43 protein-coding genes, 3 tRNA genes and 3 rRNA genes (2 of these 49 running past the window's edge) are annotated in these 57671 nt (G+C 47.3%); 26 read left to right on the top strand and 23 right to left on the bottom strand.

The window, feature by feature from the left end; genetic code table 11:
- The 5 genes from GJU82_RS14100 to rrf all read left to right on the top strand — a co-directional run.
- Window positions 1-369: ribosomal RNA gene (locus GJU82_RS14100) — 16S ribosomal RNA — on the top strand; it begins 1151 nt to the left of the window's first position.
- A gap of 239 nt (window positions 370-608) precedes the next feature.
- Window positions 609-685 (top strand) — tRNA-Ile (locus GJU82_RS14095).
- A 79-nt stretch (window positions 686-764) separates the two neighbouring features.
- Window positions 765-838 (top strand) — tRNA-Ala (locus GJU82_RS14090).
- A 215-nt stretch (window positions 839-1053) separates the two neighbouring features.
- A 23S ribosomal RNA gene (locus tag GJU82_RS14085) occupies window positions 1054-3950 on the top strand.
- 219 nt (window positions 3951-4169) lie between these two features.
- Window positions 4170-4280 (top strand): 5S ribosomal RNA (rrf, locus tag GJU82_RS14080).
- Together the 16S, 23S and 5S rRNA genes with 2 tRNA genes alongside form the textbook arrangement of a ribosomal RNA operon.
- Before the next feature lie 427 nt (window positions 4281-4707).
- Here rrf and GJU82_RS14075 read toward each other — a convergent pair.
- From GJU82_RS14075 to GJU82_RS14055, 4 genes are all read right to left on the bottom strand, one after another.
- The gene (locus GJU82_RS14075) at window positions 4708-7488 is read right to left on the bottom strand and encodes a glycoside hydrolase family 2 TIM barrel-domain containing protein (protein ID WP_153632732.1); all 2781 of its coding nucleotides are present in this window, start codon (window positions 7486-7488) and stop codon (window positions 4708-4710) included.
- A 211-nt stretch (window positions 7489-7699) separates the two neighbouring features.
- Window positions 7700-8332, bottom strand: a complete 633-nt coding sequence (locus GJU82_RS14070; RefSeq protein ID WP_194831064.1) for a hypothetical protein — start codon at window positions 8330-8332, stop codon at window positions 7700-7702.
- 496 nt (window positions 8333-8828) lie between these two features.
- Window positions 8829-9944 carry an IS1380 family transposase gene (locus GJU82_RS14060; protein WP_153632730.1) on the bottom strand — a complete coding sequence of 372 codons (1116 nt, stop codon included), beginning with the start codon at window positions 9942-9944 and terminating at the stop codon, window positions 8829-8831.
- A gap of 248 nt (window positions 9945-10192) precedes the next feature.
- On the bottom strand, window positions 10193-12403 hold the full coding sequence (locus tag GJU82_RS14055) for a GH92 family glycosyl hydrolase (protein WP_153632729.1): 2211 nt from the start codon (window positions 12401-12403) through the stop codon (window positions 10193-10195).
- A gap of 253 nt (window positions 12404-12656) precedes the next feature.
- Here GJU82_RS14055 and trpS point away from each other — a divergent pair, with 253 nt between their 5' ends.
- On the top strand, window positions 12657-13664 hold the full coding sequence (trpS, locus tag GJU82_RS14050) for a tryptophan--tRNA ligase (RefSeq protein ID WP_153632728.1): 1008 nt from the start codon (window positions 12657-12659) through the stop codon (window positions 13662-13664).
- Between the two features lie 322 nt (window positions 13665-13986).
- Here trpS and GJU82_RS14045 read toward each other — a convergent pair whose 3' ends face one another.
- On the bottom strand, window positions 13987-14451 hold the full coding sequence (locus GJU82_RS14045) for a MaoC family dehydratase (RefSeq protein ID WP_153632727.1): 465 nt from the start codon (window positions 14449-14451) through the stop codon (window positions 13987-13989).
- 93 nt (window positions 14452-14544) lie between these two features.
- Complete coding sequence (locus GJU82_RS14040; RefSeq protein WP_153632726.1) at window positions 14545-15645, bottom strand: AI-2E family transporter; 1101 nt, start codon at window positions 15643-15645, stop codon at window positions 14545-14547.
- A 427-nt stretch (window positions 15646-16072) separates the two neighbouring features.
- Between GJU82_RS14040 and GJU82_RS14035 the strand changes: the two genes are divergently transcribed.
- Complete coding sequence (locus GJU82_RS14035) at window positions 16073-17500, top strand: sodium:solute symporter (RefSeq protein ID WP_153632725.1); 1428 nt, start codon at window positions 16073-16075, stop codon at window positions 17498-17500.
- A 392-nt stretch (window positions 17501-17892) separates the two neighbouring features.
- Here GJU82_RS14035 and mnhG read toward each other — a convergent pair whose 3' ends face one another.
- From mnhG to GJU82_RS14000, 7 genes are read right to left on the bottom strand one after another with little or no spacing between them, the layout of a single operon-like run.
- Window positions 17893-18252, bottom strand: a complete 360-nt coding sequence (mnhG, locus tag GJU82_RS14030) for a monovalent cation/H(+) antiporter subunit G (protein ID WP_228488710.1) — start codon at window positions 18250-18252, stop codon at window positions 17893-17895.
- On the bottom strand, window positions 18242-18529 hold the full coding sequence (locus GJU82_RS14025) for a monovalent cation/H+ antiporter complex subunit F (RefSeq protein ID WP_153632724.1): 288 nt from the start codon (window positions 18527-18529) through the stop codon (window positions 18242-18244). Before GJU82_RS14025 ends, mnhG begins: the two co-directional genes overlap by 11 nt.
- Window positions 18526-18864, bottom strand: a complete 339-nt coding sequence (locus GJU82_RS14020; RefSeq protein ID WP_153632723.1) for a Na+/H+ antiporter subunit E — start codon at window positions 18862-18864, stop codon at window positions 18526-18528. The genes GJU82_RS14025 and GJU82_RS14020 overlap by 4 nt, the downstream gene beginning before the upstream one ends.
- Window positions 18865-18876: 12 nt before the next feature.
- Window positions 18877-20373: a Na+/H+ antiporter subunit D gene (locus GJU82_RS14015; RefSeq protein ID WP_153632722.1), complete on the bottom strand. Its 1497-nt coding sequence runs from the start codon at window positions 20371-20373 to the stop codon at window positions 18877-18879.
- A 3-nt stretch (window positions 20374-20376) separates the two neighbouring features.
- Window positions 20377-20718, bottom strand: coding sequence for a Na+/H+ antiporter subunit C (locus tag GJU82_RS14010; protein ID WP_153632721.1), 342 nt, complete (start codon window positions 20716-20718; stop codon window positions 20377-20379).
- Window positions 20718-21143 (bottom strand): MnhB domain-containing protein, encoded by a 426-nt coding sequence (locus GJU82_RS14005; RefSeq protein ID WP_153632720.1) that lies wholly within the window; start codon window positions 21141-21143, stop codon window positions 20718-20720. Before GJU82_RS14005 ends, GJU82_RS14010 begins: the two co-directional genes overlap by 1 nt.
- On the bottom strand, window positions 21140-23455 hold the full coding sequence (locus GJU82_RS14000; RefSeq protein WP_153632719.1) for a putative monovalent cation/H+ antiporter subunit A: 2316 nt from the start codon (window positions 23453-23455) through the stop codon (window positions 21140-21142). Before GJU82_RS14000 ends, GJU82_RS14005 begins: the two co-directional genes overlap by 4 nt.
- A 253-nt stretch (window positions 23456-23708) precedes the next feature.
- Here GJU82_RS14000 and GJU82_RS13995 point away from each other — a divergent pair, with 253 nt between their 5' ends.
- Complete coding sequence (locus GJU82_RS13995) at window positions 23709-24506, top strand: DUF2797 domain-containing protein (protein ID WP_153632718.1); 798 nt, start codon at window positions 23709-23711, stop codon at window positions 24504-24506.
- 433 nt (window positions 24507-24939) lie between these two features.
- Window positions 24940-25953 carry a branched-chain amino acid aminotransferase gene (locus tag GJU82_RS13990; protein WP_153632717.1) on the top strand — a complete coding sequence of 338 codons (1014 nt, stop codon included), beginning with the start codon at window positions 24940-24942 and terminating at the stop codon, window positions 25951-25953.
- A 208-nt stretch (window positions 25954-26161) separates the two neighbouring features.
- On the opposite strand, the gene nadA is transcribed toward GJU82_RS13990, so the two are convergent.
- From nadA to GJU82_RS13975, 3 genes are all read right to left on the bottom strand, one after another.
- Window positions 26162-27151 carry a quinolinate synthase NadA gene (gene nadA, locus GJU82_RS13985; protein ID WP_228488709.1) on the bottom strand — a complete coding sequence of 330 codons (990 nt, stop codon included), beginning with the start codon at window positions 27149-27151 and terminating at the stop codon, window positions 26162-26164.
- Between the two features lie 138 nt (window positions 27152-27289).
- On the bottom strand, window positions 27290-28201 hold the full coding sequence (locus tag GJU82_RS13980) for a patatin-like phospholipase family protein (protein ID WP_194831063.1): 912 nt from the start codon (window positions 28199-28201) through the stop codon (window positions 27290-27292).
- Between the two features lie 169 nt (window positions 28202-28370).
- Window positions 28371-31064: a TonB-dependent receptor gene (locus tag GJU82_RS13975; RefSeq protein WP_153632715.1), complete on the bottom strand. Its 2694-nt coding sequence runs from the start codon at window positions 31062-31064 to the stop codon at window positions 28371-28373.
- A 778-nt stretch (window positions 31065-31842) separates the two neighbouring features.
- Between GJU82_RS13975 and GJU82_RS13970 the strand changes: the two genes are divergently transcribed.
- The 16 genes from GJU82_RS13970 to GJU82_RS13895 all read left to right on the top strand — a co-directional run bounded on the left by GJU82_RS13970 (window position 31843) and on the right by GJU82_RS13895 (window position 51414).
- Window positions 31843-34425 (top strand): TonB-dependent receptor, encoded by a 2583-nt coding sequence (locus tag GJU82_RS13970; protein WP_153632714.1) that lies wholly within the window; start codon window positions 31843-31845, stop codon window positions 34423-34425.
- A 40-nt stretch (window positions 34426-34465) separates the two neighbouring features.
- Entirely contained in the window at window positions 34466-36346 is a 1881-nt protein-coding gene (locus tag GJU82_RS13965; RefSeq protein WP_153632713.1) for a choice-of-anchor J domain-containing protein, read from the top strand.
- A 159-nt stretch (window positions 36347-36505) separates the two neighbouring features.
- Window positions 36506-38305: a translational GTPase TypA gene (gene typA, locus GJU82_RS13960; protein WP_153632712.1), complete on the top strand. Its 1800-nt coding sequence runs from the start codon at window positions 36506-36508 to the stop codon at window positions 38303-38305.
- Window positions 38306-38712: 407 nt separating this feature from the next.
- Entirely contained in the window at window positions 38713-39039 is a 327-nt protein-coding gene (locus GJU82_RS13955) for a PadR family transcriptional regulator (RefSeq protein WP_025862542.1), read from the top strand.
- A 32-nt stretch (window positions 39040-39071) separates the two neighbouring features.
- Window positions 39072-40634 (top strand): PspC domain-containing protein, encoded by a 1563-nt coding sequence (locus GJU82_RS13950; RefSeq protein ID WP_153632711.1) that lies wholly within the window; start codon window positions 39072-39074, stop codon window positions 40632-40634.
- A gap of 45 nt (window positions 40635-40679) precedes the next feature.
- Window positions 40680-40994: a DUF4252 domain-containing protein gene (locus GJU82_RS13945; protein ID WP_153632710.1), complete on the top strand. Its 315-nt coding sequence runs from the start codon at window positions 40680-40682 to the stop codon at window positions 40992-40994.
- 306 nt (window positions 40995-41300) lie between these two features.
- A complete protein-coding gene (locus tag GJU82_RS13940; protein ID WP_194831062.1) occupies window positions 41301-42782 on the top strand; it encodes a DNA/RNA non-specific endonuclease in 1482 nt (493 codons plus the stop codon).
- 281 nt (window positions 42783-43063) lie between these two features.
- Window positions 43064-43291: a hypothetical protein gene (locus tag GJU82_RS13935; RefSeq protein ID WP_153632709.1), complete on the top strand. Its 228-nt coding sequence runs from the start codon at window positions 43064-43066 to the stop codon at window positions 43289-43291.
- Window positions 43292-43329: 38 nt separating this feature from the next.
- Complete coding sequence (locus tag GJU82_RS13930; protein WP_153632708.1) at window positions 43330-43908, top strand: non-canonical purine NTP diphosphatase; 579 nt, start codon at window positions 43330-43332, stop codon at window positions 43906-43908.
- Between the two features lie 9 nt (window positions 43909-43917).
- A complete protein-coding gene (locus GJU82_RS13925) occupies window positions 43918-45927 on the top strand; it encodes a YfhO family protein (protein ID WP_153632707.1) in 2010 nt (669 codons plus the stop codon).
- 42 nt (window positions 45928-45969) lie between these two features.
- On the top strand, window positions 45970-48282 hold the full coding sequence (locus GJU82_RS13920; RefSeq protein WP_153632706.1) for a hypothetical protein: 2313 nt from the start codon (window positions 45970-45972) through the stop codon (window positions 48280-48282).
- A 3-nt stretch (window positions 48283-48285) separates the two neighbouring features.
- A complete protein-coding gene (gene recO / locus GJU82_RS13915) occupies window positions 48286-49011 on the top strand; it encodes a DNA repair protein RecO (protein ID WP_153632705.1) in 726 nt (241 codons plus the stop codon).
- Window positions 49012-49129: 118 nt separating this feature from the next.
- On the top strand, window positions 49130-50290 hold the full coding sequence (locus tag GJU82_RS13910) for a methionine aminotransferase (RefSeq protein ID WP_153632704.1): 1161 nt from the start codon (window positions 49130-49132) through the stop codon (window positions 50288-50290).
- Between the two features lie 73 nt (window positions 50291-50363).
- Window positions 50364-50438 (top strand) — tRNA-Arg (locus GJU82_RS13905).
- Between the two features lie 107 nt (window positions 50439-50545).
- Complete coding sequence (locus GJU82_RS13900; RefSeq protein WP_153632703.1) at window positions 50546-50941, top strand: Arm DNA-binding domain-containing protein; 396 nt, start codon at window positions 50546-50548, stop codon at window positions 50939-50941.
- Window positions 50926-51414 carry a site-specific integrase gene (locus GJU82_RS13895; RefSeq protein WP_194831106.1) on the top strand — a complete coding sequence of 163 codons (489 nt, stop codon included), beginning with the start codon at window positions 50926-50928 and terminating at the stop codon, window positions 51412-51414. Before GJU82_RS13900 ends, GJU82_RS13895 begins: the two co-directional genes overlap by 16 nt.
- Window positions 51415-51487: 73 nt before the next feature.
- Here GJU82_RS13895 and ltrA read toward each other — a convergent pair whose 3' ends face one another.
- From ltrA to GJU82_RS13860, 7 genes are all read right to left on the bottom strand, one after another.
- Window positions 51488-52573, bottom strand: coding sequence for a group II intron reverse transcriptase/maturase (gene ltrA / locus GJU82_RS13890; protein WP_228488790.1), 1086 nt, complete (start codon window positions 52571-52573; stop codon window positions 51488-51490).
- 348 nt (window positions 52574-52921) lie between these two features.
- The gene (locus GJU82_RS13885; RefSeq protein WP_153632700.1) at window positions 52922-53263 is read right to left on the bottom strand and encodes a type II toxin-antitoxin system RelE/ParE family toxin; all 342 of its coding nucleotides are present in this window, start codon (window positions 53261-53263) and stop codon (window positions 52922-52924) included.
- Entirely contained in the window at window positions 53260-53457 is a 198-nt protein-coding gene (locus GJU82_RS13880) for a hypothetical protein (protein ID WP_153632699.1), read from the bottom strand. Before GJU82_RS13880 ends, GJU82_RS13885 begins: the two co-directional genes overlap by 4 nt.
- 50 nt (window positions 53458-53507) lie before the next feature.
- Window positions 53508-53726: a hypothetical protein gene (locus GJU82_RS13875; protein ID WP_153632698.1), complete on the bottom strand. Its 219-nt coding sequence runs from the start codon at window positions 53724-53726 to the stop codon at window positions 53508-53510.
- Between the two features lie 142 nt (window positions 53727-53868).
- On the bottom strand, window positions 53869-54081 hold the full coding sequence (locus tag GJU82_RS13870; RefSeq protein WP_153632697.1) for a hypothetical protein: 213 nt from the start codon (window positions 54079-54081) through the stop codon (window positions 53869-53871).
- A gap of 83 nt (window positions 54082-54164) precedes the next feature.
- Window positions 54165-54401, bottom strand: a complete 237-nt coding sequence (locus GJU82_RS13865; RefSeq protein WP_153632696.1) for a GTP-binding protein — start codon at window positions 54399-54401, stop codon at window positions 54165-54167.
- Window positions 54385-54732 carry a hypothetical protein gene (locus tag GJU82_RS13860; RefSeq protein ID WP_153632695.1) on the bottom strand — a complete coding sequence of 116 codons (348 nt, stop codon included), beginning with the start codon at window positions 54730-54732 and terminating at the stop codon, window positions 54385-54387. The genes GJU82_RS13865 and GJU82_RS13860 overlap by 17 nt, the downstream gene beginning before the upstream one ends.
- 383 nt (window positions 54733-55115) lie before the next feature.
- Here GJU82_RS13860 and acnA point away from each other — a divergent pair, with 383 nt between their 5' ends.
- Window positions 55116-57671: the 5' portion of an aconitate hydratase AcnA gene (gene acnA, locus GJU82_RS13855; RefSeq protein WP_153632694.1), read on the top strand. It continues 225 nt past the right edge of the window; 2556 of the gene's 2781 nt are visible here — the first part of the coding sequence; the start codon lies at window positions 55116-55118; its stop codon lies off the right edge, out of view.

Here is a 57671-nt window from a genome sequence, read left to right as displayed (position 1 = left end):
CGTAAGGTGAGAGGAAGGTGGGGATGACGTCAAATCAGCACGGCCCTTATGTCCAGGGCTACACACGTGTTACAATGGTCGGTACAAAGGGCAGCTACATAGTGATATGATGCTAATCCCAAAAGCCGGTCTCAGTTCGGATTGGAGTCTGCAACCCGACTCCATGAAGCTGGATTCGCTAGTAATCGCGCATCAGCCATGGCGCGGTGAATACGTTCCCGGGCCTTGTACACACCGCCCGTCAAACCATGGAAGCTTGGGGGACCTGAAGTCTGCAACCGCAAGGAGCGGCCTAGGGTAAAACAAGTGACTGGGGTTAAGTCGTAACAAGGTAGCCGTACCGGAAGGTGTGGCTGGAACACCTCCTTTCTGGGGCCGGCACGAGAGGTTTCTGAGAGGAAATGAATGAAGGGTGTTTACTTCTTCCTTTTTAAAAGATACTGTAAAACACAGGAGCAATTGAATCCCGATACTTCGGGGGAGAATTGAAGTTGAGAATTCAATGAAAAACGGTTCTCACGGTTCAATGCACGGGGCCTGAAAGAGGCAGGGGCAGAGCAGGAAACGGACATTATCAATTTCCATTTTCAATTCTCAAATCTGCAGACAGTCCCGTAGCTCAGCTGGTTAGAGCACTACACTGATAATGTAGGGGTCCCCAGTTCAAGTCTGGGCGGGACTACCAGGAACAATTGATAATGGAAAATTGAGAATGAAACTTCCATAATTTTCAATTATCCATTTTCAATTCTCAATTGGGATCTGGGGGATTAGCTCAGTTGGCTAGAGCGCTTGATTTGCATTCAAGAGGCCGTCGGTTCGACCCCGACATTCTCCACAGGCGAGATAAAAGGCCAGGAAAACACGAAGGCACAAGTTCATTTAAAGACATTTTGGAACACGAAGGATTAGGCTGGCGCCTGAAAGTAATATGCGGGGTTCGATTCCCTGTAATCCACAGGCCCAATAGTAAGGGTAAAGTTCATTGACATGCTGGAAGAAAAACAGAGTTACAAGAGAAACGCCGAAGGATAAAACCTTCGAACAAGGCGAGAGAAAGTAATGAAGGGCGTACGGGGGATGCCTTGGCTCTCAGGGGCGACGAAGGACGTGATAAGCTGCGAAAAGTCGCGGGGAGGTGCAAATAACCGCTAATCCGCGAATATCCGAATGGGGCAACCCACCATAAGTAATTATGGTATCCTGTTATGCAGGAAGCTAACCCGGGGAACTGAAACATCTAAGTACCCGGAGGAAAAGAAAACAAAAGTGATTCCCCAAGTAGTGGCGATCGAACGGGGAACAGCCCAAACCGCAAGTGTTTCGGCACTTACGGGGTTGTAGGACTGCGCTATATGAAGTAAACGGAAATGGAAGTGTCCTGGAAAGCCACACCAAAGGAGGTGAAAGTCCTGTACATGTAAAGTTTGCGGAATTAGCAGTATCCTGAGTAGGGCGGGACACGAGAAATCCTGTCTGAAACTGCCGGGACCATCCGGTAAGGCTAAATACTACTGAGAGACCGATAGTGGACCAGTACCGTGAGGGAAAGGTGAAAAGCACCCCGGACAGGGGAGTGAAAAAGTACCTGAAACCGTACGCCTACAAGCGGTCGGAGCCCCGATGCATATCGGGGTGACGGCGTGCCTTTTGCATAATGAGCCTACGAGTTACTCCTCACTGGCAAGGTTAAGTGGTTCAGCCACGGAGCCGAAGCGAAAGCGAGCCTGAACAGGGCGGAATAGTCAGTGGGGGTAGACGCGAAACCATGTGATCTACCCATGGCCAGGTTGAAGTCCCGGTAACACGGGATGGAGGACCGAACCAGGAGACGTTGAAAAGTCTTTGGATGAGTTGTGGGTAGGGGTGAAAGGCCAATCAAACTTGGAAATAGCTCGTACTCCCCGAAATGCATTTAGGTGCAGCCTTGGTTACGAGTCTTGCAGAGGTAGAGCTACTGATTGGATGCGAGGGCTTCACCGCCTATCAACTCCAGACAAACTCCGAATGCTGCAAGATGCTTACCAGGAGTGAGGGCGCGGGTGCTAAGGTCCGTGTCCGAGAGGGAAAGAACCCGGACCATCAGCTAAGGTCCCCAAGTGTATGTTAAGTTGGTTTAACGAAGTCTGATTGCATAGACAGCTAGGATGTTGGCTTGGAAGCAGCCATTCATTAAAAGAGTGCGTAACAGCTCACTAGTCGAGCGGTCGGGCGTGGATAATAATCGGGCATCAAACATACCACCGAAGCTATGGATTGTAAAATTATTTACAGTGGTAGGGGAGCATTCCGGTCAGCGCCGAAGGTGTACTGCGAGGTATGCTGGAGCGTCCGGAAAAGCAAATGTAGGCATAAGTAACGATAAGGCAGGTGGGAAACCTGCCCGCCGATAGACTAAGGTTTCCTGATCAACGCTAATCGGATCAGGGTTAGTCGGGGCCTAAGGCAAAGCCGAACGGCGAAGCCGATGGACCATCGGTTAATATTCCGATACTTCTCTTGACTGCGATGGGGTGACGAAGTGATGAAAGGCCCGCGTACTGACGGAATAGTACGTTAAAAGGCGTAGGTGTTGAGACTCATAGGTAAATCCGTGAGTTGAGCTGAAACCTGACAGTACCGGGAGCCTTCGGGCAACCGGACAGTGGCCCTAAGGGCTTCCGAGAAAAACCTCTAAGCTACAGGTCAAGAGGACCCGTACCGTAAACCGACACAGGTAGTCAAGGAGAGAATCCTGAGGCGCTCGAGTGATTCGTGGCTAAGGAACTAGGCAAAATGGCCCCGTAACTTCGGGAGAAGGGGCGCTGGCGCAAGTCAGCCGCAGTGAAAAGGCCCAGGCGACTGTTTATCAAAAACACAGGGCTATGCTAAATCGCAAGATGATGTATATGGCCTGACACCTGCCCGGTGCCGGAAGGTTAAGAGGGGATGTTATACTTTCGGGTAGAAGCATTGAATCGAAGCCCCGGTAAACGGCGGCCGTAACTATAACGGTCCTAAGGTAGCGAAATTCCTTGTCGGGTAAGTTCCGACCTGCACGAATGGTGCAACGATCTGGGCACTGTCTCGGCCACGAGCTCGGTGAAATTGTAGTAGCGGTGAAGATGCCGCTTACCCGCAACGGGACGGAAAGACCCCGTGAACCTTTACTGCAACTTCACATTGGTTCCGGGTAAGTGATGTGTAGGATAGGACGGAGGCATTGAAGCGGGTTCGCCAGGATTCGTGGAGCCATCCTTGAAATACGTCCCTTTGCTTGCCTGGGGCCTAATCCCGGCGTACGTCGGGAGACAGTGTGTGGTGGGTAGTTTGACTGGGGTGGTCGCCTCCAAAAGAGTAACGGAGGCTTCTAAAGGTGCGCTCATGGCGATTGGTAACCGCCAGCAGAGCATAATGGTATAAGCGCGCTTGACTGTGAGACCCACAAGTCGATCAGGTAGGAAACTAGGGCATAGTGATCCGGTGGTTCCGCATGGAAGGGCCATCGCTCAAAGGATAAAAGGTACTCCGGGGATAACAGGCTGATCGCTCCCAAGAGCTCATATCGACGGAGCGGTTTGGCACCTCGATGTCGGCTCGTCACATCCTGGGGCTGGAGAAGGTCCCAAGGGTTGGGCTGTTCGCCCATTAAAGTGGCACGCGAGCTGGGTTCAGAACGTCGTGAGACAGTTCGGTCCCTATCTGTTGTGGGCGTAGGAGACTTGAGAGGGCCTGACGTTAGTACGAGAGGACCGCGTTGGACAGACCACTGGTTTACCAGTTGTTCCGCCAGGGGCACCGCTGGGTAGCTATGTCTGGAAGAGATAAGCGCTGAAAGCATCTAAGCGCGAAGCCCGCCTCAAGATGAGGTCTCCTTAGAGGGCCGTTGGAGACGACGACGTTGATAGGTCGCAGGTGTAAAGACGGTGACGTCAAAGCCGAGCGGTACTAATAGCCCGAAACTTTCCATGCCGGTTTTAGAAATTGGTGTTTTTGTTGTAATGAAGTGTTTTCTTCCAGGGTTCATGTCAGTAAAATAAGTGAGAAGTAAAAAGGCAAAAGCAAAAGCGAGAAGTAAAAAGGCAAAAGTGGGGAGTAAGCATAACTACTTCACACCTAAAACCTAAAACCTAACACTTACCACTGTTTTACAAAAAGATATTGTATAGCTGAAAAGCAAGCTGAAAAGTTTAGGTGGCTATAGCGACGGGGCCCCACCTCTTCCCATACCGAACAGAGAAGTTAAGCCCGCCAGCGCCGATGGTACTGCAGAGATGTGGGAGAGTAGGTCGCCGCTTATTTTAAACGTAAAGCCCGGTTCCTTGATTGGAGCCGGGCTTTTTTGGTCCCTGATAAAGGCACCAGGGGAGAGACAAAAGACAACGGGCGTGATATTTAAGATATTGTATACCCTGAAAGGATTGATTAGTGAGTTCCGGTAAATGCCGGGAAAGGCTAGGAGTGTTGTGTGTGTGAAGGTGGCCAGATGGCTGCCTTTTTTTTGACGGAATGGAAAAAGTTTTAAGTGTTAAGTTTTAAGACGGGTCAGTAAAATGTCAGGCCAGGTGCTTCCGACTTTTGATGTCGGAGATGTTTGACATCTTCTCCTTAATTGTCCTATATTCATCTTATATCGGTTCTATATTCTTTTCCGCAAGGTAATATGAAGTGCATCACCCGAAGGCAACGCACTTCATAATAACTATGCTTAATGTTCTTAGTGTCCGGTTATTTGTTCGGACCGCACACCGGTTCAATGTTCCAGCCTTCCACCCGGAAACCGGATTTGTCAAGTTTCTGTACAGGCGTGCTAACCGTTACCGTTCTTGATTCTCCGGGCTTCAATGTGAAATAACTTGACGACCACAGACTCGGTAAAACTTCCTCTCCACGGTTCATCAACATTGGACGTACGAAAAAGGCCAGTTTATCTGACGGATTGGTTAATTCAACAGTCCATTGTGTATGCGAACCTTCTTTGTTTTTATTAAGGACTTTCAACTCAACCTGTGCCTCATCCATCTCATTCATCGGGGTAAAGTCGTCATCAGGCGAAAGCCAGTAGGAATTGTGCGAAATTACTTTCCCGTTTGCATCTTTCAATCGTAAAACAACGAACGAAACACCCTCGGTTTTAGCCAGAACTTTTGACAGTGAGTAAGCTTTTTTGACGGACTCAGCATCCATGCTCACCTTCTTCGATTCGCGGTGGATGAGTTTCGAATGAATATTGTACACATCGGCTTCAGCAACCAGATTATTCTCCCGCTTGTACGAGCGGTTTACAACGGTCACAGAGGCATTATCCTGATCGTACTGTACATGGACAGGTCCGACGGCATTTTGCATGAAATAATAGCCTGCATTGGGCATCAGGTACCAGTCGTACACCTGCCAGATGACACTCGGTAATGCCGCATTGATTTTCCAGAGCATCACCCCGCCATTGTCGCTCAGTTTGCTTCCGGCCGCTTCGAAAATTCCCTGGTAACCCATTGCATTCATCAGCTGCATTTTTTCCGAAAATCCTTTCATCGTTTTTGGTTCGCCGAAACGTTTGACCATATCCTTATAGTAGAGGTCATATTTCCCGTTACCGGAAGCTGCATCGTGGTAGCCCCAGGTATTATTCAACGGGAACGGCAGGGTTTTATCCCAGACCAAATCTGGAATAATTTTCGGCAGAATATTGTACGGAGGTTGTGAGGGGATTCCGGTTTCGTCTTTGAAAACCCAGTCCTTGGCGTTGCTGGCCAGGTTGTAATATTGTTTCGGATCCTGCCATGCATACGGACCGCCGCTATAAACACCTGACTGTTTATTATCGGGCCACGATGCTTTCCAATCGGCTGGCAACTTGGCAAAACCCGAGGAACTCGGAATAAAAGGACGTGTTCCGTCGAGTTTGATAATACTATCGCGCATGGCGTAATAAAGCTCTTTACGCGCATGCCCCTCGTTTCCGCCGGTCCACAGTAACAGGCTGGGATGGTTCCGGATACGAAGAATGGTACTGGTCATGTTTTTGATAAACACGTTGCCTTCGAGTGGCCAATCAGGGGAACCTTTAAATTCGCCCTGGGTGTCACCGGTTACCCAGAAATCGGACCAAACCAGCAACCCATAACGGTCGGCCGCGTTGAAGAACTCATCGGGTGGTGTGATGCCGCCTCCCCAAATGCGTACCAGATTGATGTTTCCGTTCCGGCAGAGCCGAAGTTCGTTATCATAGCGCAAAGAGTCCCGGTTGACCATCATGTCAGGAACCCAGGCGCCACCGACCAGGTTGACGCGTTTTCCATTCACATAGAAGTCGCGACGCAGGAATTTGCCTTTCACTTCGGTGGCCTTCGTGCTCATTGTGCGAATTCCGAACACAAAGGTAGTATCGTCGGAAACGGTATTCCCGGCAAGGTATTGCAAACGGATGCGATAGAGGTTGGGCGCGCCGTGACCATTGGGCCACCACAAATGCGGATTGGTGATATGTAAACGCTTTTCGTTTTCCGGATTGAGATCCACTTTCGTGGAAGAATTCGCATTCAGTGCAACCTCTTTCGAGAATTCGATGGATGAACCGCTGAAGTTTTCTGGTGTGATGGTAACATTCAGCTTTCCGTTTTCATTCGAACTACCGTGGTTGGCCAGGTGCAGTTTCAAAGAAATTTCAGTGACTGTTGTATCGGGGAGAGCAGGCAACCTTGTAACCAAATGTGGACGACTGATTGTCACAGCACCCGAAGTTCTCAAATAAACCGGCTGCCAGATTCCCATATTCCGGTCGCGGGTTGGCGGCATCCAGTCCCATCCGACCGAGCAAAGCATGGTCACATTTTTACCGATATCGCCGGTTGGACCACCATTGGCAAAGAACGGGCCCATGGCTTTTAACTGTTCAGGTGCCGGTGTGCCTGGGAAATCGAGCGGATAAATCTTCACAGCCAGGTAATTTTCAGCACCCGCTTTAATTTCTTTACTGACATCAAGGCTGTATTCGGCAAACATGCCGGCCATATCGGTCGAGTCGGCAATCTGTTTTCCGTTCAGCCACACCGCTGCACGGTAGTTAATGCCTTTGAAGATAAGTTGAAAATGACGGCCATTATCGTTCGCGGGCACTTTAAATGATGTTCGGTACCAGTATGGCTTCTTCCACGGATTGGGATTGTTGGGCAGGAAGCTGTACTGTTCCAGGTTATATTCCTTGTTGAAACTATCGGAAGCATCAGGAATATACATGTTGTTCATCCCCTGGTACGGATCGGGGTAAACATTGTTGGCCACCAATCCGGTAAGTACCGTAGAAGGAACTTTTACCGGGAACCAGTACACATTTTCCTGGTAAGAAGGAGAAGATAACGTTTCGCCGGAAGCGTCGATCACCGCGGAAGACTGGAGTTGGAAATTGGTGATTTGTGTTTGCTTTACTATACCGTCTTGCGCCTGAAGATCTGGCGCTGCAAATAGAAACAAAATCAGGAACAGAAATTGTGTTAACTCTCTTTTCATGTTTGGTTTTAATTAGTGAATATTATTGGATGTATACAGCAGTTCAGTGTCAAATGAATCAATCAAAAGTAGTGAAATAGTGTATTTATTACAATTAGCGTGCAGTATTATGTGAATCAAGGAATAGAGAGAAGGCAAAGGGCAGAGAGAAAAAAGGACAAAAAAAAAGCGCCCTTCTAAAGGACGCTTGGTTTTTTGATGGAGCAAAAATTTATTTATTCACCGTGTAGGTGTAATTGTTTTTATCGCCAACGGTTAAAACAACCTGATATTGACCTGGTTTTGCTGCTTCGAAATCGAAGATGCGGCCAAGGCTTACGTCTTTACCCAGGTTTTCCTGGTGAACCAGGTTGTTGTCATTGTCATAAAGATAAACTTCAACGTTGTCCTTGCTCAGGTTTAGGTAGGAAAGTTTGAGCATATTGTTTTTAAACCTGAAAGTAGGAGCAATGTCCTTGTTATTTGCGAGCTGGTCATTCATATTGGCACGGCCGTCAACTACGTTGAAAGATTGCACCAAAGTTTTGTTGCCTGAACGAACGCGCAGGTTGTAGTTACCATCTTCCAGTCTCGAGAAATCGAATGCCTTGAAATACTGGCTTCCCGAAACATTGCTTTGGTTATAATAAACTACATTTCCCAAGTCATTTTCAATTGTGATACTCATTGGTTCTGTTCCGGGGTTGATGACCGAAACAATGGAGAGATCCGAATTATCTTTTGTATAAACTGAAGTCTTTCCACTTGCCAATGCCTGGCCAATTGTAATAACCAGGAAGAACGCGCTCAAACTTGCTACCATTAAATTCTTGCTCATCATTGTTTTAAAGTTTGTTGTCTTCATAGTTTCTAATATTAAGAGGTTTTACACTGCAAATATAAACATGTTATACAGCATATGTTGTAAAACATATATTACTGCTGTTTTAACTCTACGTGATCGGAAACGGGGAAAGCGAAAGAATATGATCTTAAATTGAAGGGTTTTAAGTTTTAATATATTTAAAAAGCAGAAATACAGTGCATTGAGTGTGAATTTAGTGTGATCTCACCAAGTGTCATCTTATCAACTACTCCCTGGTTGGATGAATTTTTTTCGACAAAAACTCAACTTTGCCCGCATTATTCATCAGCCGGAGAATTGTGCATAAAACTATAGCGTTCATATTTTTGAAAGCTGGGCTTGATGAAAACTACACTAAATTCCGGTCGGGCGATATAAATATTGGGGACAACCGATGCCGTGTCCGGCTGTTCTTGTCCCAAAACTCTCATTTTTTGACAACAGGGCATAGCAATCCCATCATTGTGCCCTGCTTGGTTGTTCGCTGCTGTTTATTTTATTGAAAGACCAGTTGCCTGAACAGTTCCTGGTGTACGAACGCCTTGGAAAAGCGGTAGTACACCTTTCGCTTTGTCGTTTTTATTGTTGCCCCAATTTTCAACAATGATGCCCTAATAGTATCAACCTGCCATTTTTTGGCCGCTTCGAAGCCTGTTTTCTTTATTGCTTCTTCCATATTGCTGACAATATGCCTGACGTTCAGCCCCTTTCCCGTGCTTTCTATCTTCGAGTAGCATTGTTGTGGTTTGTGCCAGGTGCCTGCTTGATAGGTATAGCTTATAAAATGTTGGTGCTTGGTGTTGTTGGAAACGAACAAATGGCGCACGGCTTTCTCCGCCCTTGCGGTTTTTTTCTTCAGTGTTTCGTTTGCGGCGATGCCAACGGCGAACTTGAGGCCAAAATCATCGGCCAGTTGGTAAAAAGCGGGGCAACTGAAGCCGCTGTCGGCCCGCACAATGATCTTCAGTCCGGGATAGGCGGCCCTTATCTTTTTCAATATCCGCTTTAAAATGGCAACGTACCATTTGTTGGAGTGGCTGTTACCCGGGCGTAGTACCGGGAGGATGATCTGCCCCGTGTCGCCATCGTGGAAAAACAGTTCGTTGTACATGAACTGGCCGTAATAGCCATTGAACATCGACAGTTGCTGTTCGCCATGGGTGGGGTCGTCGGTGCCGTCAATATCGATCACAAGTTGTTCCCTGCCCGCCAGTGTGAGTACATAGCGGTCAACCCACGCATTGCACAAAGCAAATACGGAATGCTTGTCAAAACCGTTCTCGAACCTTGACATGGTGGGCTGTGAGGCCAGTCCCCCTTCAAGGATGTCCTTTAACAGCGGGTCGTTTTTCAGGTACTGGACATCGTTGGCATCTTCGTAGCCCTGTACCATGGTGAACACGCGCTGCTTTAAAAGCTTATCAATGGGGTGGACTATACGAAATGGATCACGACAATCGGGAATCACCTGGCTAAAATAGTGCAATATGCGATGTTTCCTTTCGAGTTTTTCCAGCAGTAGTACGGCCCCGTCAGAACTGACTGCATCTGCTGAAAAATCCATGTTTATTGCTGTCCTGCCTCGGTAAAAAACGGTATCTTTATTGCTCATAAATGGGTGCGTTTAAAAGTGTTGTTGTTTCGTTTAATCTACTTAAAGATAACACTTTGCACCCATTTTATTGTACTCGAGATGAATAATTCGGGTTAAGTAGGTTAAGACTTTTGTCCAAATTAGAATAGAGAACAAGATTCCGGCTGAATAGTTTCCTGCCCGGTGCCTTTACGCTCAAAAGAAACCCGCCAGGTTTTGGAAACCTGGCGGGTTGAGCTCCGGGAACGAATTCCCTTATAATATCTTTACTGAAACAGTTGCTTATTCGGTTCGGATCCCATATCGAAGACCAGCGTATCGCCGTTCATGATTTCATCCTGCGTGATGTACGAACGATGTAGTTCCTGTCCGTTCAGTTTTACCGACTGCACATACAGGTTCTCCTCCGAAGCATCAGGCGCCTTCATGGTGAAAACCTTGCCGGGAGCCACCGTAATCTGCGCTTCCTGCACAATGGGCGAACCTAACTGGTACTGCTGATCAGACGGACTGACCGGGTAGAATCCCATGGCACTGAAAACGTACCAGGCCGACATCTGGCCGCAGTCCTCGTTTCCGCAAAGGCCGTCGGGCGCATTGTAGTACATCTCGGTTTGAACCTGACGGTTCAGTTCCTGCGTGCGCCAGGGACGACCGGCATAGTTGAACAGGTAGGTAATATGGTGGCCGGGTTCGTTCCCTTGTGCATAACCACCAATCAGGCCGGAAATGTCCGGCGAAGCTTCGGCGCCTTTTACCCCCTGCTTCAAAGCAAACAAGGTGTCGAGCTTATTGGCGAAGGCATCTTTACCACCGAGCAAATCAATCAACCCGGGAACATCCTGCGGAACTTCCCATAAATACTGCCATGCATTTCCTTCGGTGTAATCGCTCAGGCGGTGTTTGGAATAAGCCGGATCGAAATCGCCCGTCCAGCTTCCGTCGAGGTTCTTTCCCCGGAAGAAACCGGTTTTCGGATCGAAAACGTTCCTGAAATTCCGCGAGCGTTTTAGGAAGTAATTGTAATCATCGGTCTTGCCCAATTTCTTTGCTACCAATGCCACGCTGTAATCGTCGATGGCATATTCGAGCAGTTTCGAAACCGATTCGTTTACTTTATCCGCCGGAATGTAACCTAGTTTTTTGTAGTAATCCAGTCCGTCGCGATCCAACATCATGGTATTCTTCATCGCTTCGTAGGCTTCTTCCCGATCAAAATCGCCTATGTTTTTCAGGATGGCTTCTCCCACAACGGGTACGCCGCTATTACCCACCATACAGAAGGTCTCATTGCCTTCCAGTTCCCAAACGGGTAGCAGGCCGGTCTGTTTGTAATGGCCGAGCATGGTTTTCACCATATCGTTCACCCGGTCGTGATGCATTACCGTAAACAGCGGATGCAATGCGCGATAGGTATCCCATAGCGAGAACACTGTATAGCGGTTATAACCCTTTGCCTTCAGGGTACTGCCGTCGACGCCTTTAAAATCGCCGTTTTTGTCCGAAAAGAGTGCGGGTGCCACCATGGTATGGTACAATGCTGTATAGAAAGTTGTTTTTTGGCCGGGGCTATCCGACTTGATCCGAATTTTTTCCAACTCTTTTTCCCAGGCATCACTGGCGGCCTGATGTACCGCATCGAAATCCCGGTTATCCGGTGCCGATGCGAGATTTGCCAGGGCATTGTCCACCGAAACGGACGAGACTGCCACTTTCAGCATCACCTGGTTTTCACCGAAGGTGAATACACCAACTTTCTCAGCGGCAGAAGGCGCATCAAGTATCTTCGATGCAATGATGGGCGCGCTGAATTTGGCTGAGAAAAACACATGTTGATCGGCAGCCCAGCCATGCGAAAAGCGCTTTCCGGTGATGGTGTGATCATCCACTACCGTGATGGCCGATTCGTAGGGTTTGTCCCAGTTGATAGCAAAACCCAGGTTCAATATAATATTGTGCCCTCCTTCGTCGGGAAAAGTGTAACGTTGCCAGCCGGTGCGTTTGGTTACCGTCATTTCAGCCCGCACATCACGGTCGAGTAACGTTACCGCGTAATATCCCGGCGAGGCCATCTCTTCGTCGTGCGAGAAAGTGGCCGCATACCGTTTGGTAAAATCGATGTTTTTTTCATCAGGTTTAAAGGTTACAGGCTCGTTTACCGGAAGGAAAGAGATATCGGCCAGGTCGCCGATGCCTGTTCCGCTCAGGTGCAGATGCGAAAATCCGGATATGATGCTGTCGGAATAATGGTAGCCGGAGCACCAGTCCCACCCCGACACACCGTTATCGGGGCTTAACTGTATCTGTCCGAACGGGTAAGCCGCTCCCGGATAGGTGTGTCCGTGACCAGCCGTTCCAATAAACGGATTGACAAAATCCGTCAGTAGCTCCGGTTTCTGAACCGTTTTCGTTGTTGGTTGGCAGGCAACTGCCAACAACAATATTCCGGTAAGGAAAGGAAGAATGTTTCGACTCATTGGTTATAAAAGTTTTGTTTACAATTAGGATAAAATTCACCAGTTAAAAATACCTAAAGTTCCAGAATAGACTAATAATTACGAAAGTAAATCGGTTTCGTTCCATATTCCATACTTCATTCTGATTCATCGTAGATGAAGAAAACGGGAGATATCCGCTTTAGCCGGAGCGGATTAATCCTTCCCCTTTCGCGAACATTTGCTATTTTTGCATCTGTTTTTGTTTATCCGTAAACCATAACAACACAACGATATGAACTCCAATGTACCTACAGTCGTCAGCGGAATCCGCTCAACCGGGAACCTTCACCTGGGAAACTATTTCGGTGCGGTGAAGAATTTCGTGCAGATGCAGCATGACATGAACTGCTACTTTTTCATTGCCGATATTCACTCGCTGACCACGCACCCGCACCCCGATCACCTGTACCAAAATGTACGACAGGTACTTTCGGAATACCTTGCCTGCGGCCTGGATCCGGGAAAAGCTACCCTCTTCATACAGAGTGATGTGCCGGAGATTACTGAAATGTACACCTTCCTGAATATGAATGCGTACCTGGGCGAGCTGGAAAGAACGACTTCGTTCAAGGATAAAGCCCGGAAGCAACCCGATAATGTAAATGCCGGACTGTTGACCTACCCGGTACTGATGGCGACCGACATTATCATCCACAAGGCACATTTTGTCCCGGTAGGGAAAGACCAGGAACAAAACCTGGAGATGGCCCGCACGTTCGCCCGCCGGTTCAACCGGATATACCGGGTGGAAGAATTCCCGATTCCCAGGCCTTTCACCTTCGATGGCAAGGATATGATTAAAATCCCCGGCCTGGATGGTTCAGGGAAAATGGGTAAATCGGAGGGAAACGCCATTGGTTTGGCCGAGGATCCGAAAAGCATCCGCAAGAAGGTGATGCGCGCCGTAACCGACGCCGGCCCGACCGAGATGAACCAGGAAAAGCCGGCACCGATTCAAAACCTGTTCACACTACTCGACGTAGTTTCGACGCCAGATACCGTGAAACATTTCGACGATGCGTATAACAACTGCTCCATTCGCTACGGCGATTTGAAAAAGCAGCTGGCCGAGGACATTATCAACTTTACAACGCCCATACGCGAACGAATTGAGGAGATTGTGAAGGATGATGCCTATCTGTGCAAAGTGGCCAAAATGGGCGCTGAAAAAGCCCGTGAATCGGCTTCGCAAACGCTGAAGGAGGTGCGGGAAATCATCGGATTCCGGAAGTTTTATTGATACCACTTCCCCGTCGGTAACCTTTCCCCGATGCGGGAAACCATGAAACAAACCGGCGGCAGGCTTTGGGATGGAAAACAGGCACCAGGCAAAAAGAATTGAACGTATTAAAGAAACCTCTGACTAAGGCCAGGGGTTTTTTATTTCCGCTTTCCCCGGCAAACCGGAAGCACTGAATAAGAGTACTGATAAAACAAAAACGCCGCCGGTAACCCGGCGACGATTGTTGATATTATCAATCCTGCGATAATTGCCGGTATGTGTGGAAAACATGCTTCACAATGAATTCCCTAACACCCGGCTTACCAGGAAACCAAACGGTTTATTCGAAGTGGTAAAGGAAAATCAGCGTAGCCGTAAATGCCGGCTTTTTCCTGTCTTTGATTTCCAGTTCCACATTAAGTTCTGCCTTGGTCGTGCCACGAAGATCTACCACCGACTTCAGTTTGGCCCGCAAACGAATCTCATCTTCGACGCGTACCGCCTCGCTAAACTTCAGTTTATCGATTCCGTAGTTGACCAGCATTTTCACATTATTAAACTCAGCAATCTGCTCCCAAAGGTAAGGCAGAACAGAAAGTGTCAGATAGCCGTGGGCAATGGTTGTCTGAAAGGGGCTTTCCGTTTTTGCCCTTTCGGGATCGGTATGAATCCACTGGTGATCGAGTGTCGCATCTGCAAAAAGGTTGATTTGTTCCTGGGTAATTTTCAGGTATTCGGAAACACCCATCTCCTTCCCGTCATACGCCTTGAATTCGTCAAAACTGCCGATAACTATTTTACTCATCGTTCAATTTGGTTTTAATTTTGATTCAGCCGGCAAGATAAAGCATTTTCGGCAATCCGCCGACGTGAAATCAAAGACGTGAACGACAAAATACTATGATTCTCCGGTTTCCGTGTCAAGGTTCTCCGGTTCCTCTTCCTCTGCCACGTTGCTGGTATCACTCAGGAAAACAGCGAAAGGTCGTAAGGTGGGAACTTCTTCCAGGATAATTTTTACCACACCAACCATCGGGATGAACAACACCATGCCCGATACGCCCCAAACCATGCCACCTACGATGACCGAGATAAGAACCACAAACGCATTAATTTTCGTGGAAGAGCCCACCAACCATGGACGTACCAGATTTTCCTGCAGGATATTGGCTGCCCAGAGCAGCCCGAGTGTGAGCAACGGTACGAGTAACGAATCGGAAGTGAGTAACGCGTACCCCACCACCACAATCATGGCAATCAGGTTTCCCACGTACGGAATCAGGTTCAGCAGGGCAATCATTGCCGCGAAGAAAAGGGCAGAATTAACACCCAAACTGATCAGGACAATAAAATCCATCACGGCGGTAGTCATAGTCAGCCAAAGCACACCTACCAGGTACTTTCTAATCATCTTCTGTATTTTAAAGAAGATTTTACTGACCGACTCTCGGTTTCCCCGGTCGCGATAGCGTCCCTTTACAAATTTGGCGGGTAATTCACGATAGTACAAAAGGAAATAGACAAATACCGGCATCAGGAAAACATACATGAGCGTTTGCCCAATGGTGGTTACGTGTTTCAAAAAGTAAGACCCCACCTTCTCAGCCTGGCCGACCAGGAGCTTTTGCAAATCGCCTGACTGCGGAATGATACTAAAATGCGACTCCAAAAAATCTTTTACATCGTTAATGTACACCGACAACTTCCCCGTAATGGAGGGCAATTCGCTGCTAATGGCCACTACCTGTGAAGCAAGAAAGTAAAAGATTGCCCCAATAATGATGAGAAACAATACGAGTGATGTAAGGATAGCCAACGGCCGTTTCCATCCGTGCTTTTCCAGGAAAATGACCAGTGGGACCAAAAGAAAGGAAAACAAGATAGCCCACGCCAGCGGCACCAGTATACTGCGCCCTACAATCAGGAATACAATTATCAGGGCGATGGTGGCGCTCCAATAAAAATACGAAGGAATATTCGGTTTGATGTCTTTCTCCATAATTGCTGTCTGTTCAATTTAAGCCTGTTGCTCATAATAACCTTAAAAAGTTAAATTTCGTTCATTTTGCGGGAAAAAATAAAGATATTCTCCGATTTTCAGACCGCTCTTATTTCTGCTGTAAAGCTTTTAATGTAAGAAACATAGCCTCTCGGGACGTCGTCAGGCGGCTGAGCCGCTTTTGGTCACCTGCCTTCGATTGATTAATTTTGGGGAAATTTCACAGAAGGGTGAGCCAGTTCGGTATGACTCTCCCTTTTTTATGTTCATCGCTGAAACAGGTGAACAACCGATACCTGCCGACGGGACCCGGGGCAAATCATAAGCCTCATTCCGCCTACCCTTTTCAGGGAAATACATCCGGGTATTGTCAAAAAAAATATTCATGCCGAAACCTTTGTTAGCCTAATCAAAATATTGAATTGTTATGACACTTATTGATGCCGTCGTTCTGATTATTTATTTCATTGTTGTTTTAGCCATCGGTATTTACCACCACCGGAAAAACGAAAGTGAAGAAGATTATTATGTAGGTGGACGCCAGATGGGAAGCTTTCATATTGGCTTGTCAGTTGTCGCTACCGATGTGGGGGGAGGATTCTCCATTGGACTTGGCGGATTGGGTTTTGTGATGGGCCTTTCGGGAAGCTGGATGTTGTTTACCGGTTTGATTGGTGCCTGGCTAAGTGCCGTCATCCTCATTCCAAATATTTTTCAATCGGCACGCGATCAAAATCTGCTTACTTTCCCTCAACTTCTGGGTATTCATTACGATAAACGAGTCGCTTTTGCAGCCGGAATCATCTCAGCCATTGGGTACATCGGTTTTACCAGTTCGCAGCTTCTGGCCGGAGCCAAACTGGCCACCGCAACATTCCCCGAAATTGATACCAATGTTGCACTAATTGTAATGGGCGTGATTGCCGTTGCCTACACCGGCCTGGGCGGACTAAAGGCGGTAATTTATACCGACAGTTTTCAGTGGGCCATCCTGATGTTCGGACTGGTATTTATTGGAATTCCGCTGGGTTTCATGGGCATTGGAGGAATGGATGGCATTGAAGCTGCCCTGCCCGATCGCTTTTTCTCGCTGCACAGCATTTCCGTTGCACAAATTATCAACTGGAGCATTACCATTATTCCCATCTGGTTTATCGGGATGACGCTTTACCAGCGGATTTATGCCTGTAAGGATGAGAAAACGGCAAAACGTGCCTGGTACATTGCCGGTTTGTTCGAATATCCATTGATGTCGTTCATGGGCGTTTTACTCGGAATGTTTTCTCGTGTGGCCACCATACAGGGAATGTTTGCTGATGCCGGATTTGCCGATGTCAACAGCATCGATGCTGAACTGGGACTTCCGCTGCTACTGAAATATGTACTCCCTGCCGGTGTAATGGGACTCATGCTGGCTGCTTACTTTTCGGCCGTCATGTCCACCGCCGACAGTTGTTTGATGGCCGCTTCCGGAAACATTCTGACTGATATCTTCAAATTCAAAGGCAAACCGGGACGGGGTAAAATGTCCGCCCCTCAGATAATGACCATTATCGTGGGTGTTTTTGCCATCCTGCTGGCCTCCGGTATGCAGAATGTGCTGGAGCTAATGCTTTATTCATACGCCTTCATGGTTTCCGGTTTGCTGATTCCCGTTCTCGGAATTCTGTATTTCAAACGAAAAGACCCCGGCGCCGCTTTCTGGTCAATGATTACCGGCGGAACGTTAACAATTACACTTACACTCATCAAAAAAGATTTGCCCTACGGCCTTGATCCCATATTCTTTGGTATCATCGCTGCTTCATTCGTTTTTATTCTGGTTAACCGAATAAAAACGCCAAAGCCTGCTTAAATATGTGATTAGACGTTTAGACGAAAAGGGTGGGCCCACAAAAGCAGTATCGATGCCTTGATGGAATTGGTTTCCCTGTTGTTCGATCTGCCTAATTCACGCGGACAACAAATACTTTCGTCTGTCATGGCAGAAAACGAAGATTTTTATAACAGCGGAAAAATCAAGAAGGTGCACGAATTTATTCAGCAGCCTTTCGCCGAAAAAATCAAAGTAGATCTACATGAAATATATTAAAGTATGAGCCTGGTCTAAAAAGCCTTATGACCCCTAAATCCCTAAAGGGGACTTTTTCAAACTGCTGATTTTTAGCAATTCCCCTTTAGGGGTTAGGGGTAAAAATGGTAACAATCAGCAGTTCTAAGGCTTTTAGGCCAGACTCAAGTATTACATTAATCTTTAATTTTACCCTTCTTTTCATCATAATTAATTCGATCTTCCAGTTCGTCGACAGTTGTTTTTTCCCATTTTGGCACTTTTAACAAGTGGGCAATCCGACCAATCATGTGCGAGGCAACCGGCGCTGTTAGGAAAATGAAGATAATGACCAGTATTGCTTCGGTGATTACATAAGCAACGGGAAAATGGATGGATACCGCCACCAGCATAAGCAGGGCGCCAAACGAGGAGGCTTTGGTGGCGGCATGCATCCGAATGTACAAATCGGGAAGACGTAACACGCCAATGGCAGCCAGTAACATAAAGAAGGCGCCCAAAACCAGTAATACCGCCGAAATCCATTCACTTATCATAGTATTGCTTTTTTAGATAGATGGCGAAGGCCACCGTTCCCATAAATGTGATGAGCGCAATCATCACAGCAACGTTCAGGTACACTTTTTCTCCGCTTAAAAAGGTAATGGCCAACGTAATTCCAATCACCAGAGAAGCAATCAGATCGAGCACAACCACTCTATCGGGTAAACTGGGACCTTTGACTAAACGCCAGAAAGCCAGGAAAAATGCGAGCAGCAACATGCCCATAGCCACATTGGCCGCATTGGTGATAACTGTTGAAAGAATTATCATGACCAAACCTCCTTTACTCTTTTTTCAAGCCCTGTTTTCACCTCTTCCCGGTAGGCTTCAGGGTCTTTCAGATACAAAACATGTACATACAGCCTTTTCCTGTCTTCCGACACATCGAGGCTCAAACTCCCCGGAGTCATGGTGATCAGGTTCACCAACGTGATAATTTCCGAATCACTTTTTAGATCCAGCGGAATTTCCACAATGCCGGGTTTCATGTGATGGACCGGGGTTAAAATATCGTATGCCAATACCAGGTTGGCCTTGAGCAGCTCCCATAGATAGAAACCGGCGAACACGATGACCTGAACGATTTTCACAAAGATGTACTTCATTGTTTTCCGGTATTAGTTTCCCAAAACGGCTTTTATATAAGATGACGGTTCGAGCAACTGGTGAGCTGCCGTCATGCATAAATCGAAGAAGAAACCGACGGCAACCCCCATCCCGATAGAAAAGAGCGCCAGCACCACTGATGGAAATATCATGGCAAATCCCAATTTCTTCTCCTGGTAAGTGATGACCTCTTCTGCATCTTCCGGTTGTTTCTTCCAAAATCCTTCATTCCAGATTTTAATCATCGAAAAGAGGGTAATAAGCCCCACAAACAACGAGATGGCTGTCACCAGGAAATGGTGCGAATCGAAACCGGCTTTTACCAGGATGAATTTCCCAAAGAAACCTGATAACGGCGGGACTCCGGCCAGTGCGAATGCCGGAACCACAAACAACAGCGCCAAATAAGGATGTGTTTTGTACAAACCTCCAATGCTTTTTAACTCGAAGGTACCTTTTAGCTTACTTACCATGCCTCCAACCATAAACGTGTTGGTTTTGGCCACAATGTTATGCCCCATGTAATAAATGGCACCGGCAATCCCTAACGGCGTGAAAAAACCAAGTCCCATAATCATGTAACCGATTTGGGAGATGATGTGGAACGACAAGATCCGCCGGATATCATATTGCGATGCCGCGGTGAATACACCAATCAGCATTGTCAATCCACCTGTTACAAGGAAAAGCTCTTTCCAAATTCCGCCAAGCGGGATAAAAAACAAGGTGAAGAACCGAATCATGGCATACACGCCCACCTTGGTCAACAGGCCGGCAAAAAGTGCCGTAACGGCCACCGGCGGTGTGTGATAGGATGCCGGCAACCAGAAGAAGAACGGGAAAACAGCCGCCTTGATACCAAAAGCGATAAAGAACAACATAGCCGAGCTATTCACCAGGTTCGATGATGAAGTGTTTTGGAGTTTTACTGCCAAATCGGCCATATTCAGTGTCCCCATCTTTCCGTATAACAATCCGGCTGCCGCCAGAAAAAGCATCGACGAAACCATGTTGATGGTCACATATTTCACGGCCCCCTCCAGCTGTTTGCGCTCACCGCCAAGGGTAACCAGCACAAAAGACGAAATGAGCATCACCTCGAACCAGACATAGAGATTGAATACATCGCCGGTGATGAATGCACCGTTGACTCCCAGCAGGAGAATATTGAACAGCAGGTAGAAATGAAACTTAAGGCGCCGCTCGTCCATCATCCCCAGCGCATACACCGAAACCGTAAAGCCAATAAGCCCGGCAAAGAACAGCATGATAGCGCTGAACATATCAGCCACCAGCGTAATGCCAAATGGTGCCGCCCAGCTTCCCACCTGCAACACCTGAATACCATCGCGATAGACCTTGACCAGAATCATGATGGCAACCACAAACTGGGCCAACGTGAAAAATACTCCCGAAACCTTTCGAAAGTTCAGGCTGTTTTTAGCAAACAAACTAACAATGGCCGCCAAAACAGGAAGGACCAAAGGTAACATGAGCAGGTTTTCCATCCGCTAATCTTCTTTTAGTTGGTCAAAATCAACTGTTCCCGACGATTGATAAAAACGATAAATCAATACCAGCGCAAACGCTGTAATCCCGAAGCCAATCACCAGTGAAGTCAATACCAACGCCTGTGGTAATGGATCGGCCACACTCGCCTGCGCCACTTCCTGTCCTTCCTGCACAAACGGGGGGCTCACTTTCGACAGGCTTCCCGCCAGGAAAACCAACAGATTGGTGGCATGACTAAAGAAAATCAGCCCGAGAATTAACTTCACAATACTTCGCCGCAACAGGAGGTAAACGCCCGCCGCATACAAAACACCGATGACAATAGCCAGTATGATTTCCATTATTCTATTTCGATTATATCAAACATGATGGTCAATAACACCCCGATGACCGCCAGATACACTCCCGCATCGAAAAGTACCGGGGTTCCTAAATGAAGCTCTTGCCCGAAAGGCAGATGTAAGGTTGTCCACATGCCGGTCATGAAAGGTTCGCCAGCCATAACACTCAGCAAAGCTGAAACGACAATAACCGTCAAACCGGTTCCCAGCAAAGCTGAAGTGGAAAGTGGTAATTTCTTTCTTGCTTCCGCAGAATTGAAGGCCAAGGCATAAAGAATGTAAGCTGAAGCGGCCATTAAGCCGCCAATAAAGCCCCCACCAGGCTGCTGATGCCCCCGATAAAGCACCACCAATGAAAGAATCAGCAACAGCGGCCTCAACTTAGTTGCCACAATGCGAAAGATATTGGAATACGGATTGCTCATTCCTCCCCCTTCTTTTTCGGTTTTAACTTTAACAGCGAAATCACTCCTATGGCAGCAATCATCAGCACAACGGCCTCACCCATGGTATCCAGTCCCCGGAAATCGACCAGAATGACATTCACGATGTTGCGCCCATGGCCTTTGGTAAATGCCTCTTTCAGGAAATAATCGCTGATGGGCGGACTGATTTTGATGAACTCGGCTTTTAAAACCAGGGCTGTCATAAAACCACCGAAAACCAATGCAATAATTCCATCCCTGATTCGGCTTGTCGGCCGTGAATACCTGGGCATATACGACGGCAAATGATACACCACCATCACGAAAAGGACCAGCACCAGCGTTTCTACCAGAATAAGGGTAATCGCCACATCCACCGCTCCATACAAAATGAATATGAAAGCCATGGCATAACCGATAACCCCCAACAAAATGATGGCAACCAAACGGGAGCGCGTAAACACAGCGCCCAATGCGGACGTAATAATAAGCAGACTTATCCCGATAAGGTAAAACGGAATTTCTTCCCAGTTGGCCTGAAAGCCCCAGCCGCGGGTATTATAAAGTTGGTACCAAACCAGCAATGACGAAACAATAAAAATCAACATCAGGTAAAAGCGGTGATAGCCATGTTGAACCACTTTAGTATGCCCTTTTGTAAACGACAGGAAGCTCTCAACCAGTTTCCCGAAAAGGTCGGTAAACTCAATCTTGAAATAACGTTGATTAAATTTTCGCAGGGCTTTTATCGCCGGTTTCCGAAAGAAAAAGAGCGTTAGGCCCAGCGTAACCGTAATTACACTTAGCAGGAATACCAGATTCAGCCCGTGCCACAATTGAATGTGAAGTTTAACCGGACTGGCATTCACCGCATCAACGGCCGGCATCACCAGCGGTTGTGTTAGTATGGCCGGATAAATTCCCATGAACAGACTGGTCACCGAAAGCACCACCGGGCCAATGAGCAACGGAATAGCTGGTTCGCGCGGAATTTTGGGCGGGTCTTTTTTCTTGCCAAAGAAAACACCATACCCAAACAAGAATGCCACAGCTACCATAAATATATTGGCCGCAACCGCCAGTATGGCCAGATAAACAGCAATTTCGGGGGCCTGTACTTTCGCATCGTAGATAACTTCTTTCCCGATAAATCCGAGAAAAGGCGGAAGCCCTGCCATGGAAAAAAGCGTCAGAAATGTTGCCACGGCTGCTACCGGCATCACCGGCCACATGCCGCCCAGGCGCCTTATATCGCGGGTACCCACTGTTTTATCAATCGCTCCTGCAATCATAAACAGTGCGCCTTTATACAAGGAATGGACAATCAGAAAGATCACCATGGCCATGATAGCCAACCCGGTACCTATACCAACCAGCAGCACCAACATTCCCAGCGCGCTAATGGTCGTATAGGCCAGTATTTTCTTCAAATCGAATTGCGTAAATGCGAAGTAGGCCCCTACCAACATCGTCATGGCGCCGGCTAATCCCAACGAAAATTGCCAGAGATCTGTTCCGCCCAAAATAGGATGAAGCCTTGCCAACAGGTATATCCCGGCTTTTACCATTGTCGCCGAATGCAGGTAAGCGCTTACCGGCGTGGGTGCTTCCATAGCACCGGGAAGCCAAAAATGAAAAGGAAACTGCGCCGACTTAGTGAATGCTCCCACCAGGATCAATAACACCAGCGGCATGTACATTTTGCTGCCTTTCACCACGGCGCCATCCTGCAACAAGTCGGTCAACTCATAACTTCCTGCAACGTTCCCCAACAGAACAAATCCAGCCAGCATGGCCAAACCTCCAAAGCCGGTAACCAACAATGACTGAAGAGCTGCCGCCCGCGCTTCCGGACGTTCGTGATTAAAACCAATGAGGAGAAACGACGAGAAACTGGTGATTTCCCAAAATACGAACAGTGTGATCAGGTTATTGGCGAGGACCAGTCCCAGCATAGCCCCCATGAACAGAAGGATATAGAAATAAAATCTTCCCCGCATGGGATAATGCTGCATGTAGTAACCTGAATAGATAAAAACCAGCGTTCCCATTCCGGTTATCAGCAAGGCGAAAAGCAGGCTCAGTCCGTCCAGATAAAAGGATAAGCGGACATTCAACAGCGGAAACCAATCAACTGACTGAATGATAAAATGACGATCGATAATATCCGGAAGCTGCTTAAGCAGCAGCACAAATAGTAAAGCCGGCATTAGAGCATACAGGTAACCGGAAATCTGCCCCAGTCGTTTGTCAATAAACGGGGTTAGAAATGCCAGGAAAAAAACCACACCGACAATCCGGATTAGCAGCATAAGTAAAAGGTTTAACCAGGCTCAGACATCGTTCGAAGTTGTTGCTTAATTGTCTCTTAAGAATACAACTAAATTGTGGTTTTGTTTAGCTCTTCATACGTAAAATAAGATCATCTCGCATATTTACGACCGGTTCGCGCTTCAGTCCGGTGACAAAGGGATCGAACCGGACATCTTTAGCAAAGTTATTGCTTAAACCCTTGACCGAAATTTCCGTTACTTTTAACATCACAAAATTGTAGCGAAAAATACCATGCAACACGAAGGAAACCTGATTAAGATGAGAACGGAAGCCAACAGTCCCGTTCGCTATTTTTTACCCCTTGGCAGTGATGAAATTACCATGAACGACTTGATTGGAAACAAACTGTCAATCAACTTCTCCGGCCAGATTAACTGTATCCATTGCGGAAAAAAAACGAAACGTTCTTTCGGACAGGGGTTTTGTTACCAGTGTTTCCAAACGGCCCCGGAAGCCGATCCCAGCGTAATGCGACCGGAGCTATCCCGCTCTCACCTGGGCATTGCCCGCGATTTGGAATGGGCACGTAAGCACGACCTGATTGATCATTACGTTTATCTGGCCGTAACCGATGCACTCAAAGTGGGTGTGACCCGCTATCACCAGGTGCCTACCCGTTGGATTGACCAGGGCGCCAGTTATGCCATCAAACTGGCGAAAACGCCCAACCGGCACATTGCCGGCGTGATTGAATCGTTCCTGAAGAACTACATGAACGACAAAACCAACTGGCGGGCCATGTTGCGGAACGAAGTCGATCTATCCATCGATTTGGCCGTCGAAAAGGAACGTGTGGCAACGCTACTTCCCGACGAGCTGAAAAAATACCTGAGCAACGAACACGAAATCATGTCGCTTACCTACCCGGTAAAGAAATTTCCTGATAAGATTAAAAGCATTTCACTCGATAAGACCCCTGAAGTGGAAGGTATACTCAGCGGCATCAAGGGGCAGTACCTTATTTTCGAAGACGGACGGGTTTTCAATGTCCGCGCGCACAATGGCTACTTCGTCGAATTGCAAACCTGATTGCAAAAACTCAAACGAAATATAAACCGCAGCGAAAGTATAACCACCAGTAAAATAAAATGGTCCCTTAATTCTTACAGGTTTCCTGATTTTCAGGCTAAACAGACATGTTATTCAACATTAAATCCGATTTCGTCACGGCCTATAAACCGTTTTGATGAAGGGCAGGTAAATATAATATTATGAATTATTCTTATAAAATTATCACGAATATTTCCCTCCGAATATGAATTTCAAACCCGGAGAGCTCTTGCAATGAATAATTGATTTCAGGCGTGCATCCATCTAAAAATAGCTATCTTCGCATCTGGTCTGAGATTAAGATCTATGACTCGGGTATACGGAAGAAAATCATTTTATTTTCCTGTAAATTTACCTTAGTTTATCATTCACTCCTGCAAAGTGAATGATCATTTGAATAATATAATATCATATGGAAACTATCGACTGGAAAAATTTAGGGTTTGGCTACCGGAAAGCCGATTATAATATCCGGTGCTGGTACCGCAATGGAAAATGGGGCGAATTGGAAGTATCCGGTTCGGAACAGGTAACCATGCACATGGCAGCCACCGCACTCCATTACGGCCAGGAAGCATTTGAAGGGTTGAAAGCTTTTCGTGGAAAAGACAACAAAGTACGTGTTTTCCGCATGGACGAAAACGCCAAACGTATGCGCAATTCCGCTAATGGAATCATGATGGCCCCGGTTCCGGAAGACCTTTTCATGGACGCTATCCGGAAAGCAGTTAAAATGAACGAAGAACATGTTCCGCCGTTCGAATCGGGAGCATCGCTTTATATTCGCCCGTTATTGATTGGTACCGGGCCGCAAATTGGCGTGAAACCTGCAGATGAATTTCTGTTCATGGTGTTTGTTATGCCGGTAGGCCCTTATTTTAAAGAAGGCTTCAAACCAACCGACCTGGTTATCTACCGCGAATACGACCGCGCCGCTCCGCGTGGGACTGGTATTTACAAAGTTGGCGGTAACTATGCTGCCAGTCTTCGAGCGGGGACCCGGGCACACGCCGAAGGATATTCTGCCGTACTGTTTCTCGATGCCAAAGAGAAGAAATACCTCGACGAATGCGGACCGGCTAACTTCTTTGGAATTAAGAACAATATCTATGTAACACCGAAGTCGACATCCATTTTGCCGTCCATCACCAACATGAGCCTGCGCCAGTTGGCTGCCGACATGGGAATGACCGTGGAAGAACGGAAAATTCCGGTAGAAGAACTGGCCGAATTTGAAGAGGTAGGCGCCTGCGGCACTGCAGCTGTTATTTCGCCCATCAAACGGGTTTATGATGCCGATCTCGACAAAGAGTACCTGTACGGAAAAGAACCCGGCGCCATCAGCCAGAAATTGTACAATAAACTTCGCGCTATTCAGTACGGAACCGAACCGGATCCTTACGGATGGACTGAAGTGATCGAATAAGAGCCAGCTAAAATTGACTTTCAACCGTTTTCCCTACCGGGAAGACGGTTTTTTTATACAAAAATTCCCATCTGGTAATGCCATGGACAGCAATAACCTCATTAATCGGTTGTCGGAATTCAATTATGCGAAGTTCTTCTTACTTCCTGCGTTGTGCCGGCAACAATCTGCCGCCCGCAGACCGCTCTTTCTTCGCGGCGGGAACCTATTACGAAAGTTCCAGCATCCGCAGAATAGGCGCTTTGGCTTTTTCGATGGTTTCGGCATCCAGTTTAATCTCGGGACGCTCGTGTTTCAGCGCCAGGTACAATTTCTGGACCGTATTCAACTTCATGTAGGTGCAATCGTTGCAACCACAGGTCGAATCGATGGACGGGGCGGGAATAAACATCTTTTCGGGACAAGCCTTCTGCATCTGGTGCAAAATTCCGCTTTCGGTGGCCACGATGAACTTCTTCGCAGCATTCTGCTGCACGTAGTTCAGTAATGCAGTGGTTGACCCCACATATTTGGCCACCATCAGCACCGGCCTTTCACACTCGGGATGAGCAATGAATTCGGCATCAGGGTCCGCATCCATCAATTCCACAATCCGTTCCAGCGAATATTTTTCGTGCACCATGCAGGCGCCGTCCCACAACACCATGTCACGTCCGGTTTGCGAATTCAGGTAATTACCCAGGTTCTTGTCCGGGGCAAAAATCAGTTTTGCATCTTCCGGGAACGAATCAACAATCTTCTTCGCGTTCGAGGAAGTGACAATCACATCGGAAAGCGTTTTAATATCAGCGGTGCAGTTGATGTAGGAGATGACCTTGTGGCCGGGATGTTCGGCTTTGAATTTGGCAAAAGCTTCTTTCGGCGCCGATTCGGCCAATGAACAACCGGCTTTTAAATCCGGTATAATGACTTTCTTATCAGGATTCAGAATTTTGGCGGTTTCGGCCATGAAATGAACGCCCAGGAAAACAATGACGTCGGCATCGGTTTCCTGCGCTTTTCTGGCCAAAGCCAACGAATCACCTAAAAAATCGGAAATATCCTGCAACTCAGGAGTGATATAGAAATGTCCCAGAATGACCGCATTCTTTTCCCGCTTCAGTCGTTGAATCTCTTCAATCAGGTTCACCTGCGGGGAAATGGGCCCGTCAATAAACCCTTTATCCTCCAGCATATGCCGGATTGCTACTTCTTCCATTCCTCTGCTCAATCTTTAACGGTTATATTTGGATGCCACAAGGCAAAATAACGGAGGTAAAGGTAAGAATTTATCGGCAAATGAAATGTAAATGCAACAGTGCCGGCCAATATGTCAAAACCGGAGGGAAATAGAATATTATCCGGCCGATTTAATCAGGCGTTTTTCTTCCCAGGCATCCAGCGCTGAAATGGCAATTTCCCTTCCGGTTGCCCTGATTTCAGCTGAGCGATCGAATTCCCAGGGTGTGGCCAATTGGAAAGGTATGTTGATGACAATGTCGGGTTGGTGATTTTGAATCGTCAAGGCGGCAATTTCCCGCTGCATCAGTTCAAAGGTTTCCCCAATGGTTTCGAGGTAATCAAACTTAATCCCGGGCATCTGGAAAGTAAAAAATTGCGCCAGCTTCTGGTGCAGGGTATGTTTCTCTTCCTCTTTCTTTCTTGCTTCATGACCAAACTTCCGGGGTGTTTTCTTCGAATGCGATTCGTATCCACGATCATCTCCAGACAGGTTAACAACCACCAGGATATCATCATTCCGTCGCTTTACGTAAGGAATGGGAATGGGCGAAATAACGCCACCATCAACCAGCCTTTTCTTATCCAGCTCAACCGGGGTAAACACATCGGGCACCGAAATGGAAGCGCGAACAGCGGTAAAGAGCGAACCTTTGTCGAATACCTCCAGCTCGTGGCTTACCAAATCGGTAGCTACCGCCGTAAACGGGATACGTAACTTTTCGATGTTCACATCGTGGGTAAACTCTTCGTGAATGATTTTGAAAATCCGGTCACCCTTTACAAATCCGCGACTGCTGATGGTCAAGTCCATGTAATGCCAGAGGTCGCGCGTGGTGAGCGAACACATTCGTTTGGCAAACGGTTCCAAAACCCCGGCAGCGTAAAATCCGCCAATCATGGCCCCCATCGATGTGCCGGCAACCGAACTGATTTCATAACCACGGGCTTCCAGCTCTTCGATTACCCCAATATGGGCTAAGCCCCGGGCACCACCGCTGCCCAATACCAAAGCGACTTTTTGTTTCATATGACTCATTTATATATCACTAATACAATCAATTTTCCCACTGGTTCAAACAACATCTCTTCCTGTTAAGTAAATGTAATGATTAGCAGCATTGAAAAAACAGAGACAAAGAAAAAGGGCTGCCTAAAAAGACAACCCTTTTGCGGATTATATGGTATTTCGGTAACTCTTAGAAGTTCACACGGAGTGAGAAGTTGAAGTTACGTCCGAATCCCCAGAAACCAACCATGTTGTCGCGGGTATGGCTACCAACGCCTGAACCACGATCCCATGCATCGGCAATGTACGACGTATTAAATACATTATAGCAGTTGGCATTGAAATAAGAATCAAGATCTCCGATTTTGAATGCATATCCGATACGGGCATCCAATGTGTTGTAGTTCGGAATTTTCCAAGACTGCTGACGATCGTTTGGATCGGTACGGTTTTCCGGAGAAAACTTCGCGTAGAAATCAGCGTTATACAACCAGTTCAGGCCCAAGTCAATCTGCTTGGTCACGTTTGCTTTAGCAGCCAAACCAAACTGAGTCTGCGGTGCATCAGCTACTTTCAGATCCTTCGTATACAGCGTAGCAGAACCTACTTTTGCGTGACTGTCGTCGAAAATGTCAACGTTCACATCTTTGGTATAGTGCCAGTCGTTAACCGAACCGTTGGCAGCCAAACGCAACCAGTGAGTCGGGTTGTATTTCAACTCAGCCTCAACACCTTTGTGCGACTCGTTCAAACCTTTGAAATATACAGTCTGGTTGGCAGAAGTTCCGTCAGGCAAAGTGTAGCGATATGAACCGTCGGTCCACCGGTCGTCCCACTGCGTGTAGTATGCGTTGATGCGGGCATCGAATTTTTTCGACTTGTATCCGTAACCAGCTTCAATCGATGAAATTTTCTCGGTCGTATAGTCCGGATTAACATCGTTCGCATAGTTAATGAATACATAGTCGAAGTAAGGTGCACGAGCATAGTAACCTGCATTCACGAAGAAGTTTGAACGCGGGCTAACGTTCCAGTTAACGCCACCTTTTACGCTATAACCCATCTGGTTTTCAGTCGGACTATTAACGCCTTTATAGTTCGGCTCACCGTTGTAACCGTTGGTATTATACTTGTTGTTGTCGTAGGTGAAATAGTCGACACGCTTGTACCATGTGTTCGAGAGTGTTGCAGCAACGAAAGCTGACCAAATATCGTTTGAGTACTCCAACTGGCCGAAACCACCAAAGTAGTTAACCAGACCATCATTGTAGTAGTCAATTTTGTCACCAACTTTGGCCATCGCGTTACCCGATTTGTATCCGGCATAAGAATCGTCCCAGTAGTTAGCACCTAACAAGTCACGTACTTCACGGTAGTGGATACCTTTATATATACGACCGTCGATACCAGCAACCAGGTTCAGGTTCTCACCCAGGTGTGCATTCAAGGAAGAAAGAATACCTTCCCAGTTGTGCTCGTTAACCGAGTTACGGAGAATCTGAACAGCACCTTCGCCGTTACCAGCAGCATTGATGTTGGCTGCACGTGAAATATTGAAATCTTCGTGAGCCAATGGGTTTTTCATATCGTATCCGGCGGTACCAAAACCTACTTTCGGTACGTCATACTTGTAGTAGAATCCGGGAACGGTTTCGCCCATGTACTGGAAAGAATCATAGTAACGTCCCAGCAGGCCGGAACCCCCACCACGGCCGACAGAAGCATACAGCGAAGTTTGCAGTTTTGCATTTTCGCTGATATCCCAGTACCAGTTCAGGGCAAACTGAGGTTTGTGGTAATAGTTTACTTTTTCATTCATTTTCTTACCGTCGAGGTAACCGTAACGCATGTTGTATTTGGTTCCCATCGCATCGTGAACGGATTCTGTCATAGCAGAAAACTCATCATTCGGACGCTGTCCGTGTTTCTGAGGAGCACCTATAGCCGTGAACTGCAGCAGGTTTTTGTCGTTCAGTTGCTTCGAAATCGAAAGGAAGTATGACCATGCATCTACCCAGGTAGATTCAATGTATCCGGTTCCTTCGGTGCGGCTACCAATGAAAGAAACAGCCCAGCCGTTTTCCATCAAACCGGTAGAAAGTCCCAGCATGTACTTCTTACGACCATAATCAGTCATTCCGTACTGTGCAAAACCACCTTTTTTCGCATCCGTTGTTTTGGTGATAATGTTCAGGGTACCTCCAACAGAGCTGATAGCCAACTTTGAAGCTCCCAAACCACGCTGAACCTGCATCATGCGCGTAGCATCAGACAGACCGGCCCAGTTTGACCAGTACACCCAGCCGTTTTCCATATCGTTCACCGGAATACCGTTGATCATTACAGCAACGTTTTTCTGGTCGAAACCACGAACGTTGATACGTGAATCACCGTAACCACCACCTAAATTACTGGTGTATACACTCGGCGTCATTTTCATGATTGCAGGAAATTCCTGTGAACCGAGTTCCAACTGGATAGTTTTGGCGTTAATGGTAGTAGCAGCAACAGGAGTTTTACGCGAAACTGCCACGTTGGCCATTACGTTTACTTCCGAAAGACCAACAGCGTCATTCTTCAGCTGCACTTTCTTCATATCGGCAGTCGCACCGTTTTTCACCGTAACGGTTTGCTCTTTTTGCTCATAGCCGATATAAGAAAATTTAACGGTTTGCTCTCCGGCAAGGACCTGTAACTTAAAGCTTCCATTGAAATCTGTTGCTGTTCCAATGGTCGTGCCGTTAACAGTAACTGCGGCACCAATCAGGCTTTCGCCTGTTTCTGCATCAACTACCTGTCCGGTAATTGTTCCCTGTCCAAAAGCGGTAAATGAGTAGAACCCCATTATCATTCCGAGAAGGACAGCAAAGACTGACTTTTTCATAAAATTATTGATTAGTAAAATTCCAGTTAAACTATGTATTTGTTGCTAGTATTATAGACGCCAATTTGATGTTCGAATACCTGTTCCTGAACGCGCTGTAAAATTATATTCTTACCCATCGGCGAACCGAAAGCTGCCATTAACGATTTGTTAAGTGAATGATAATCAAAAATTACAAACATGTTACAACATTAAATTAACCTACATCCACTTATCACGCAACCAGGATATTACAAGAAAACACGAACCGTGTGCTCCCGAAATTCGTGTCGTTAATCAACATAAGACAACGGATGAGTGGCCCATAAACGTAAAAATAAATTTATTCCCTAGCTTTTAAGGATAGCATTGGCTCATTTTTCTCATTTATGAACATGCTCCTTAACCGACTATGAATCAATCTTCAAATTCACCATTCAGTTTATCTCATTACTAATCAGGTAAACATTTATTAACATTTAAGTTATGTTGCTGACTCAAATCGATTACATCTTTGCAATGTTCAATTTATGAATGAGATATTATGCAACATAATTGCTATACCAATTGAGGAAAGTTCAATATATTAGGGACAGCATTATGAGACCAACTAGAACTGTTAAACCTGCATTAAACAATGGAAATCCGCCTCATCCGGGCGGAAAGGCATTTTTTAAATCTGTTAGTTGGCACATTCCTTAACACTTTTCAGTTCATCCCGAATAACCCGAATTTTTAATTTCAGTATTAATATCATTTAGTAATTCAACAAGTTAATTTGTAATCTAACCTAGAAAGTATGAAAGCACGATTTATTAGGGTTTTCCTTTTCGCTTTTCTATCGCTATTCTCCGTTACGGCCTTTGGACAAGGTACCGTAACCGGTGTATTAGTCGATTCATCAACAGGTGAAAACCTGGTAGGTGCCGCTGCAGTTGTGAAAGGCACCTCAATTGGTACAGCCTCTCTTTTCGATGGGACTTTTTCACTCAAAGTTCCGGCTGGGAAACAAACATTGTTATTTTCTTACATCGGCTACATTCCTTCCGAAAAAGAGATAACCGTAAAAGATGGTCAAACACTTGACCTGGGCAAAGTACAACTGAAATCGAATACCGTTGGTCTTGATGAAGTATTGGTTGTCAGCTCTTTTGCCCGCGACCGTCAAACACCAGTTGCCCTCTCCACCATTCAGCCTCAGATTATCCAGGAGAAACTGGGGAACCAGGAATTTCCTGAAATTTTAAAAACCACTCCATCGGTTTATGCAACAAAAGCTGGTGGTGGCTACGGTGATGCCCGCATCAACCTCCGTGGTTTCGATTCCAATAACATCGGCGTGTTGATTAACGGTGTGCCCGTAAACGACATGGAAAACGGTCACGTATACTGGTCGAACTGGGCCGGCCTTTCCGATGTAACACAAACGATGCAGGTACAGCGTGGTTTGGGTGCTTCCAAACTGGCATTGTCTTCGGTTGGTGGGACCATCAACATCATTACCCGCAGTACCGATGCTGAAAAAGGTGGTTCGGTTTATGCCGGAATCGGAAACGACGGCATGCATAAATACATGTTTACAGTTTCCACCGGATTAATGGAAAATGGCTGGGCAGTAACATTGTCCGGTGCTCACAGTTATGGCGACGGTTACATTCGGGGAACCAACTATGATGGTTATTCTTACTTCCTGAATGTTTCCAAACAAATCAATGAGGCGAATCGCCTATCTTTCACCATCTTTGGAGCGCCCCAATGGCATAATCAACGTGGAACCAAACACTTAATTTCTACCTACCGTGGAGAAAATCCTAATATTCCTTTCCCCATTCAGGACAGATACAAATACAACAGTGACTATGGTTACAGGAATGGTCAGGCTTACGGTGGCGATTACGGTTACAACTACTACCACAAACCGCAAGCTTCGCTGAACCACTACTGGAAAATTAACGAAGAAACAACCCTCTCAACTGCCCTTTATGCATCGATTGCCAGCGGAGGAGGACGTCGCGTTGATGGTCCAAATGGCAACATGTTAAAATGGGATTACCGCAATGACCAGCCTTACAGCAATACCCTGCTTACCCCGGACGGTCATTATGACTACGATGCGGTTGAAAAAATCAATGCAACTTCGCTGACTGGCTCACAGGCCATCATCGGTAATAGTGTTAACTCACACCAATGGTATGGATTATTGTCGACCTTAAATACAAAAGTCAACAATTTCAAGATTACTGCAGGTTTGGATGCACGTTATTACAAAGGAAAACATACCAAACAAGTTGATGACCTGCTGGGAGGCGCTTACTTCATTGATAACTCAGATATCAACCGTCCGGACAATACCCCCTTGAAAAAAGGCGATTACTATTCTTACTTTGACTACGGTATTGTTCGTTGGTTAGGTCTGTTCGGTCAGGGAGAATATGTAACTGATAACTTCTCGGCCTTCCTCTCTGCATCGATCTCTTCTCAGGGGTATAACCGCCAGGATAAATTCATCTACACCCCGGGAAACCAATACGCCGGATGGACCAACTTCCTTCCATACAGCGTAAAGGGTGGTGCGAACTACAACATCAATAAACACCACAATGTGTATGTAAACGGCGGTTATTTTACCCGTTCACCTTATTTCAATATTGTATACCCGCTTTATACCAACGATGCCAATAAAGATGCAAAATATGAGCGTATTCTCTCTACCGAAATTGGATATGGTTATACAAGCAGTAAACTGAACATTAAAATCGGTTTGTACCGAACCAACTGGATGGATAAAGGACTTCGGGTTACGCTCGGACAGGTCAGTTCGAACATCAGTGGTTTGAATGCTCTGCATCAGGGTGTCGAATTTGAAGGTACTTACAAACCGATTCCAAAATTAAATATCAAGGGTATGGTTTCCGTAGGTGACTGGAAATGGCAAAACGACGTATCATTCGATGTATTTGACAACAACAATGTATACCAGGGAACTTACAACGCTTACCTGAAAAATATCCACGTAGGAAATTCGGCTCAAACCACCGCTTCGCTGAGTGCCGAAATGGAAGTTCTCAACGATCTGAAATTAGGTTTCGATTACACCTATTACGGTCGTAACTATGCTGATTTCGATCCGTCGAACCGGACCAAAGCAACCGATACTTCTGATGCATGGAAAATGCCTGATGTCGGACTTGTTGATTTCAACCTGAATTATAAATTCAAAATGGGCCCCTTCGATGCAACTATATATGGAAACGTGAACAACCTGTTTAATACTGTGTATATTTCTGATGCAACCGACGGAACCAATCATGATGCAGCATCTGCACTGGTTTGGTACGGATTTGGCCGTACCTGGTCTACCGGTTTAAAAGTCAGGTTCTAATCCATGATTCGAATACTTAACCGAAAAAAATCTGATAAGGATGAATAAGTTATATAGACTCTTAATCTTACTTGCCGTTGCACTTACAGCGTGTAACCCAATGGAAGATATCAACAGCCAGATGGAGCAGCAGAAAAAAGCTCCTACGGCAGAATTTGAATACACACTTACAGACGCTGATTATTCAACGATCTCATCTGAAGCTCTCGCAATTGCTGCCAGCAAAGAAGATTCAACAACGGCTTCATACATCAAATCCAGTCTTTCTATTCCTGAAGGTTTTGCCGCCGCTTATGTACCAAGTATCTTAACAGATGCTTATCCTGCCCTGGGCAAAAATTCAGTAGCAAAAGTTGCTTATAACTTCAACAACGGTCCCAAAACCTATTTGACTGAATATACTGACGCTGGTGAATATTACATTAGCTCGTCTGACTATGAGTCGATTGGTGGTGCCGTGAAAGTATACAAATACTTCTCTCCGTCCAATGCGCCTGAAACCTACCTGCCCGATTTACTGGCAGCTAAATATCCGGATGCAGCCGACGGTACTTTAAAAATGGTAACTTATAAATACGCTACAACCGATCCTGCCGGAGGTGAAGTTGAAGTCTATTCCGAAGATTTTGCCACATTGAATAACTTCAAGACATTCAGCGTCGCAGGGGATCAGACCTGGTATGCATCATCTTATAGTCAGGATAATTTTGCAAAAATTTCAGGATACGTTTCTGCGGATAAAGCTTCTTATGATAATGAAGACTGGCTTGTATCTCCTGCCATCGATTTAAACGGTTTTACCGCTCCCGTCATGCAAATTAATCAGGCCATCAATTACCTGAATGATCAGTGGGATCAAATTGGGATATATATTTCAACGGATTTTGATGGTACAGATGTAGCGACAGCGACCTGGACTCCTGTCAATATTACCACACTTCCTACAGGAAGCGATTATAATTTCGTAACCTCAGAGCGTATCGATCTTTCGGCATATGAAGGACAAAGCGTTTATGTCGCGTTCAAATACAATTCATCGACAACCAATGCCGCTACCTGGGAGGTAAACTGGTTGAAAGTTTACGGAACTATTGAAGGAAGCGGAAGTGGTACAACTGATCCGGAGGTAATCACCAAAAGTGATTTCTATCGTTTAGATGGAACTGCCTGGACGATGGAGTCAGATGGTGTTTACGCTCTTAGCTCACAAGATTATGACTCGATGGGTTCTCCGGGTAAATACAATAATTTCTCCAGCTCAGACAACCCGGACAACTATCTGCCTCAATTCCTGTCAATGAAATATCCATATGCACAGGATGGAGATGTACTGGCTGTTGTTTACAAATACTACTCCGGATCTGCCACAACCCGTGCTGATGAATACAGTTTCAACATGAATGCATGGACCAAGTACAATCCGGTTGAAGTAAAAACCGACCAGTTCATCAATGTTGGTAGTAAATGGATTTTTGACCCGACAGTTAAGTTCACCATGGCTTCGGCCGACTACCAGTTGATTGTTGATGCTGTAAAAGCTGATCCAGAGAAAAAATCATTGGCCGATAGTTACGGAACTGCTGAATTCTATTACGGTGCCAGCTCTCATTACAACAACTTCGATATTCGTCTTGTGAAACGCACGACAGGTGATTTTGCCCAGGCAGAATACAGTGATCTCACAGAAGATGAGGGAAATGCTTTAATCATTGATCGAATGGCTGAAGGAGTGGGTGTCATGCTGAAAGCCAAATTCCCCAATGCAGTAGCTCAGGTGAGTGGTGTGGACGTGATGTATGAAGTAACTGTCAGTACATACGAAAATGACGGAAGTTACGGTACCTACGTGGTTACCTTCCAGTGTACCAAGTCTGGTCCAAATCCGGAATTCACGCTGAAAGAGGGACCGACAAAGCAATAACAGATACATTTATATCTTTTTGATTAGGGGGCAAATGCCCCCTTTTTTATACCCATAACACCAAACCGGTTTAAGCCAATGTTATCGTTTGGTTTAATCTTTCAAACCCAAATGACTACACGGATATAATTCATATATTTGCCGACTAAATTTTTGAAGATGCAGAACATTCGCAATATTGCCATTATTGCCCACGTCGACCACGGAAAAACCACCCTGGTTGACAAGATGATCCTTCATTCGAACCTCTTCCGCGACAACCAAAAGCCGGGCGAACTGATCCTCGATAGTAACGATCTGGAGCGGGAGCGCGGGATTACCATCCTGTCAAAAAACGTGTCCGTAGTTTACAAGGATATCAAAATTAACATCATCGATACACCCGGTCACTCTGACTTCGGGGGTGAAGTCGAACGTGTGCTAAACATGGCTGATGGTGTACTGCTGCTGGTCGACGCTTTTGAAGGGACCATGCCTCAAACACGATTTGTGCTGCAAAAAGCTATCCAGCTGGGGCTGAAACCCATTGTTGTCATCAATAAGGTCGATAAACCAAACTGCCGCCCTGAAGAGGTGCAGGAAGAGGTTTTCGACCTGATGTTTTCACTTGATGCCACAGAAAAACAACTGGACTTCCCAACCATATACGGTTCGGCCAAACAAGGCTGGATGAGTGCTGACTGGAAAGAGAAAACCGACGATATCATTCCTTTGCTTGACGCGATTGTAGAGCATATCCCTGCTCCCGTCGAGAACAAGGGAACACCGCAAATGCTCATCACCTCGCTCGACTACTCAAAATATGTCGGACGAATTGCCATTGGCCGGGTCAACCGCGGAGAGCTGAAAGAAGGTATGAACGTTTCGATGGTAAAACGTGATGGAAAAGTCATCCGGACCAAAGTCAAAGAATTGCAAACGTTCACCGGCCTCGGTCGTGAAAAAGTTAGTTCTGTTCAAAACGGCGACATTTGTGCCCTGGTCGGGATTGACGGGTTCGATATTGGCGACACGGTTTGCGATTACGAAAACCCCGAGCCTCTCGACCCGATTGCAGTCGACGAGCCCACCATGAGTATGTTATTTACCATCAACAACTCTCCTTTCTTTGGTAAAGAAGGAAAATTTGTCACCAGCCGCCACATCCACGACCGGTTGATGCAGGAACTGGAAAAGAATTTGGCACTGCGTGTCGAAACCACCGAATCGGCTGATGCATGGAACGTGCACGGACGCGGAGTCCTGCACTTATCAGTATTAATCGAAACCATGCGCCGCGAAGGTTATGAAATGCAGGTTGGCCAGCCACAGGTTCTCTTCCGCGAAATTGGAGGTGAAAAACATGAGCCAATTGAGCTGTTACACATCGACCTTCCGGAAAAAATGAGCGGGACAGCTGTAGACATGGTTACCCGGAGAAAAGGTGAAATGCTGAATATGGAGCGGAAAGGCGAACGCATTCACCTCGAATTCGAAATTCCTTCGCGCGGTATCATCGGCCTTCGTACCAATATGCTGACGGCAACGCAAGGTGAAGCAGTCATATCACACCGTTTCCTCAAATATGGTTTGCATAAAGGACCGATTGAAACGCGCCTCAACGGTTCATTGATTGCCATGGAAACCGGAACTGCTTTCGCTTACGCGTTGAATAAGCTGCAGGATCGCGGGCGTTTCTTTATCGACCCGCAGGAAGAGATTTATGCCGGTCAGGTGGTGGGCGAGAACAGCCGCGAAGGTGATTTGGTCCTCAACGTAACCAAATCGAAAAAGCTGACCAACATGCGCGCTTCAGGTTCCGACGACAAAGTGCGCCTGGCACCGCCCATCCGCTTCAGCCTGGAAGAAGCCCTCGAATACATTCAGAAGGATGAATATGTGGAGGTAACGCCAAAATCCATCCGCCTGCGTAAAATTATTCTCGACGAAAATCAGCGCAAACGCGCTTCGAAGAATTAATATATCCATCCATTTTGATTAAACCACTCCTGATCATTGGGGTGGTTTTTTTATGTCATCAGTTTTCAAAAAAGAAATTTATTTCTCAATAATATCAACCTGACAAACCCTGCCCTGTCCACTTTTTTGCCATCCGATAAACCAAGTGTTTCTCTATCTATTTAAAGGATTTCAGGCGAACAATCATTCCAGCATTCTGAAAAAATATACGATTCTTGACAAAATATACTACCATGTATTGCATAGTAATATCTTTTATCCATATATTTGCATTACATACTTCAATGCCTGAAAAGGTATTCTTGAAAAATGTAAGGCTGGAAAAAGACTCCAAATCGAATTCGGATATCAAGGCCCGGGACAACCCGATTTATTGCCAGCTGATGTAGATAAAGAAAGGGAAAGCGATGAAACTGGAAAATACAAAAGCACAAATGCGTAAAGGAGTTCTGGAGTACTGCATACTCCTGATACTCTCCAAGCGCCCATCCTATGCTTCCGACATCATCGGGGAGATGAAGTCGGCTCGCATGATTGTGGTGGAAGGCACGCTTTATCCGCTGCTCACCCGGCTGAAAAACGCTGGCCTGCTCGGATACCGCTGGGAGGAGTCATCACAGGGACCACCCCGGAAATACTACGAATTAACCGAAAACGGCAGCCAATTTCTCTCCGAACTGGAAGGCTCGTGGCAGGAATTGGTCGGAGCTGTCGCTGAAATCAAAAACAGTTAACTGCATTCGACCGAATCACAAAAATATTGGACATGAAAAGAACACTAACCATTAATATCAGCGGAACCGTTTTTCACATCGATGAAGATGCTTACGAAAAGTTGCAGGCTTATCTTCTCGATATTAACCGGTATTTCGGTTCCGATCCGGAAGGACGAGAAATCATTATGGACATTGAATCCCGTATTGCTGAACTCTTCCAGGAAAAAACAAAATCCGACGGCAACGTGGTCACCATACTGCATGTCGAAGAAGTGATTGAGGTAATGGGACGGCCTTCTGATTTTGCTGTTGAGGAGGAGGAAGAAGAACCTGCAACACACAAAAAACGGACTTTCCGGACAGGAAAACGGCTTTACCGCGATCCGGAACATACAGTGCTCGGAGGTGTCTGCGGCGGATTGGGGGCCTATTTCAATCTTGACCCGGTGATTTTCCGCCTGGCTTTCGTTTTGCTTTTCCTTGTCTCGCACGGAATCATACTGTTGCTTTACCTGATATTCTGGATCGTTGTCCCAAAGGCCATCACCACTTCGCAACGACTGGAGATGCGGGGTGAGGATGTCAACATCGACAATATAAAGAAGACCATTAAAGATGAATTTCAGGACGTAAAAAAAAATTATCAAAAGTTCCGAAATTCCCCTTCGTACGAGCGGGGACGGGAAAAAGTAAATGAAGCAGGTAGTGTGTTGGGTTCCGTCCTGCGCGTGATACTCAAAGTCATCGTCATTATTATTGGCGTTGCCCTGATTGTCGGCGGATTGCTCACCATTATTGGACTAGTCGGTTCGTTATTCATCTCGAATACTTTCCTGGGAATTGTTCCCTGGGACAGCCATATGATTCCGCAATTCTTCCATTTCTATGTAGGAACTGACACCTTAAACTGGTTAATGATCTCGGTTGCCGCATTGGTCGGAATTCCACTGTTGGCCTTGATTTACCTGGGAACCAAACTGGTTTTCCGGTACAAATCGAATAACGCAGCTGTTGGCCTCACCGCCTTTGCGCTCTGGATTATTGCCCTGATGATTTTACTGGGCACGGGTATCAGCAAAGTCAACTACTTCAAACGCCAGGGAACTTATACGCAACGGCGTGAAATCACCACCAGGGCCGATACGCTTTACCTGAAACTGGCTCCGGATGGCTACCGCGATTATATCAATGATAACATCCAACTGGATGACATGCGTATCGCCACACTCAACGAACGTGATGTCCTGGTTGGCCATCCTTCTTTTGACATCGAATCAACTTCGGGAAGCGGACCGGAACTGATCATCCGGTCAAAAGCGCGTGGAAAAACCATCGACTTGGCGCAGGACAACGCGGAAAGTGCTAACTACAAGATTATCATCAAAGACTCACTGGTCAACTTCTCGCCGTGGTTCGAAATTGCCGAAGGAAAGCAATGGCGCGACCAGGAAGTGCATGTCATTCTTCGTCTTCCGGTAGGAAAAACGGTTTACCTCGGTGACAGAATGATCAAAATTATTAACGACATCGAAAACACGACAAATACCTGGGATGGCGACATGGTCGGAAAATTCTGGACCATGACACCCCAGGGACTCTCACTGGCAAAATAATCCGTTTGCCGGAAACCGTAATTTATCCATAAAAACTGAACGGATATGAGTATCATCTACAGAATCGGAATCGTGATGGCGCTGTTACTGGCGTCGCTGGTTTCCAACGCCCAAAGTAAATCGTACCGGATTTACAACGAGTTTGATCAACAAGACGGCTTTTCCTGGTTTTCTGTGTCGAAAAGCATGCTCGATGTAGTGGACCTGACACTCGACGACGAGAACAAAAAAGTGACCGGCGATTTGAAAGAGATCCGCATCATGTTTTATAATCCTGAAAAAGCACAACTGCACAAGAATTTCTACCGGATGATGAACTATAAGCTTTCGCGGATGCGCTACAAAAAAGCAGGAACCTGACTATCGTTATCACAGCGGCTATTAGTCCAGTTCCCGGGCACTAGCACAAAGAGGCAGTATTTCAAATGCACTGCCTCTTTTTTTGTCCTGACAAATAATTTATACGCCTTCTCCTCACACACTAAATCGTCTCTTTTTCTGAAATGTACAGGCATCACACCCTCTTTGTAACAAAAATGCGATCGAATTCTAATGATGTCTTAATATGTATCCATCTCAATTTTTCTATGTTTAGGCCACAAAATAAAATCGACCTGAAAAGACAAACCTCCACACTCAACTAACATTGTGGGATATTCAGAAATTATGAAGAGATTACCAGAGAATTTCAACCGATGGCTGTTGCTGGCTTTCATGATACTGGCCATCGCCAGCTGTTCGAAAAATGACAATGCGATCGCCCCTACCGATAGCAGCCAAACCGGAACTGATACAGGTTCCGGCCCAGGAACACAAGCCGGAACGAATACCGATCCTTTTTCGATAACCGAAAACTTCGAAAGTGGCCAGAAAACAGCCTATGCTGCGGCTAACGTTACCTTAAATACCGGTAGCTGGTACTTTGATGACGCGCTCATCGGAAATCTTTCCGGCGATGCCAAAGATGGTTATCAATCGGTGCGGTTGCGTAACGGAAACATTGCGATGAATTTTGACATCAACGGTGTGAAAATGCTATATGTAAAGCATGCAAAATTTGGAAATGACGGTAATTCCACCTGGCAGTTGCTGATGTCGGACGACAGCGGCTCCACGTACACCCAAATCGGAAGTGATATTTCCGAAACGTCCACCACCCTGAAAACCGATTCGTTCGCCATTAGCGACACGCTGGCCGTACGGTTTAAAATCACGAAATCAGGCGATAACCGGGTGAACCTGGACGACATTACCTTCAAAGGGATTGGTGATCCGGGGATTACTGTCCCTGAACCCGACACTACCTCAACAGGCGGTGGCGGAGGTTCGACATCGGATGCTGCTGAACCGAGAAATGTAACCGTCGGAACCGACGCGCCTCCGGCATCGGGCGACAACAGCAACCTCCTGTTGGGAAATCCCTCTGATGCTGTAAATTCCATCGTCTCAAAAGACAACTACCTCATCGACATGGGCTATTACACCGAGTCGTATAGTGCCAGTCGTGCAGAGCCGAATTGGGTCAGCTGGCACCTCGATGCGTCGAACATTACCCATGCCGTGAGCCGGCAGGACAATTTTGCAGCATGGGCCAGCCTGCCTTCCGATTGGTTCCAGGTACAGGACAACAGTTACAGCGGAAGCGGTTTCGACCGGGGACATAACTGCCCTTCGGCGGACCGGACCAGTTCAGCAGATGCCAATTCATCCACCTTCCTGATGACCAACATAATTCCCCAGGCGCCCAACAACAATCAGCACACCTGGGCCGACCTGGAAAATTACCTGCGCGATGAGGTGAACAAGGGATACGAAATCTACATCATTATGGGTTCTTACGGCGAAGGTGGAAGTGGCTATTACGGGACCACAGTCAATACCATTGATAACGGGAATATTACCGTACCGGCCCATATCTGGAAAATTGCCGTTATGCTGAAAACCGGCGACAATGATGTGGGCCGCATTGATTCAACCACCATCGTATTGGCGGTGAATACACCCAACACGAACAATATCGATGCGGATTGGACCAAGTACATCGTCACCGTAAGGGATATCGAACAGGCAACTGGTTACAATTTCCTATCGGAATTGCCGAAATCGGTGCAGGACGCCATCGAAACAAAAACGTATTCGGCCAACTAACCGTTAAGGAACCAGCTTTTCCAAAGTTCAAAACTTTGGAAAAGATTTTCTCATAAAAACACCGAAACGGCCGGGTCCCTGAACCAGATTTAAAGAATCTATTCACTCAGCTGTGGAGTAACTGTGCCATCCTTCAGCCCCGGGGCGTCACCACCGGACTGAATTAATCCGGGCCTTCAGGGCCCGTTCACCCATTCTCCACGTCTCCCTTTCTCCTCTTCTTTTCTCCCTTTCCCTGCTTCGCCTTTTTTCGTACCTTATTCCTGCTAAAACCGCTGGTCATGAATACATCAGGAAGAAATATCCGGCGAACCACCTGGCTCGGCCTGGCTGTTCTGGCTGCAATTGCCGGATTGTTGTTTATGGTAATTTCCCACTACGGCCCTTCGTTGCTGTTTCTGTCCGGGCTCTTCATCGGTATTTCGCTTTGCATCACCATCCGTTTGTCCTTCAATTCCCGCCCGAAAAAACAACAGAACCTTCCCCATGAAAACGACGATTCGCCTTAAATGCTTTACATTTGTCCGAAACGCATTTAAGATTATTTATGAAAAAACTGGTTTTTGCCACCAACAATCCACACAAACTGAGAGAACTTCGCGAAATACTGGGTGAACAATTCGAGCTGCTCAGCCTGAACGACATCGGCTGCACCGACGACATCCCGGAAACGGGTGACACGCTGGAAGACAATGCCGCACAGAAATCATTTTACATATGGGACCGTTACCACATCAACTGCTTTGCCGATGATACGGGCCTCGAAATCGATGCGCTGAACGGCGAACCGGGGGTTTACTCGGCCCGTTATGCCGGCGGGGCCAAAGATGCCCGCGAAAATGTGAAGAAGGTATTGCGCCTGATGAATGGCAAAACAACGCGTACAGCCCGTTTCCGAACTGTCATCTCCCTCATCATCAATGGAAAAGAAATGCAGTTCGAAGGTGTGGCCGAAGGCGAAATCCTCGCGGATACACGTGGCGAAGCCGGCTTTGGCTACGACCCGGTTTTCCTTCCGGAAGGAAAAGAAAAATCGTTCGCCGAGATGGAAGCCGGTGAAAAGAACGAAATCAGTCACCGGGGCCGCGCTGTTGCTAAGCTGGTCGACTACCTGAAGAAAAGCTAAACCTCCGTTATGAAGCTAACGCCAAAAAAGATTTTGCTCATTATGCTGGTGGCGGTACTGGCCGCTTTCTGGCAGGTTGCCTTTTTTCGCAATACGCTCAAATGGGATGCCCTCGACATCTCCTTTCCGTGGCGGTTCATCGTCACGGCAACCGCCTGGCACGGTGAGTTACCTTTGTGGAATCCGTTCCAGTTTTTGGGATTTTCGCAGCACAGCGACCCGCAAACGTGGTATCCTGTCTTCTGGCTTTTTGCCCTTGCCGGGAAATACACCCTCTACTCCCTGAGCCTTGAGTTCTTACTCCACATTTTTCTGGCCGGTTGGGGCATGTTTCGCTTGTCGCGAAGCCGTGGGTTAATTTCGGAGGCGGCCCTCTTCTGTGCCATCGGGTACATGTTTTCGGGCTTTTTCGTGGGGAATGCCCAACACCTGGGATGGATTGTCAGCGGTGCCTGGCTCCCGTTCGTGCTCGAAGCGTATCTCCGTTTCCTGGAAAAAGGAAAATTTCGCCATCTCGCTTTAACGGTCCTCTACCTGTTTTTCCTCTTCACCGGTGGTTACCTGGCCTTTTTTGTCACAACTGTTTATATTCTTTTCGGAATATTCCTGTGGCATACCTACCGGGAAATCCGAAACAAGAAATTTGCGCGGCTGGCCCGCCAGTGGAAAAGCCACCTGTTGCTCGGCGTTATCTTCGCCGCCGTCAGTGCCGTCGTGTGGGCCTCGCTGATCGACCTGGTACCGGTGATGCACCGCGGAAACGGCATCCCGCTGGAGCGGGCACTCTCCGTTCCGTTCTATCCGGTCGACCTGCTCTCGCTCTTTTTCCCGGCCGCTCAAAACTTCAACCGCGCCTTCTGGATCGGTGACCAGTCGATGATCAACGTCTTCTTTGGCATACTGCCGCTCATGTTGTTCGTCAGCTGGTTGTTTTCAAAAGGAAAGAAAAGCGCCGAGTGGTGGTATTTTGCCGGCGCCCTGTTTTTCCTGGCGGTATCGCTTGGACAGAGCCTTCCGCTACGGGCCTGGCTTTATTATGCGCTGCCCTTGTTCAACTATTTCCGCATCCCGGCCCTTTTCCGGCTCTTCTTCGTGTTTTTCAGCCTGCTGTTAGCCGGAACATTCCTTAACCGGATGATCGCACACCATAAGCGCAGGTTACGAATAATAACAGCCGTTGCACTCTTTGTTTTCCCGCTGTTCGCCTCCCTTCTGCTCTTTTTCCTAACGGGAAAACTGGAAGACAAGGCGCTGCATGCCATCTTCCGGCAGGCAGCTCTGGAGGAAGTTCTTCTGTTCGTCTTCTGGTATTTCGTCCTCCGGATGAAAAAAGCGAACTGGCGACTGGTGCTGCCTGGCCTTATTTTCATCGACATGTTGTTCGCTGTTCAGGGCAACCTTCACATGTCAGTCATCGACGATTTCCGGCCGTCCCAAACGCAAGCCGGACTAAACCGGTTGCCCAAAGGTTTCCCGGTCCCCGATTTGAACCAACGAATTGCCACCGTTCGTCAGCGAACGCCCGATATTCGTCCACTGTGGCGGAATGTCCCGACGTTCTACAAGCAAATCAGTTTCGACGGATATTCGCCTTATCAGTACCGCAATTGGCTGGCTTTGGAAGATTCGTCCGTTTTTCGGGAAGTCATCGACCATCCGTTACTCTTCTTCCGGAAGGAAAACGGTGATGATTCTACCCGAATTGCCATCACCGGATTTGGCGCCAATTACATCGAAGCCGATGTTTCGCTGAATGAACCTTCGGAACTGGTGTATCTGCAGAATTTCAAAAACGGCTGGCAGGCTTTCATCGATGGAAAAGCAACAACCATCCAGCCGGCCTGCCGGGCCTTAATGAAGGTACCGGTACCGTCCGGCGAACACCATGTGCGGTTCCGGTACCATCCGGCGAAGGTTTTAATCGCGTTGGCTGTATCAGCCATCAGCTTTTTCCTGCTCGTGCTGTGGCTCCTTTGGGACACTTTTCTGCGGAAGCGAAGAAAGAAAACGGTTGCCTGACGCGATTTTTTTAACTTGTGGCAAGAAAACAAACCTGACGGAATGCACAAACGAATTTACCTTCTCCTCCTTTTACTGGTTACCGGAATTACACATGCCCAGGTGCCGCTGTACCACTGGCGTTCACATCTTTCGTTCAACGATGTGATGGCCGTGGCCGAAGCGGGCGGGAAAATTTTCGCTGCTACCACACAGGGACTTTTTAGTTATAACCAAAGCGATAACAGTGTGGAGGCCTTCACCCGCGTGGAAGGTTTGTCGGACGCCGGCATTTCGGCCATCGGCTGGTCGGACGGAGCAGGCGTGCTGGTTATCGGATACTCCAACGGCAACATCGATTTACTGGAGGGAGAGAATGTGCACAACATTTCTGCTATCAAGCGGAAGACGAACCTTACACGGAAATCTATCAACCAAATCGTCACCGATGGCAACGATGCTTATCTCAGCTGCGGATTCGGCATCGTGAAACTGAACGTGGAGAAACGGGAAATCAGCGAAACGTGGTTGATTGGAAATGGCGGCGCTTCGGTGATGGTAAACGCGTTGGCCATCGATGACCAATATTACTGGGCAGCCACCGCCAACGGAATTTACCGGGCCCGAAAAGACGAACCCAACCTGCAGGATTACGCCAACTGGGAACAGCAAACCACGGTTCCGGGAGCCACCGACGACTTTACTTCCATCGCTTCTTTTCAGAACGAACTGTATGCTTTCGATAATACAGCAAAACAACTATATCGGTGGAACAGAAATTACTGGCAAACAGCTTTAACCGGCGTTAACGACTGTCTGAACCTGACCGGCAACAACAATCGGTTGGTCATTACCCGAAGTGAATCGGTGGATGTATACAACGGCTCTTCGCTTTCGTCCATCACTACCTACAGCCCTGAAATTGTGCAGTGGCAAACCATATCTCCCACCGGTGCTTTCGCCGGGAATGACGGGAGCCTCTGGATTGGCGACAGCAAATTCGGCATGATTGAACGAACCGCGGGTGGCAGTTTTCAGCAAATCATTCCCGATGGCCCGGCTGATAACCTGGGGGCATCACTCTCGTCCGGCGACGGGACCGTTTTTGCCGCCACTGGTTCCAAAAGCGGCGATGTTTTCGTGCCCGCTGAAGTTCATCTTTTAAGTAATGGCGAATGGCACACGGTTAACGCAAATACTTCCACGAATCTCGACAATGTAAACGATTTGGTCCGCGTGGCTTCCGTACCCGGAAACCCCGATAGGTTTTACGGTGCTTCGTGGGGAAAAGGGTTGATTGCCTTCGAAAATCTGCAGGCAACTGCACATTACGATGCGCCTAACTCGCCTTTGGAAGCGTATGGCGAAAACCTGTGCTGGATTGGCGGCCTGTCGTTCGACCGGAATAACAATCTCTGGATGACCAATGCTTTGGTCGAACATCAGGTGAAGGTGCTGAAAGAAGATGGCAGCTGGGCCAGCCTGAAATACCCGGGACTGGAAAGCACCGACAATTTTGTGGGCGATATTCTGGCTACAAAATCAGGCATCAAGTGGGCCATCATCACCAACGTGGGACTGTTTGCTTTCGATGACAATCGCACTATTGAGGACCAGACCGATGACAAATACCGGAAGCTGACGGTGAAAAGCGTTTTCTCAAACAACGAAACCACCATTACCAAACTCTATTCCAACATCCAGTGCATGGACGAAGACCAGGACGGCGCCTTGTGGGTGGGAACCGGAAAAGGCGTGGTGGAATATTACAATCCCGGTAAGGTTTTCGACACGTCCGACTTTTACGGCATCCAGCCCGGTGTTGATTTGGGCGACGGCCTCTATCACCCGCTGCTGGGAAAAGAAGTGGTCACCTCGATTGCCGTGGATGGCGGCAACCGCAAATGGTTCGGAACAAAAAACTCCGGGGCCTTTCTCTTCTCGGATGACGGGCAAACACTCATTCGTCAGTTTAATACCGATAATTCACCGCTTCTCTCCAACAATATCAAGTCGATAACCATCAATGCGAAAAACGGTGAAGTGTTCTTTGCCACCGATTATGGCATCCAGTCGTACATGAGTGATGCCTCGGGCGGCAATCAAACGTTTGCCAACGTATACGTGTTTCCCAATCCGGTCAGGGAAACCTACCACGGCGACATTACCATCGACGGCCTGATGGAGCAGTCGACCGTGAAAATAACGGACATTGCCGGGAACCTGGTTTTTCAGACCACTTCGAATGGTGGCCGGGCTATCTGGAACGGAAAAGATTCGTACGGACGTCGGGTGAACACCGGTGTTTACCTGGTCTTCTGCTCCGACCAAAACGGCGACCAGAGTTTTGTGGCCAAACTGCTTTTTATCCGGTAAACCATGCAACAAAAAACTCGCGCCATCGTCCTGCATTACCTTCGCTATGGCGAAACCAGTATGATTGTCACGCTGTACACCGAAGCGTTTGGCCGAATGTCGTTCATGATGCAGGGCATACACGGAAAGAAGTCGCGCAGCAAAGCCAACCTGTTGCAGCCGCTCTTTTTGCTCGACATGGAAGTATCGTACAAGCCGGGACGGGAGTTACAACGGGTGAAAGAGATGCGAAACACTCTCCCTTATACCACCATTCCTTTCGAAATCGGGAAATCCACGCAAGCCATGTTCCTGGCGGAAATCCTGTACAAAGTGTTGCGGGAAGAGGAACCTCGTCCGGAACTTTTTGAATTCCTGTTTCATTCGGTACAATATCTCGATTTAGCTACGGAAGGGACCGCCAATTTTCACCTGGTTTTTTTGCTACAGCTTGCCCGTTACCTGGGATTTGGTCCACGGGACAATTATTCAGGCGAAAAGCCCTATTTCGACCTTCGCAACGGTGTGTTTGTGACCATGCCCCCTCCCCATCCCGACTACCTGATGAAAGAGGAAAGCCGGATATTTGCGAAGTTGATTCACGTTAACTTCGATTCCCTCGCAACACTGAAGCTCGATCACAAACTGCGGGACCGCTACCTGGAGGCCTTGCTGAATTATTTCAGTTTGCATCTTGAAACTACCATCCACATTAAATCCCTGTCGATCCTGCGGGAATTATTTTTGTAGGACAAAGTTGCCACAAGCGTTTTCTCTTCCCGAAAAATCAAGTAAATTGTAGGTGGAAAAAGGCTGTTGTGCCAGCCAAATAATTACTACTTTTGACCTCCATCTTCTAAAATAATCTATGGTTTCATCAAAATTGCCAACAACAAGAAGAAGTATCATTGCGACGATGACCGAATTGGCCAAAAAACATCATGCAATTGACCTGGCCCTGTCGGTTTCTGATCTACCCAGCCCCGAACCCCTCGTTGATCTGATGCATAAGTACGTATCGGAAGGATATAACAACTATGCGCCCATGGAAGGGATTGAGCCGCTGCGACAAGTGATCGTCAACCGCATTAAGCAATTGCATCAAAAAGAATATAATCCGAATAGCGAAATCACCATTACCGCCGGTTCTACACAAGCCATGGCAACCACTATCAGCGCCTTTATTAAAGAAGGTGAGGAAGTGCTGGTATTCGAGCCCGTTTCGGAATCGTACATCTCGGCGATCGAGCTGAATGGCGGACGTCCGGTTTACGTTAACCTGAAAAATCCCGATTTTCACATCGACTGGGATGATGTGAAGAAGCTGATGAATGCCAAAACCCGGATGATCATCATCAACAACCCGCAGAACCCCACCGGACGGGTGATGAACGAAGAGGACATCAACCAGTTGAAAAGGCTGACCAATGGAACGCGAATTGTAATTCTCGCCAACGAGATTTTCGAGCACATTGTCTTCGACGAAGAGAAACACCGCAGTATGTCGTCGGTACCCGAACTGGCCGAACGCAGCCTGGTGGTTTCGTCCTTCGGACCGGTGTATAAAATCAGTGGCTGGGGAATCGCCTATGTGGTCGGCCCGGAAAAACTAATGAACGAGTTCCGGAATATTCAAATGTTCCAGGGCTACAGCGTCAACACGCCCGGACAGTATGCGCTGGCCGAATTTCTGCAGAAAGACAATAAATATGAAGAGATTGCCGATTTCTACCAGGGATGCCGAAACTATTTCAACCGCCTGATGAATGAAAGCAATTTTGACGTGATTCCAGCTGCCGGCACCTATTACCAGGTAATCGATTACAGTAAAATATCGGACGAAACCGATGTGGAATTTGCCATACGGCTGGTCAGGGAATACGGTGTTTCCGTGTTGCCGCTCTCGGCTTTTCAGCACGAGAAAACCAAGTCGCGGATGTTGCGCATTTGCTTTGCCCGCAACAACGACGTGCTGGAAGAAGCAGCCAAACGTTTGTGCGCGGTTCCGGTGTTGGATCCGGACAGGTAATTGCCAACAGCCCGGCTTGTCGGTAACTGATTTTTATCTATTTTTGCACTGCCCGATCGCAGTGTTTTTTTATGGCCCCATAGTTCAAGGGATAGAACGACAGTTTCCTAAACTGTAGATCCAGGTTCGAGTCCTGGTGAGGCTACCAGAGAGCAGTATATTTATACTGCTCTCCCTATTTTCAGGGCGTTTACAAAGATTCAGCGTTCTGGATTTACCGCAAAAAGATTTTTACCGCAAAATTACCGTAAAAAAATGAGCATCATTACTACCCTGGGGAAGGTCAAGAATGACGGAACGGCACCTGTTTACATGGTCGTTTACGTGAATGGGGAGCGTGTCCAGTTTCACACAAAAGTATTTTGTGAGCCCGGCCGGTTCGTTGTGGAAAAAGGAGCGGTGAAAGGTTCGAGCAAGGCGGCAAAGGACCAAAACCTAATAATTGAGAACAGCCGGAACCGGTTGAATGAAATATTTGTCCGGTACCGGTTGCAAAATAAGGCCCTCACCCCTACACTGGTTAAAAATGAGTACAAAAACCCATCATTGCGCGTTGATTTTCACGCCTTCATGACGGAGGCCATAAAGGAACGGAAAGGAGAAAGCGCACCGCGGACCATTGCCCGCGACCAGGTATTCAACGCCGAATAAAAGAATTTCGCAAGGAAATAGCGTTCTCCGAGATTGACGCCGAATTTATTGAATTGTTCCGCCGCTGGTTGAAACAGAAATACCACAACGAAACAAATACCTTGCACAAGCAATTAAAGATTTTCCGGCTTTACCTGAACATCGCCAAGCGGAAGGGCATCATCAAAGAAAATCCTTTTGTGTCTATTCGCGTGAAGAAGCAGAAAATGGATCGGGTATTTCTGGAAGAAAACGAGCTGCAAGAGTTATGGAAGAGTTACCAGGAAGGAAAGTACACCGACAGCCCGTCCAAACATACCGTTTTACGGCACTTCCTGTTTATGTGCTTCACTGGGATGGATTACCACAGTGTTCGCGAATCGGCCCAGTTTGATAATCTATTTGGTGAAACGCTGGTTTTTGTACGGGAAAAAACCATGTCCCGGAAAAAGGAAACAACGAAAATTCCGCTCAATCGGGTAGATGGTCAGTGAGATAATTTTACTATCTCACTGATACACCTCCCACACCACCGTACGTACCGTTCGGTATACGGCGGTTCTTTAATCACACTCTTACTTGCTTATAATAATCGGTAAGGAAAATATAACCTGCCTGTTGTAAACGGGCGTTGGTTATACTTCTGGAGAGAATGGGACTCTTGGCCGTCCGCCAATATGACTTTCGGGTATTGGCAAATTCCCAGGCTTTGTATTTATTAATACCCAACTTAATGAGATTACGCCATTTCGTCTTTATCTTCTTCCACTGTTTCCAGGTTACCATTCGCAACCTTCGGCGGTACCATGCATCAACCCGTTCCATTAGTTTCAGCATATCAGCATATTTGTAATAATTTAGCCACCCTTTAATAAAGGATGATAATTTACTTTTACGCTTTTCATTTCCCCAACCGTTGCTCCTGCTGGTAAGCTCTTTTAATTTTGCTTTCAGTTTTACAACACTTTGGGGATGAATGCGAAACCGGATTTCTCCCTTGATTTGATAAAAGGAATATCCCAGAAACCTGATGCGGTTAAAGTAGGCAACCGAGGTTTTATCCCTGTTCACTTTCAGAAAAAGATGGTCTTCAATGAACTTAATTACGCTGTTCATTATCCGCTCTCCTGCCCTCTTGCTCTTACACAAAATGACTAAATCATCGGCGTAGCGAACAAACTTGTGCCCCCGCTTATGAAGCTCTTTATCAAGTTCATTTAGCATGATGTTGCCCAGCAACGGACTTAACGGCCCACCCTGTGGAACGCCTGATTCCGTTCTCTCGAATTTATGGTTCACTACAACACCTGCATTCAGGTATTTGTGTACCAGTGAGATTACACGGCCATCTTTTACTGTTCGTGACAGTATTTCTATCAGTTTGCTGTGGCTGACCGTATCGAAGAACTTTGCCATATCCATGTCGATAGCGTATTTATATCCTTCTGATATATAACGCTTGCATCGGAATAAAGCTTTGTGCGTACTTCGTTTAGGCCGGAAACCAAAGCTGTTGTCAGAAAACTGCCGCTCGTAAACTGGTGATAAAATTTGATGTATCGCTTGTTGAATAACCCTGTCAACTACTGTCGGAATACCCAATGGACGCTTTGAGTGGGCATCTTTAGGTATCTCAAGCCTGCTGCCATGCACGGCACACCAAAAAAAGCCCACCGGGGAGGTGAGCTTTGAAGTATGGAATGAGGATTTATTTTTTAAATGCTTTTAATCAGATTTAATGGATGAAGTAAAAGAGCAGGCCAAAAAAGAACACCGACCTATAAATAATTTTATTGAGGTCGTTTTGATTCGATATTTAGAAGAGATTAAGAAAAAAGAAAACCCCGGCGATTGACCGGGGTTTTTATAGGGAATGATTGAGGATAATATTTTACTTCTTTAGTTTTCTCATGATAACCTTTCTGGGAACCTTTTTTCCTGTTCTGGCTTGTTTCAGTAGGTTGTAAAGCCAGTTATCGACACGAGGCATTTTATGCGTACTCATTTTATCCCGAAGTTTTTAAGAATCTCATTAATCTGTTTGTTACCAAGGGTAGAAAGTTCGCTCTTGTCGTACATTGCTACCAGGTAAACCGTATTATTTTCGGCCGACACAATAATTTCATGATAAGAAATAATACGCATCCCCCCGCTTTTCCCTCTTCCTTTCGATTTAACTGCTAACCGTGCTTTGTACAAACCGCCTCCGATCGACGTTCCCTGTGGTCCGTTCTTTTCGGTTTTTTCAATAAAAACTTTCAGTTCGCTTTTCAGGCTTTTGTATTTCTTCACAAGCCGCTTAGCGTCATGTTTAAAATTATCTAATACAATTACATCAGTCATAATTCCGATAAAAATTTTCTGGCGGAGGTTCCCTTCCTTTTTCCTTTCAGTACATCGCCTAACTCTGAAAGCCCTTTGGTAACACTTTCGGTGGCCGGTGATTTTTCTACAACAGTAGCATGGCCGGTATTTTTCAGATATTCCAGCAGTGCTTTCCCCGCTTTTGTTCGTTCGTTAATAATTACGGTTGCCATAACATTGTCTTTTTTACTTTCACAGCAAAGTTACAAACTTTATGCCTTAATCATTCATCGTCAATTACAATAGCCAGCGTTTCAACCAGAAACTTTACTTGTGGAGGTAACAGGATCTTTTGCCTTCGGTGGTAACCCAGCTTTTTCAATTCCGGGTAATACCGAACATTTAACCAGGTGCGCATCGTGGTCATGGAAACATTACATAAGCCGGCCAGCTGGCTTTTTGTCAGGCATTCGAAACGGTTGTTTTGCTGGTTAGAATCCAAATTGGTGCTTAATTCGTTGCATTAAACTGGTTACAGGGTGATGCGTTGCGGTTGTTCCGGAACACTGTTGTTTGTAGTTCCGGACTTTTTTTTTGTGCTTTTTCCGGTTGCGGCTTTTCGGCATAGTTCCGGGTTTTTAAAATCAGGGTTTAATTATTTCGTAGTAATGAATATCCTTTTCAGCATTGCGGTTTACCCGCTGTTGGGCTTCCGCTACCTGGTCATAATTCAGGATGACGTTTTTCCTCCGATAAACATTATCCTTTGTCATGAACAGGATGAATTCAGAAACATTGGTAAACGCGGCTGGCGGAACGTCTGTAAATCCATGGCCGACCATAATAATGTCACTCATTTTTTGCCGGCGGCGGATGTACAGCCGTTTCAGTTCCTTACTTGTGACATTGGTCAGGTAGGCGCGGCAGTCATCGAATACAATCAGGCCGTCGAACCAGAATGCGTTGATTTTTGCCAGTATGCTTTCATCTTCCCATATAAATCGGTGGGCTTTTCCAGCAATGTCTCAGGGAGGTCGTTCCACTCCGCAAAGTCGGGGGTTATCACCAGTACCTTTCCGCCGCGTTTCACTTCCGATTCTACAAACTTCCGGGTCAGTGTAGTTTTCCCGGTCCCGTTGAATCCTAGCAGGATAATTTGTTTAGCTGGCCTTGCCATCGTCCGATAAGTTTTTCACCTGGTTTTCGAGTTCCTTCACTTCCTTTTGCTTTGTCAGCTCCTTAATTTGCAGTTCCAGTTCGGCGGTCCGTTTCCGCTCGGCTTCGAGTTGTATGTCAGCATCGGCGGCGGGTTGGTTTTGCTTGCGTACCTGGGCGGCAATGGCCTTAATGTCGCGGGTGGATAATACGAACGGGAAAAAGAGTTCGGTTTCCTGCTTGGTTGTGTAGCGGTAAAACATATCGATAATTGATTCCTGAACAAGCTGTTGCTCTTCGGGAGAAAGCCGGGCGGTAAAAATCGGCTTTATAAAAAATTCTTTTTCACTCATAATGTGACTGTTTACGATTTGTACACAAGTTTACAAAACCATGTTAACAGCCTATACATAAATGCAATAGATGAAATAATTGCATGTTTTCGACAGAATTGCAATACAAAATGTTTACAAAAAAACCCCGGCAGGGGATGGACGGGGCGCGAGAGTTAATCTAACTAAACCAATAATAAAACAGACCAATTAATCAAACAGCAGCTGTTTCCTGATTTTGAAGTAGACACAATTCGAACTACCTCAATTCCCCCACTCTTTCCCAAACATTCCCTCCCCGTTGAGTGTTAGAAAACTACTGGCAGGCTCGCATTGCGTGTCGGCCGCCGACTCATCCGACCGAGCCATACATCGAGTTTCACAACTATAAAATACCTGTTAGTATGAAGTCTGAATCACCATATCGATTCGAAAAAGAATTGAAAACCGCCAAAGGCTCCTTCCGGTATTTCAGTTTGCCCGAACTGGAAGCCAAAGGACATAACATTTCTCACCTGCCGTTTTCCATCCGCATTTTGCTGGAGAACGCCCTTCGCAATTATGACGATTTTGCCGTTACCGGCGAGCACATCGAGACGCTGCTCAACTGGAAGCCGGCACCTTCCGATAAAGACATTCCCTACAAACCCGCCCGCGTGCTGATGCAGGATTTTACCGGCGTTCCGGCCGTGGTCGACATTGCTTCGCTGCGCGCCGAACTGGCCCGGAAAGGAAAAAACCCGGACAAACTGAACCCGCAAATTCCGGTCGACCTGATCATCGACCACTCGGTACAGGTCGATTATTTCGGTACCGAATATTCCTACCGGAGAAACGTGGAAGTGGAGTACGAACGCAATAGCGAGCGCTACCAGTTCCTGAAATGGGCGCAAAAGGCATTCAAAAACTTCAGCGTGGTACCGCCCGGCATGGGCATTTGCCACCAGGTGAACCTGGAATACCTCGCCCAGGGCGTCATCGAGCGCGAGGGAAGGGTTTTCCCCGACACGCTGGTAGGAACAGACAGCCACACCCCGATGGTGAACGGAATCGGCGTGGTGGGCTGGGGTGTCGGCGGTATCGAAGCCGAAGCAGCGCTGCTGGGACAACCCATCTATTTCATCATGCCGGAAGTGATCGGACTGAAACTTACCGGCCAGTTGCCGCCCGGGACCACCGCTACCGATATGGTGCTGACCATCACACAGCTGCTGCGCAACTACGGCGTGGTGGGAAAATTCGTGGAAGTGTTCGGTCCCGGCCTCGACCATCTCACCGTCCCCGACCGGGCTACCATCAGTAACATGTCGCCGGAGTTCGGCTGCACCGTCAGCTACTTCCCTATCGACGGGCAAACGCTCGATTACATGCGAAAAACCAACCGTCCGGCGGAACAGGTGCAGCTGGTAGAAGATTACTGCAAGGCCAACATGCTGTGGCGAACCGGCAACGAGGAGATCACCTACACCGATGTGCTGGAACTCGACCTCTCAACCGTCGAGCCAACCGTTGCCGGCCCGAAACGGCCGCAAGACAAGATTTTACTGCGCGGGTTCAAGCCGAAGTTTGTCGACCTGTTGCAGGAAAGCTTTGGCCGCAAATACATCGAGCCGGATGACCGCGAAATCGTGCGTTGGTCGGCAGAAGGGGGCAGCCAGCCCGTGCACACCTATGCTGGCGGTCAGCGCGAAGTGGAAGTGGAAAGCCGGAATGACAAAGGCCTGAAGATGGTGCAGATAACGCTGGGACAGGAAAAATTCCAACTCTCGGATGGTTCGGTGGTGATTGCAGCCATCACCTCCTGTACCAACACGTCCAACCCTTCGGTGATGATTGGCGCCGGGCTGGTTGCCCGCAAAGCCCGCAGGCTGGGAATGACCTCCCGTCCGTGGGTAAAAACATCGTTGGCGCCCGGCTCTAAGGTGGTCACCGATTACCTCGAAAGAGCCGGTCTCCTCTCCGACCTCGAAGCGCTGCGCTTCCACCTGGTGGGCTATGGTTGTACTTCCTGTATCGGAAACTCCGGTCCGCTCCCGCCGCACATCGCAAAAGCGGTTGAGGATAACGAACTGATTGTTTCTTCTGTCCTTTCGGGAAACCGGAATTTCGAAGCCCGCGTCCACCCACAGGTGAAAATGAACTTCCTGATGTCGCCCATGCTGGTGGTCGCTTTTGCCATTGCCGGCCGCGTGGACATCGACCTGAACAACGAACCGCTAGGCTACGACACCAATCAGCAACCAGTTTACCTGAAGGATATCTGGCCGTCGCCGGAAGAGATTTACGAAACCATGCAAAACGTGCTTTCCACCGACGATTTCCGCAAGGATTACAGCACGATTACCGACGGGAACGAAATATGGCAAAAATTGCAGGCACCCGACGAACAGCTATATTCGTGGGAAAAAACCTCCACTTACATCAAGGAAGCACCGTTCTTTACCCATCTTCCGGAAGAACCGGAAAAGCTTCAGGAAATTGAAGGTGCCCGGGTGCTGCTCTCACTGGGCGACAGCGTTACTACCGACCACATTTCACCGGCCGGTTCGTTCAAAGCCGATTCGCCTGCCGGGAAATATCTTACCGAACGAAATGTTGAACAGAAGAATTTCAACTCATACGGCTCGCGCCGGGGAAACGATGAGGTGATGGTACGCGGAACGTTTGCCAATGTGCGGATCAAGAACAAGCTGGCCAAAAAGGAAGGTGGTTTTACGACCTATCTGCCTTCCGGCGAAGAGATGCCGGTGTACGATGCCGCCATGAAATATCACGACGAGGGTACGCCGTTGATGGTTCTGGCCGGGAAAGAGTACGGTAGTGGTTCGTCTCGTGACTGGGCCGCCAAAGGAACCTCACTGCTCGGCATCAAAGCAGTGCTGGCCGAAAGTTACGAGCGCATCCACCGCAGCAACCTGATTGGCATGGGCGTGCTGCCGCTGCAGTTCACAGAGGGCGAA

This window comes from Prolixibacter sp. SD074 (genome assembly GCF_009617895.1).
In the GTDB taxonomy this organism is placed as follows: domain Bacteria; phylum Bacteroidota; class Bacteroidia; order Bacteroidales; family Prolixibacteraceae; genus Prolixibacter.
This window is presented reverse-complemented; position numbering and strand designations above follow the sequence as displayed.

Bases quoted from the DNA above. Each gene is read 5' to 3' on its own strand.
- GJU82_RS14075 (WP_153632732.1), bottom strand. From the start codon at position 7,488: ATGAAAAGAGAGTTAACACAATTTCTGTTCCTGATTTTGTTTCTATTT.
- GJU82_RS14070 (WP_194831064.1), bottom strand. From the start codon at position 8,332: ATGAAGACAACAAACTTTAAAACAATGATGAGCAAGAATTTAATGGTA.
- GJU82_RS14060 (WP_153632730.1), bottom strand. From the start codon at position 9,944: ATGAGCAATAAAGATACCGTTTTTTACCGAGGCAGGACAGCAATAAAC.
- GJU82_RS14055 (WP_153632729.1), bottom strand. From the start codon at position 12,403: ATGAGTCGAAACATTCTTCCTTTCCTTACCGGAATATTGTTGTTGGCA.
- trpS (WP_153632728.1), top strand. From the start codon at position 12,657: ATGAACTCCAATGTACCTACAGTCGTCAGCGGAATCCGCTCAACCGGG.
- GJU82_RS14045 (WP_153632727.1), bottom strand. From the start codon at position 14,451: ATGAGTAAAATAGTTATCGGCAGTTTTGACGAATTCAAGGCGTATGAC.
- GJU82_RS14040 (WP_153632726.1), bottom strand. From the start codon at position 15,645: ATGGAGAAAGACATCAAACCGAATATTCCTTCGTATTTTTATTGGAGC.
- GJU82_RS14035 (WP_153632725.1), top strand. From the start codon at position 16,073: ATGACACTTATTGATGCCGTCGTTCTGATTATTTATTTCATTGTTGTT.
- mnhG (WP_228488710.1), bottom strand. From the start codon at position 18,252: ATGATAAGTGAATGGATTTCGGCGGTATTACTGGTTTTGGGCGCCTTC.
- GJU82_RS14025 (WP_153632724.1), bottom strand. From the start codon at position 18,529: ATGATAATTCTTTCAACAGTTATCACCAATGCGGCCAATGTGGCTATG.
- GJU82_RS14020 (WP_153632723.1), bottom strand. From the start codon at position 18,864: ATGAAGTACATCTTTGTGAAAATCGTTCAGGTCATCGTGTTCGCCGGT.
- GJU82_RS14015 (WP_153632722.1), bottom strand. From the start codon at position 20,373: ATGGAAAACCTGCTCATGTTACCTTTGGTCCTTCCTGTTTTGGCGGCC.
- GJU82_RS14010 (WP_153632721.1), bottom strand. From the start codon at position 20,718: ATGGAAATCATACTGGCTATTGTCATCGGTGTTTTGTATGCGGCGGGC.
- GJU82_RS14005 (WP_153632720.1), bottom strand. From the start codon at position 21,143: ATGAGCAATCCGTATTCCAATATCTTTCGCATTGTGGCAACTAAGTTG.
- GJU82_RS14000 (WP_153632719.1), bottom strand. From the start codon at position 23,455: ATGCTGCTAATCCGGATTGTCGGTGTGGTTTTTTTCCTGGCATTTCTA.
- GJU82_RS13995 (WP_153632718.1), top strand. From the start codon at position 23,709: ATGCAACACGAAGGAAACCTGATTAAGATGAGAACGGAAGCCAACAGT.
- GJU82_RS13990 (WP_153632717.1), top strand. From the start codon at position 24,940: ATGGAAACTATCGACTGGAAAAATTTAGGGTTTGGCTACCGGAAAGCC.
- nadA (WP_228488709.1), bottom strand. From the start codon at position 27,151: ATGGAAGAAGTAGCAATCCGGCATATGCTGGAGGATAAAGGGTTTATT.
- GJU82_RS13980 (WP_194831063.1), bottom strand. From the start codon at position 28,201: ATGAAACAAAAAGTCGCTTTGGTATTGGGCAGCGGTGGTGCCCGGGGC.
- GJU82_RS13975 (WP_153632715.1), bottom strand. From the start codon at position 31,064: ATGAAAAAGTCAGTCTTTGCTGTCCTTCTCGGAATGATAATGGGGTTC.
- GJU82_RS13970 (WP_153632714.1), top strand. From the start codon at position 31,843: ATGAAAGCACGATTTATTAGGGTTTTCCTTTTCGCTTTTCTATCGCTA.
- GJU82_RS13965 (WP_153632713.1), top strand. From the start codon at position 34,466: ATGAATAAGTTATATAGACTCTTAATCTTACTTGCCGTTGCACTTACA.
- typA (WP_153632712.1), top strand. From the start codon at position 36,506: ATGCAGAACATTCGCAATATTGCCATTATTGCCCACGTCGACCACGGA.
- GJU82_RS13955 (WP_025862542.1), top strand. From the start codon at position 38,713: ATGAAACTGGAAAATACAAAAGCACAAATGCGTAAAGGAGTTCTGGAG.
- GJU82_RS13950 (WP_153632711.1), top strand. From the start codon at position 39,072: ATGAAAAGAACACTAACCATTAATATCAGCGGAACCGTTTTTCACATC.
- GJU82_RS13945 (WP_153632710.1), top strand. From the start codon at position 40,680: ATGAGTATCATCTACAGAATCGGAATCGTGATGGCGCTGTTACTGGCG.
- GJU82_RS13940 (WP_194831062.1), top strand. From the start codon at position 41,301: ATGAAGAGATTACCAGAGAATTTCAACCGATGGCTGTTGCTGGCTTTC.
- GJU82_RS13935 (WP_153632709.1), top strand. From the start codon at position 43,064: ATGAATACATCAGGAAGAAATATCCGGCGAACCACCTGGCTCGGCCTG.
- GJU82_RS13930 (WP_153632708.1), top strand. From the start codon at position 43,330: ATGAAAAAACTGGTTTTTGCCACCAACAATCCACACAAACTGAGAGAA.
- GJU82_RS13925 (WP_153632707.1), top strand. From the start codon at position 43,918: ATGAAGCTAACGCCAAAAAAGATTTTGCTCATTATGCTGGTGGCGGTA.
- GJU82_RS13920 (WP_153632706.1), top strand. From the start codon at position 45,970: ATGCACAAACGAATTTACCTTCTCCTCCTTTTACTGGTTACCGGAATT.
- recO (WP_153632705.1), top strand. From the start codon at position 48,286: ATGCAACAAAAAACTCGCGCCATCGTCCTGCATTACCTTCGCTATGGC.
- GJU82_RS13910 (WP_153632704.1), top strand. From the start codon at position 49,130: ATGGTTTCATCAAAATTGCCAACAACAAGAAGAAGTATCATTGCGACG.
- GJU82_RS13900 (WP_153632703.1), top strand. From the start codon at position 50,546: ATGAGCATCATTACTACCCTGGGGAAGGTCAAGAATGACGGAACGGCA.
- GJU82_RS13885 (WP_153632700.1), bottom strand. From the start codon at position 53,263: ATGACTGATGTAATTGTATTAGATAATTTTAAACATGACGCTAAGCGG.
- GJU82_RS13880 (WP_153632699.1), bottom strand. From the start codon at position 53,457: ATGGCAACCGTAATTATTAACGAACGAACAAAAGCGGGGAAAGCACTG.
- GJU82_RS13870 (WP_153632697.1), bottom strand. From the start codon at position 54,081: ATGAGTGACATTATTATGGTCGGCCATGGATTTACAGACGTTCCGCCA.
- GJU82_RS13865 (WP_153632696.1), bottom strand. From the start codon at position 54,401: ATGGCAAGGCCAGCTAAACAAATTATCCTGCTAGGATTCAACGGGACC.
- GJU82_RS13860 (WP_153632695.1), bottom strand. From the start codon at position 54,732: ATGAGTGAAAAAGAATTTTTTATAAAGCCGATTTTTACCGCCCGGCTT.